The organism is Spiroplasma endosymbiont of Eupeodes luniger, assembly GCF_964019525.1.
Taxonomy (GTDB): Bacteria; Bacillota_I; Bacilli_A; order Mycoplasmatales; family Nriv7; genus Nriv7.
This window is the reverse complement of record NZ_OZ026453.1, coordinates 749,728-807,398: the sequence shown is the minus strand read 5'-3', so window position 1 is coordinate 807,398 and position 57,671 is coordinate 749,728. Positions and strand designations below refer to the sequence as shown.

At 25.0% G+C, this 57,671-nt stretch carries 71 protein-coding genes and 1 pseudogene (2 of these 72 only partly in view); 62 read left to right on the top strand and 10 right to left on the bottom strand.

Translation table 4 applies throughout. The features are described 5' to 3' along the window. Nucleotides 1-678: the 5' portion of a tRNA (adenosine(37)-N6)-threonylcarbamoyltransferase complex transferase subunit TsaD gene (gene tsaD / locus AACK86_RS04720; protein ID WP_338981669.1), read on the bottom strand. It extends 291 nt beyond the left edge of the window; 678 of the gene's 969 nt are visible here — the first part of the coding sequence; the start codon lies at nucleotides 676-678; the stop codon falls past the left edge of the window. An 11-nt stretch (nucleotides 679-689) separates the two neighbouring features. Next, complete coding sequence (locus tag AACK86_RS07860) at nucleotides 690-1,070, bottom strand: hypothetical protein (RefSeq protein ID WP_422398377.1); 381 nt, start codon at nucleotides 1,068-1,070, stop codon at nucleotides 690-692. A 107-nt stretch (nucleotides 1,071-1,177) separates the two neighbouring features. Between AACK86_RS07860 and AACK86_RS07855 the strand changes: the two genes are divergently transcribed. The 15 genes from AACK86_RS07855 to AACK86_RS04655 all read left to right on the top strand — a co-directional run bounded on the left by AACK86_RS07855 (nucleotide 1,178) and on the right by AACK86_RS04655 (nucleotide 12,091). Next, nucleotides 1,178-1,630: a transposase family protein gene (locus AACK86_RS07855; protein WP_338982632.1), complete on the top strand. Its 453-nt coding sequence runs from the start codon at nucleotides 1,178-1,180 to the stop codon at nucleotides 1,628-1,630. After that, nucleotides 1,615-2,007 carry a transposase gene (locus tag AACK86_RS07850; protein ID WP_422398376.1) on the top strand — a complete coding sequence of 131 codons (393 nt, stop codon included), beginning with the start codon at nucleotides 1,615-1,617 and terminating at the stop codon, nucleotides 2,005-2,007. The genes AACK86_RS07855 and AACK86_RS07850 overlap by 16 nt, the downstream gene beginning before the upstream one ends. A gap of 207 nt (nucleotides 2,008-2,214) precedes the next feature. Beyond that, nucleotides 2,215-2,496 (top strand): hypothetical protein, encoded by a 282-nt coding sequence (locus tag AACK86_RS04710; RefSeq protein WP_338981667.1) that lies wholly within the window; start codon nucleotides 2,215-2,217, stop codon nucleotides 2,494-2,496. Between the two features lie 283 nt (nucleotides 2,497-2,779). Further along, complete coding sequence (locus AACK86_RS04705; protein WP_338981666.1) at nucleotides 2,780-3,136, top strand: hypothetical protein; 357 nt, start codon at nucleotides 2,780-2,782, stop codon at nucleotides 3,134-3,136. Nucleotides 3,137-3,336: 200 nt separating this feature from the next. Continuing rightward, entirely contained in the window at nucleotides 3,337-3,759 is a 423-nt protein-coding gene (gene rpsP / locus AACK86_RS04700; protein ID WP_338981665.1) for a 30S ribosomal protein S16, read from the top strand. Nucleotides 3,760-3,772: 13 nt separating this feature from the next. After that, nucleotides 3,773-4,024, top strand: coding sequence for a KH domain-containing protein (locus AACK86_RS04695; protein WP_338981664.1), 252 nt, complete (start codon nucleotides 3,773-3,775; stop codon nucleotides 4,022-4,024). Beyond that, entirely contained in the window at nucleotides 4,024-4,530 is a 507-nt protein-coding gene (gene rimM / locus AACK86_RS04690; RefSeq protein WP_338981663.1) for a ribosome maturation factor RimM, read from the top strand. The genes AACK86_RS04695 and rimM overlap by 1 nt, the downstream gene beginning before the upstream one ends. A 23-nt stretch (nucleotides 4,531-4,553) precedes the next feature. Further along, nucleotides 4,554-5,288, top strand: coding sequence for a tRNA (guanosine(37)-N1)-methyltransferase TrmD (trmD, locus tag AACK86_RS04685; protein WP_338981662.1), 735 nt, complete (start codon nucleotides 4,554-4,556; stop codon nucleotides 5,286-5,288). Between the two features lie 24 nt (nucleotides 5,289-5,312). Beyond that, nucleotides 5,313-5,684, top strand: a complete 372-nt coding sequence (gene rplS, locus AACK86_RS04680) for a 50S ribosomal protein L19 (protein ID WP_338981661.1) — start codon at nucleotides 5,313-5,315, stop codon at nucleotides 5,682-5,684. 52 nt (nucleotides 5,685-5,736) lie between these two features. Beyond that, a complete protein-coding gene (ylqF, locus tag AACK86_RS04675; protein ID WP_338981660.1) occupies nucleotides 5,737-6,609 on the top strand; it encodes a ribosome biogenesis GTPase YlqF in 873 nt (290 codons plus the stop codon). A 99-nt stretch (nucleotides 6,610-6,708) separates the two neighbouring features. After that, nucleotides 6,709-7,161, top strand: coding sequence for a transposase family protein (locus AACK86_RS07845; protein ID WP_338982632.1), 453 nt, complete (start codon nucleotides 6,709-6,711; stop codon nucleotides 7,159-7,161). Then, nucleotides 7,146-7,538: a transposase family protein gene (locus AACK86_RS07840; protein WP_422398306.1), complete on the top strand. Its 393-nt coding sequence runs from the start codon at nucleotides 7,146-7,148 to the stop codon at nucleotides 7,536-7,538. The genes AACK86_RS07845 and AACK86_RS07840 overlap by 16 nt, the downstream gene beginning before the upstream one ends. 256 nt (nucleotides 7,539-7,794) lie before the next feature. After that, nucleotides 7,795-8,553 carry a DNA-processing protein DprA gene (locus tag AACK86_RS04665; protein ID WP_338981659.1) on the top strand — a complete coding sequence of 253 codons (759 nt, stop codon included), beginning with the start codon at nucleotides 7,795-7,797 and terminating at the stop codon, nucleotides 8,551-8,553. A gap of 89 nt (nucleotides 8,554-8,642) precedes the next feature. Beyond that, nucleotides 8,643-10,607, top strand: coding sequence for a type I DNA topoisomerase (gene topA, locus AACK86_RS04660; protein ID WP_338981658.1), 1,965 nt, complete (start codon nucleotides 8,643-8,645; stop codon nucleotides 10,605-10,607). Nucleotides 10,608-10,663: 56 nt separating this feature from the next. Then, on the top strand, nucleotides 10,664-12,091 hold the full coding sequence (locus AACK86_RS04655) for an NADP-dependent glyceraldehyde-3-phosphate dehydrogenase (RefSeq protein ID WP_338981657.1): 1,428 nt from the start codon (nucleotides 10,664-10,666) through the stop codon (nucleotides 12,089-12,091). 193 nt (nucleotides 12,092-12,284) lie between these two features. On the opposite strand, the gene AACK86_RS07835 is transcribed toward AACK86_RS04655, so the two are convergent. Continuing rightward, nucleotides 12,285-12,668, bottom strand: coding sequence for a transposase family protein (locus tag AACK86_RS07835; protein ID WP_422398375.1), 384 nt, complete (start codon nucleotides 12,666-12,668; stop codon nucleotides 12,285-12,287). Then, the gene (locus tag AACK86_RS07830; RefSeq protein WP_422398230.1) at nucleotides 12,653-13,111 is read right to left on the bottom strand and encodes a transposase family protein; all 459 of its coding nucleotides are present in this window, start codon (nucleotides 13,109-13,111) and stop codon (nucleotides 12,653-12,655) included. The genes AACK86_RS07835 and AACK86_RS07830 overlap by 16 nt, the downstream gene beginning before the upstream one ends. Before the next feature lie 97 nt (nucleotides 13,112-13,208). Here AACK86_RS07830 and AACK86_RS04645 point away from each other — a divergent pair, with 97 nt between their 5' ends. From AACK86_RS04645 to frr, 15 genes are all read left to right on the top strand, one after another. Then, a complete protein-coding gene (locus AACK86_RS04645) occupies nucleotides 13,209-13,973 on the top strand; it encodes a hypothetical protein (protein ID WP_338981655.1) in 765 nt (254 codons plus the stop codon). Between the two features lie 9 nt (nucleotides 13,974-13,982). Next, on the top strand, nucleotides 13,983-15,755 hold the full coding sequence (locus AACK86_RS04640) for an ABC transporter permease (RefSeq protein ID WP_338981654.1): 1,773 nt from the start codon (nucleotides 13,983-13,985) through the stop codon (nucleotides 15,753-15,755). A 27-nt stretch (nucleotides 15,756-15,782) separates the two neighbouring features. Next, nucleotides 15,783-16,061: an ATP-binding cassette domain-containing protein gene (locus tag AACK86_RS04635; RefSeq protein ID WP_338981653.1), complete on the top strand. Its 279-nt coding sequence runs from the start codon at nucleotides 15,783-15,785 to the stop codon at nucleotides 16,059-16,061. Between the two features lie 76 nt (nucleotides 16,062-16,137). Continuing rightward, nucleotides 16,138-16,590, top strand: a complete 453-nt coding sequence (locus tag AACK86_RS07825; protein WP_338982632.1) for a transposase family protein — start codon at nucleotides 16,138-16,140, stop codon at nucleotides 16,588-16,590. After that, the gene (locus AACK86_RS07820) at nucleotides 16,575-16,967 is read left to right on the top strand and encodes a transposase family protein (protein WP_422398306.1); all 393 of its coding nucleotides are present in this window, start codon (nucleotides 16,575-16,577) and stop codon (nucleotides 16,965-16,967) included. Before AACK86_RS07825 ends, AACK86_RS07820 begins: the two co-directional genes overlap by 16 nt. Nucleotides 16,968-17,140: 173 nt before the next feature. Then, on the top strand, nucleotides 17,141-17,275 hold the full coding sequence (locus AACK86_RS04625; RefSeq protein WP_338981652.1) for a hypothetical protein: 135 nt from the start codon (nucleotides 17,141-17,143) through the stop codon (nucleotides 17,273-17,275). Continuing rightward, the gene (locus AACK86_RS04620; protein ID WP_338981651.1) at nucleotides 17,275-17,757 is read left to right on the top strand and encodes a hypothetical protein; all 483 of its coding nucleotides are present in this window, start codon (nucleotides 17,275-17,277) and stop codon (nucleotides 17,755-17,757) included. The genes AACK86_RS04625 and AACK86_RS04620 overlap by 1 nt, the downstream gene beginning before the upstream one ends. Before the next feature lie 190 nt (nucleotides 17,758-17,947). Further along, complete coding sequence (locus AACK86_RS04615; RefSeq protein ID WP_338981650.1) at nucleotides 17,948-19,546, top strand: hypothetical protein; 1,599 nt, start codon at nucleotides 17,948-17,950, stop codon at nucleotides 19,544-19,546. Nucleotides 19,547-19,550: 4 nt separating this feature from the next. After that, a complete protein-coding gene (locus AACK86_RS04610; RefSeq protein WP_338981649.1) occupies nucleotides 19,551-21,323 on the top strand; it encodes an ABC transporter permease in 1,773 nt (590 codons plus the stop codon). Nucleotides 21,324-21,344: 21 nt separating this feature from the next. Beyond that, nucleotides 21,345-22,262, top strand: a complete 918-nt coding sequence (locus tag AACK86_RS04605; protein WP_338981648.1) for an ABC transporter ATP-binding protein — start codon at nucleotides 21,345-21,347, stop codon at nucleotides 22,260-22,262. Nucleotides 22,263-22,385: 123 nt separating this feature from the next. Next, complete coding sequence (gene rpsB / locus AACK86_RS04600; protein WP_422398374.1) at nucleotides 22,386-23,195, top strand: 30S ribosomal protein S2; 810 nt, start codon at nucleotides 22,386-22,388, stop codon at nucleotides 23,193-23,195. Further along, on the top strand, nucleotides 23,195-24,037 hold the full coding sequence (gene tsf / locus AACK86_RS04595; protein WP_338981646.1) for a translation elongation factor Ts: 843 nt from the start codon (nucleotides 23,195-23,197) through the stop codon (nucleotides 24,035-24,037). The genes rpsB and tsf overlap by 1 nt, the downstream gene beginning before the upstream one ends. A 62-nt stretch (nucleotides 24,038-24,099) precedes the next feature. Then, on the top strand, nucleotides 24,100-24,681 hold the full coding sequence (locus AACK86_RS04590) for a hypothetical protein (RefSeq protein ID WP_338981645.1): 582 nt from the start codon (nucleotides 24,100-24,102) through the stop codon (nucleotides 24,679-24,681). Nucleotides 24,682-24,813: 132 nt separating this feature from the next. After that, nucleotides 24,814-25,536 carry a UMP kinase gene (gene pyrH, locus AACK86_RS04585; protein ID WP_338981644.1) on the top strand — a complete coding sequence of 241 codons (723 nt, stop codon included), beginning with the start codon at nucleotides 24,814-24,816 and terminating at the stop codon, nucleotides 25,534-25,536. Between the two features lie 57 nt (nucleotides 25,537-25,593). Continuing rightward, nucleotides 25,594-26,151 (top strand): ribosome recycling factor, encoded by a 558-nt coding sequence (frr, locus tag AACK86_RS04580; RefSeq protein WP_338981643.1) that lies wholly within the window; start codon nucleotides 25,594-25,596, stop codon nucleotides 26,149-26,151. Nucleotides 26,152-26,400: 249 nt separating this feature from the next. Here frr and AACK86_RS07815 read toward each other — a convergent pair whose 3' ends face one another. The 6 genes from AACK86_RS07815 to AACK86_RS04565 form a co-directional block, all read right to left on the bottom strand. Continuing rightward, nucleotides 26,401-26,793: a transposase family protein gene (locus AACK86_RS07815; protein ID WP_422398306.1), complete on the bottom strand. Its 393-nt coding sequence runs from the start codon at nucleotides 26,791-26,793 to the stop codon at nucleotides 26,401-26,403. Further along, nucleotides 26,778-27,230: a transposase family protein gene (locus AACK86_RS07810; protein WP_422398203.1), complete on the bottom strand. Its 453-nt coding sequence runs from the start codon at nucleotides 27,228-27,230 to the stop codon at nucleotides 26,778-26,780. The genes AACK86_RS07815 and AACK86_RS07810 overlap by 16 nt, the downstream gene beginning before the upstream one ends. A 997-nt stretch (nucleotides 27,231-28,227) precedes the next feature. Then, nucleotides 28,228-28,482 carry a transposase family protein gene (locus tag AACK86_RS07805; protein ID WP_422398286.1) on the bottom strand — a complete coding sequence of 85 codons (255 nt, stop codon included), beginning with the start codon at nucleotides 28,480-28,482 and terminating at the stop codon, nucleotides 28,228-28,230. Continuing rightward, nucleotides 28,448-28,621, bottom strand: coding sequence for a transposase (locus tag AACK86_RS07800; RefSeq protein ID WP_422398373.1), 174 nt, complete (start codon nucleotides 28,619-28,621; stop codon nucleotides 28,448-28,450). The genes AACK86_RS07805 and AACK86_RS07800 overlap by 35 nt, the downstream gene beginning before the upstream one ends. After that, nucleotides 28,606-29,058 (bottom strand): transposase family protein, encoded by a 453-nt coding sequence (locus AACK86_RS07795; RefSeq protein WP_338982632.1) that lies wholly within the window; start codon nucleotides 29,056-29,058, stop codon nucleotides 28,606-28,608. Before AACK86_RS07795 ends, AACK86_RS07800 begins: the two co-directional genes overlap by 16 nt. A gap of 103 nt (nucleotides 29,059-29,161) precedes the next feature. Further along, nucleotides 29,162-29,449: a hypothetical protein gene (locus AACK86_RS04565; RefSeq protein WP_338981642.1), complete on the bottom strand. Its 288-nt coding sequence runs from the start codon at nucleotides 29,447-29,449 to the stop codon at nucleotides 29,162-29,164. Between the two features lie 206 nt (nucleotides 29,450-29,655). Between AACK86_RS04565 and AACK86_RS04560 the strand changes: the two genes are divergently transcribed. The 32 genes and pseudogenes from AACK86_RS04560 to AACK86_RS04425 all read left to right on the top strand — a co-directional run. Then, entirely contained in the window at nucleotides 29,656-30,486 is an 831-nt protein-coding gene (locus tag AACK86_RS04560) for an IS5 family transposase (RefSeq protein WP_338981641.1), read from the top strand. Between the two features lie 498 nt (nucleotides 30,487-30,984). After that, entirely contained in the window at nucleotides 30,985-31,437 is a 453-nt protein-coding gene (locus AACK86_RS07790; RefSeq protein WP_422398203.1) for a transposase family protein, read from the top strand. Beyond that, nucleotides 31,422-31,814, top strand: coding sequence for a transposase family protein (locus AACK86_RS07785; RefSeq protein ID WP_422398306.1), 393 nt, complete (start codon nucleotides 31,422-31,424; stop codon nucleotides 31,812-31,814). Before AACK86_RS07790 ends, AACK86_RS07785 begins: the two co-directional genes overlap by 16 nt. Before the next feature lie 373 nt (nucleotides 31,815-32,187). Continuing rightward, on the top strand, nucleotides 32,188-33,453 hold the full coding sequence (nusA, locus tag AACK86_RS04550) for a transcription termination factor NusA (protein WP_338981640.1): 1,266 nt from the start codon (nucleotides 32,188-32,190) through the stop codon (nucleotides 33,451-33,453). Nucleotides 33,454-33,472: 19 nt separating this feature from the next. Further along, the gene (locus AACK86_RS04545) at nucleotides 33,473-33,751 is read left to right on the top strand and encodes a YlxR family protein (protein WP_338981639.1); all 279 of its coding nucleotides are present in this window, start codon (nucleotides 33,473-33,475) and stop codon (nucleotides 33,749-33,751) included. Between the two features lie 17 nt (nucleotides 33,752-33,768). Beyond that, nucleotides 33,769-35,601, top strand: coding sequence for a translation initiation factor IF-2 (infB, locus tag AACK86_RS04540; RefSeq protein WP_338981637.1), 1,833 nt, complete (start codon nucleotides 33,769-33,771; stop codon nucleotides 35,599-35,601). Next, nucleotides 35,601-35,963 carry a 30S ribosome-binding factor RbfA gene (gene rbfA, locus AACK86_RS04535; RefSeq protein WP_338981635.1) on the top strand — a complete coding sequence of 121 codons (363 nt, stop codon included), beginning with the start codon at nucleotides 35,601-35,603 and terminating at the stop codon, nucleotides 35,961-35,963. Before infB ends, rbfA begins: the two co-directional genes overlap by 1 nt. A 123-nt stretch (nucleotides 35,964-36,086) precedes the next feature. Next, nucleotides 36,087-37,010: a PstS family phosphate ABC transporter substrate-binding protein gene (locus tag AACK86_RS04530; protein WP_338981632.1), complete on the top strand. Its 924-nt coding sequence runs from the start codon at nucleotides 36,087-36,089 to the stop codon at nucleotides 37,008-37,010. Nucleotides 37,011-37,105: 95 nt separating this feature from the next. Next, nucleotides 37,106-38,932 carry a phosphate ABC transporter permease PstA gene (gene pstA, locus AACK86_RS04525; RefSeq protein ID WP_338981631.1) on the top strand — a complete coding sequence of 609 codons (1,827 nt, stop codon included), beginning with the start codon at nucleotides 37,106-37,108 and terminating at the stop codon, nucleotides 38,930-38,932. A 52-nt stretch (nucleotides 38,933-38,984) separates the two neighbouring features. Next, nucleotides 38,985-39,854, top strand: coding sequence for a phosphate ABC transporter ATP-binding protein PstB (pstB, locus tag AACK86_RS04520; protein ID WP_338981629.1), 870 nt, complete (start codon nucleotides 38,985-38,987; stop codon nucleotides 39,852-39,854). Between the two features lie 42 nt (nucleotides 39,855-39,896). Then, nucleotides 39,897-40,637 carry a 16S rRNA (uracil(1498)-N(3))-methyltransferase gene (locus AACK86_RS04515; RefSeq protein ID WP_338981627.1) on the top strand — a complete coding sequence of 247 codons (741 nt, stop codon included), beginning with the start codon at nucleotides 39,897-39,899 and terminating at the stop codon, nucleotides 40,635-40,637. Nucleotides 40,638-40,639: 2 nt separating this feature from the next. Beyond that, nucleotides 40,640-41,122: a hypothetical protein gene (locus AACK86_RS04510; RefSeq protein ID WP_338981625.1), complete on the top strand. Its 483-nt coding sequence runs from the start codon at nucleotides 40,640-40,642 to the stop codon at nucleotides 41,120-41,122. Nucleotides 41,123-41,146: 24 nt separating this feature from the next. Further along, a complete protein-coding gene (gene deoC / locus AACK86_RS04505) occupies nucleotides 41,147-41,785 on the top strand; it encodes a deoxyribose-phosphate aldolase (RefSeq protein ID WP_338981623.1) in 639 nt (212 codons plus the stop codon). Nucleotides 41,786-41,969: 184 nt separating this feature from the next. After that, a complete protein-coding gene (gene rpsU / locus AACK86_RS04500) occupies nucleotides 41,970-42,140 on the top strand; it encodes a 30S ribosomal protein S21 (RefSeq protein ID WP_338967572.1) in 171 nt (56 codons plus the stop codon). Between the two features lie 72 nt (nucleotides 42,141-42,212). Beyond that, a complete protein-coding gene (locus AACK86_RS04495; protein WP_338981621.1) occupies nucleotides 42,213-42,308 on the top strand; it encodes a cysteine peptidase family C39 domain-containing protein in 96 nt (31 codons plus the stop codon). Nucleotides 42,309-42,365: 57 nt separating this feature from the next. Then, nucleotides 42,366-42,533, top strand: coding sequence for a cysteine peptidase family C39 domain-containing protein (locus AACK86_RS04490; protein WP_338981619.1), 168 nt, complete (start codon nucleotides 42,366-42,368; stop codon nucleotides 42,531-42,533). 162 nt (nucleotides 42,534-42,695) lie between these two features. After that, nucleotides 42,696-43,667, top strand: a complete 972-nt coding sequence (locus tag AACK86_RS04485) for an ABC transporter transmembrane domain-containing protein (RefSeq protein ID WP_338981617.1) — start codon at nucleotides 42,696-42,698, stop codon at nucleotides 43,665-43,667. After that, nucleotides 43,586-44,185 carry an ATP-binding cassette domain-containing protein gene (locus AACK86_RS04480; protein WP_338982689.1) on the top strand — a complete coding sequence of 200 codons (600 nt, stop codon included), beginning with the start codon at nucleotides 43,586-43,588 and terminating at the stop codon, nucleotides 44,183-44,185. The genes AACK86_RS04485 and AACK86_RS04480 overlap by 82 nt, the downstream gene beginning before the upstream one ends. Further along, entirely contained in the window at nucleotides 44,166-44,567 is a 402-nt protein-coding gene (locus AACK86_RS04475; protein WP_338981615.1) for a hypothetical protein, read from the top strand. The genes AACK86_RS04480 and AACK86_RS04475 overlap by 20 nt, the downstream gene beginning before the upstream one ends. 122 nt (nucleotides 44,568-44,689) lie before the next feature. After that, nucleotides 44,690-45,142, top strand: a complete 453-nt coding sequence (locus AACK86_RS07780; protein WP_422398229.1) for a helix-turn-helix domain-containing protein — start codon at nucleotides 44,690-44,692, stop codon at nucleotides 45,140-45,142. A 79-nt stretch (nucleotides 45,143-45,221) separates the two neighbouring features. Further along, nucleotides 45,222-45,503: a transposase family protein gene (locus AACK86_RS07775; RefSeq protein WP_422398363.1), complete on the top strand. Its 282-nt coding sequence runs from the start codon at nucleotides 45,222-45,224 to the stop codon at nucleotides 45,501-45,503. 525 nt (nucleotides 45,504-46,028) lie between these two features. Next, nucleotides 46,029-47,300, top strand: coding sequence for a GTPase ObgE (obgE, locus tag AACK86_RS04465; RefSeq protein WP_338981613.1), 1,272 nt, complete (start codon nucleotides 46,029-46,031; stop codon nucleotides 47,298-47,300). An 18-nt stretch (nucleotides 47,301-47,318) separates the two neighbouring features. Next, a complete protein-coding gene (gene nadE, locus AACK86_RS04460; protein WP_338981611.1) occupies nucleotides 47,319-48,068 on the top strand; it encodes an NAD(+) synthase in 750 nt (249 codons plus the stop codon). 95 nt (nucleotides 48,069-48,163) lie between these two features. Continuing rightward, on the top strand, nucleotides 48,164-48,721 hold the full coding sequence (locus tag AACK86_RS04455; protein ID WP_338981609.1) for a hypothetical protein: 558 nt from the start codon (nucleotides 48,164-48,166) through the stop codon (nucleotides 48,719-48,721). A gap of 181 nt (nucleotides 48,722-48,902) precedes the next feature. Next, nucleotides 48,903-49,688, top strand: a complete 786-nt coding sequence (locus AACK86_RS04450; protein ID WP_338981607.1) for a hypothetical protein — start codon at nucleotides 48,903-48,905, stop codon at nucleotides 49,686-49,688. Between the two features lie 168 nt (nucleotides 49,689-49,856). Further along, entirely contained in the window at nucleotides 49,857-51,494 is a 1,638-nt protein-coding gene (locus AACK86_RS04445; protein ID WP_338981604.1) for an APC family permease, read from the top strand. Nucleotides 51,495-51,766: 272 nt separating this feature from the next. Beyond that, nucleotides 51,767-52,051 (top strand): transposase family protein, encoded by a 285-nt coding sequence (locus AACK86_RS07770; protein ID WP_338982246.1) that lies wholly within the window; start codon nucleotides 51,767-51,769, stop codon nucleotides 52,049-52,051. Further along, nucleotides 52,036-52,428 carry a transposase family protein gene (locus AACK86_RS07765; RefSeq protein WP_422398372.1) on the top strand — a complete coding sequence of 131 codons (393 nt, stop codon included), beginning with the start codon at nucleotides 52,036-52,038 and terminating at the stop codon, nucleotides 52,426-52,428. Before AACK86_RS07770 ends, AACK86_RS07765 begins: the two co-directional genes overlap by 16 nt. A gap of 717 nt (nucleotides 52,429-53,145) precedes the next feature. After that, complete coding sequence (locus AACK86_RS04435) at nucleotides 53,146-56,172, top strand: DEAD/DEAH box helicase family protein (protein ID WP_338981601.1); 3,027 nt, start codon at nucleotides 53,146-53,148, stop codon at nucleotides 56,170-56,172. Between the two features lie 200 nt (nucleotides 56,173-56,372). Beyond that, nucleotides 56,373-56,825, top strand: coding sequence for a transposase family protein (locus AACK86_RS07760; protein WP_338982632.1), 453 nt, complete (start codon nucleotides 56,373-56,375; stop codon nucleotides 56,823-56,825). Further along, nucleotides 56,810-57,211, top strand: a pseudogene (locus tag AACK86_RS07755) (transposase). Before AACK86_RS07760 ends, AACK86_RS07755 begins: the two are co-directional and overlap by 16 nt. A 265-nt stretch (nucleotides 57,212-57,476) precedes the next feature. Further along, nucleotides 57,477-57,671, top strand: partial view of an MBL fold metallo-hydrolase gene (locus tag AACK86_RS04425; RefSeq protein ID WP_338981599.1) — the 5' portion only. 162 nt of this gene lie beyond the right edge of the window; the window shows 195 of its 357 coding nt (coding positions 1-195); it begins with the start codon at nucleotides 57,477-57,479; its stop codon lies off the right edge, out of view.

The window sequence follows — 57,671 nt, the reverse complement described above, 5'->3', positions numbered from 1 at the left end:
TAATTGGCGAGCATTTAATTTTTTAATTAAATTTGCTACTGCAGATTTTAAACCACTAAATGAAAAGTCAAAACTGTTATCATTTTTCCCTAAGGGCAGTTCAAAAATATTTTGTCCTTTTTTTGCTATTTTATCAATTATTGGTCCACCTGGATATTCAAGTTCCAATAACCTTGCTACTTTATCATAAGCTTCACCGACAGCATCATCATAAGTTTCTCCTAAAATATGGAAATCAAGATGCTTTTTCATTAAAACTAATTGCGTATGGCCACCGGATACTACTAAGATTATTAAGGGAAACTTAAATTCATTATTAATGGCAGCGCTATAAATATGACCTTCAATATGATTACAAGCAATAAGTGGTTTTTTTAACATTAATGATATTGTTTGAGCGCAAACTTTACCGATATGAAGTGAACCACTTAATCCCGGATGGTCAGTATAACCGATGTAGTCAATATCATTATATTGGATTTGTGCTTGTTTAATGGCTTCTTTTAAAACATAACTAATTTTAGAAATATGAAGTCTTGAAGCAATTTCAGGAACAACCCCACCATATTGTTGATGATTAGCTATTTGTGAAAAAATAATATTGCTTTTAACTTTTTTATCTTTATATATCGCTATTGCTGTTTCATCACAACTTGTTTCAATAGCTAAGATGGTCATATTTTTTCTCCTTAATTAATAACAATAATTGAATTACCTATTTCGTTAATATTGGGTAATGATTTATTGTTTGTAATAAATATATCACATTCCTTTAAATTGGCGTATTTAATAAAACCAATTGTATTAATACTATCATTTTCAGCAATAATAATTTTACTATTAGAAGCACTTAATACTTTTTGTTTCAGTTGTGCTTCTTCTTCATTTTTAGCATATAAATCATAAGTATTAGAAATATTCTTAATATTAAGAATGCATTTACTGAATTTTACATTTTCTAAATTTGCTAAGCTATGACTTCCTACTAAAACTTTACTTTCAGCTAAATGGCGACCACCAATTAAAATAGTATCTAAAATATTTTTATTATTAATTGCTTGTTTAAAAATTTCAATACTGTTTGTAAATAAATAAACTGGTTTATTTATTAGACTTCTTGCGATACCTTTTTTATTAAAATATTCTTATAAAATATAATTTATGAGGATATCAAAATATGAACAATAATAAATTTAATACTCTTAATGATAAAGAATGGTTAAGATTAACAGGAATAAAAAAATCTACTTTTAATAAAATGTTAGATATTTTACAAGTAGCTGAAATAGAAAAATTTAAAAAAGGTGGTAAAACTAATAAATTATCACTAGAAAATAGATTATTGATGACTTTATCATATTGACGAGAATATCAGACTTATTTTCATCTTGGTAAAAATTTCGGAATTAGTGAAGCTAATTGTTATCGGAATATCAAGTGAATTGAAGATATTTTAATTAAAAACTCTGATTTTCAACAACTTGCTGGTAAAAAAGCACTAATAAATGATTATTTTAATGATAAAACTATTATTATTGATGCTACCGAAACTCCAATCCAACGCCCAAAAAAAGACAAAAACAATCTTATTCTGGTAAAAAGAAAAAACACACCATTAAAACACAAGTAATTATCGAACAAGAAACCAGAAAAATTATTGCAACAAGTTTTTCACTTGGGAAAAAACATGATTATGCTTTATTTAAAGAATCAAAAATCCCAATTTTAAAAAATACCAAATTAATAGTTGATAGTGGTTATCAAGGAATACAAAAAATTCACAATAATGTTCTAATACCTACAAAGAAAACAAAGAAAAACCATTTAAATAAAGCACAAAAACAACATAATAGACTAGCTTCAAAAATGAGAATTATTATTGAAAATATTTTTGCTATTCTTAAAAAATTTAAAATTATGACAGAAAAATATCGTAATCGTAGAAAAAGATTTGGTTTAAGATTTAATTTAATTGCCTCAATTTATAATTTGCAATTATTAATTTAACATAAAAGATTTATTTAAAATTAAAGAATTTAAATAATAAATTCATTTTTTGTTGTGGCAAAATATTAATTTTTTAGATAAAAGACATAATTAATTAAAATTATATTTTTCTATTACTGTCTTTTTACAAATATTTGTAATTTTTTTAATAGGTTATGCAAGAAGTCTATTGTGTATGAAAATAAATAATCGGGGGTCTAAAATGATATGAAAAGATTATTTAAAATATTAGGAGCGATTGCTTGCAATAGTAGTGTAATAATAAATTTTATCGCTTGTAGTTCTAGTGATAGCCTGACAACACCAGCAACAAAATCATTACATTTAAGCAAATTAGATATAAATATAAATATGGAAAATGTTGAATTAATTAATTGACGCTTATCTAACACCTTAATGATATTGAAAGAAGATTCTTCGCAACAAGCTTTTGTTTTTGATGTGAATGCTAATAATAAGTTAACTAGTTTAAATCAAAAAAATTGATAATTTTTGACGCTTATCGGATACTACGGGAATATTTAAAGAAAACTTGCAAGGAAAAGCGTCCTTTTTTGATAATAATAAGTTAAGTAGTTTCAATGAAACTGTTATTAATTTTTGAAGCTTATCAAATACGAGAGCAATAATTGGTGATAGTAAGTAACAATCGTTATTTTTTGATGGTGCTGCTAATAATAAAATAACTAATTTAAATAAATTACCTAGTAATTTTTAATCATTATCGGATGCTAGGGGCATATTTAAAGAATTTACTACTAATCAAGCGTTCTTGTTTGATGCGAATGCTAGTAATAAATTAATTAATTTAAATAAAAAATTTGATACTTTTAAGCGCTTATCGGATACTACGGGAATATTTAAAGAAAACTTGCAAGGAAAAGCGTCCTTTTTTGATAATAATAAGTTAAGTAGTTTCAATGAAACTGTTATTAATTTTTGACGCTTATCAAATACGAGAGCAATAATTGGTGATAGTAAGCAAAAATCGTTATTTTTTGATGGTGCTGCTAATAATAAAATAACTAATTTAAATAAATTACCTAGTAATTTTTGATCATTATCGGATACTATGGGTATATTTCAAGAATTTGGAACTAATCAAGCGTTCTTTTTTGAATATAAGTAAAGTTTAATTAAAAATAATTTTTCATCAATATTTACTATTGAATAGTAAATCTTTTTTATAAAAATAAGTTATTTTTTTAAGTAGTAATAATATTTACTGTTAAGTAAACTTGCTTGACATATATATCGATTAACGATATTATTAATTATGGTTTAAAAAGATAACTAAACCAATAATAGTGAGAGGAGTACTTATATTTTATGGTTAAATTAAGACTGAAAAGGATGGGAAAAACTAAACAACCTTTTTATCGTATTGTTGCTATTGATTCTCGTATTAAAAGAGATGGTGAATATATTGAATTAATTGGAACATATGATTCTTTAAATAATTCGTTAAAAATTAATAAAGAATTAGCTTTAAAGTGATTAACCGTTGGTGCTCAACCAACTGAAACAGTTCGTAGTTTATTTGCAAAAGAAAAAATTATGCAGGCATTTCATGAATTACGACAAAAAAATAAAGCAAAGAAATCAACAGCAGAGAAAAAGGTGATTAAAAAAGAAGTTTTAGCTAAGGAAGTTAAAAATAAAGTAAATGATGATAAAAGTAGTAATTCTGAATCAACAGTTAAAGTTTCAAAAAAAGTAAAGGTTATTGATGAAAAAAATTCGAGAGAATAAATGGAGTTAGCTAATGATGAATTACATTAATACTGTTAAAATATTAATTAGTCCAATTGTTAAAGATATTAATAATATTCAAATTAGAATGTTAAATGAAAATGACAATGAATTAGAAATTCTTATTATGACTAGTGATAGTGATTTCGCAAGATTAATCGGTAAAAAAGGATTAATTATTGATTCGATTCGTCGTTTAGTTAATGTTAAGGCATCAAGAGAGCAAAAAAGAATTAAAGTATCTTTAGAGGCTTTTAACGAATAATGAAGTTTGTTAAAATTGGTAAGGTTATTAATACTCATGCTTTGAAGGGCGAAGTAAAGATTAGATGTTTAATGCCTAAATATGAGCGATTTTTTGATGCTAATAATGATATATATTTTTATGATTCTAATAATTATACTTATGAAATATTAACAGTTGTTAGTTCTAGAAGTCATAAAGGTGATCTTTTAGTTAAATTTAAAAATTATGATTATATTAATGACATTTTATTTTTAAAGACTCAAGATTTATTTCAACTTAGTAATAATCCTCATTTAGTAAATGATGATGAAGTTGAAAACTATATTGGATTACAAGTTATCAATATTGATGATAATTCACTTATTGGTGAAGTGATTCATTACTTTATTACTAAAGCGCACGGTGTTTTTGTTATTCAAACAGTTATTGGTGAACAAAAAATGTTGGCCGATGTTTCACAGTTTATTATGAATATTCTTTGAGAACAAAATACTGTTTATGTTAAGTTAATTAATAATTGATAAATTATAAAGGAGGCAAGAAATTAATGACAACAATTCAAATTATCACTTTATTTCCTGAACTCTTTGTTAGTTTTATTAATACATCAATTATTAAGAATGCTGTTAAGAAAGAAAAAGTAAAGTTTAATATCATTAATCTTCGTGATTTTGCTATTGATAAGCATCAACAAGTTGATGATTATCAATATGGTGGTGGTAATGGTATGGTATTAATGGCACCAATTGTAGTTGCAGCGATAAATTATGCTCGTGAGCAAATCCCTAATAGTCAAGTGATTTTATTATCGCCACAAGGAAAAACATTTAAGCAGGATATTGCTACTGAAATGGCTAGTAGTAATAATTCATTAATTTTAGTTTGTGGTCATTACGAAGGTTTTGATGAAAGAATTAGAGATTTTGTTGATATGGAAATATCTATTGGTGATTATGTTCTTAGTGCTGGTGAAATTGCCAGTATGGTTATAAGTGATGCTGTTATTCGCTTATTACCAGGTGTTATTCAAGAAGCATCACATCAAAATGATTCATTTACTAGTAAGTATTTAGATTATCCTGTATTTACTAAACCATTAGTTTTTAATAATCAACAAGTTCCTGATGTCTTATTATCAGGTCATCATAAAAATATTGATATTTGAAGAAAACAACAAGCGTTTTATAATACATATAAAAAGCGACCAGATTTAATTGATTTAAATCAATTAACACCACAAGAGCAAATTTGAATTGCTGAATTAGAAAAAGATAAAAAATAAATAATAATGGAGGGAGCAATTGTTATGAATATGCAATTAGATCGACAAATCACTGAACAACAACTTCGTACTGATATTCCAAAATTTAAATCTGGCGATACAGTAAGTGTTGCTGTTGAAATTAATGAAGGTAACAAAAAACGAACACAAGTTTTTACTGGTTTAGTTTTAAAGCGTCAAGGGTCAGGTATTAGTTCTAGTTTTACCGTAAGAAAACTTACTGGTAGTACTAGTGTTGAAAGAACTTTCCCTTTACATTCACCGCTAATAAATAAGATTGAAGTTTTAAAAATTGGTCGTGTTAGAAGAGCGCGATTATACTATATGCGTGATCGTATTGGTAAAGCCGCAAGAATTAAAGAAGTAGTTAGTTCTAATAAGAAAAATAAGGCATAATAATTAATAAAGGTAGAATTTGCCTTTATTTTTCAATTAAGGAGACATATTAATGGAAAAGTTAAATATTAATTGATTTCCAGGTCATATGGCAAAAGCTATTCGCTTGATGAAAGAAAAATTAGCATTAGTTGATTTAGTAATTGAACTTCGTGATGCGAGAGCCATTAACTCTAGTATTAATCCAATTATTCAAGAATTGTTTAAAAATAAACCACGAATTATTATTTTCAATAAAAAAGATTTAAGTGATATGAAAGTAAATCAAGAATGAATGGCATTTTTAAAAAAAGACCCGTTAGTTAAAGTAGTATTAACTAATTTATTAGTTGATCAACCCAAAAATGAAATTATTTTGTTAATTAATCAATTATTGAAAGATAAAATTAATCATCAAAAATCTCGTGGCATTCCAAATTGACAAATTAAGGTGATGATTATTGGGATTCCTAATGTCGGCAAATCACGGTTAATTAATAATTTAGTTAAAAGAAAAGTAAGTAATGTTGCTAATCAACCAGGAGTTACGAGAGGGATTCAATGAGTCAAGTTAGCGCAAAATATTCATTTACTAGACACGCCGGGAATTTTGTGACCTAAACTTGATGATCCACTAGTGGCAATGCATTTGTCATTAATTGGAGCTATTAAAGAGCAATTATTACCATTTATTGATATTAGTTACTATGCGTTTAATTTTTTAGCAAAACATTATCCTCATATTTTAAAGGAACATTATGCACTTATTATTCAATGAAAACAAGATATGCAAACTAAAGAAATGGATTGTTATTTTTTACAAATGGCGAAAGCAAATAATGTATTAGGTTCTTCTGAACAACAAATTATTCAAATGATGACAAATTTTTATTATGCTTTTACAAAAGGAACAATTAAAAATATTTCCTGAGAAAGACCGAAATAATAATGGGGGCGTATTAAATAAATATTGACATTAGACTTCTTGCGATACCTTTTTTATTAAAATATTCTTATAAAATATAATTTATGAGGATATCAAAATATGAACAATAATAAATTTAATACTCTTAATGATAAAGAATGGTTAAGATTAACAGGAATAAAAAAATCCACTTTTAATAAAATGTTAGATATTTTACAAGTAGCTGAAATAGAAAAATTTAAAAAAGGTGGTAAAACTAATAAATTATCACTAGAAAATAGATTATTGATGACTTTATCATATTGACGAGAATATCAGACTTATTTTCATCTTGGTAAAAATTTCGGAATTAGTGAAGCTAATTGTTATCGGAATATCAAGTGAATTGAAGATATTTTAATTAAAAACTCTGATTTTCAACAACTTGCTGGTAAAAAAGCACTAATAAATGATTATTTTAATGATAAAACTATTATTATTGATGCTACCGAAACTCCAATCCAACGCCCAAAAAAAGACAAAAACAATCTTATTCTGGTAAAAAGAAAAAACACACCATTAAAACACAAGTAATTATCGAACAAGAAACCAGAAAAATTATTGCAACAAGTTTTTCACTTGGGAAAAAACATGATTATGCTTTATTTAAAGAATCAAAAATCCCAATTTTAAAAAATACCAAATTAATAGTTGATAGTGGTTATCAAGGAATACAAAAAATTCACAATAATGTTCTAATACCTACAAAGAAAACAAAGAAAAACCATTTAAATAAAGCACAAAAACAACATAATAGACTAGTTTCAAAAATGAGAATTATTATTGAAAATATTTTTGCTATTCTTAAAAAATTTAAAATTATGACAGAAAAATATCGTAATCGTAGAAAAAGATTTGGTTTAAGATTTAATTTAATTGCCTCAATTTATAATTTGCAATTATTAATTTAACATAAAAGATTTATTTAAAATTAAAGAATTTAAATAATAAATTCATTTTTTGTTGTGGCAAAATATTAATTTTTTAGATAAAAGACATAATTAATTAAAATTATATTTTTCTATTACTGTCTTTTTACAAACATTTGTAATTTTTTTAATAGGTTATGCAAGAAGTCTATTATATATGTTAATAAAAATAAATATTTTGTTAAAGGAAATTACTTATTTAATAACAAAATATAATAACAGGAGGTTCATAATAATTATGGAAAAAGTATTATTATATTTTGTTATCAAATACAATGGTAATTGAGATAAAGTATATGAAGCATTGGATAAAAAGGAAAAAATTGCGTTGGAAGAATTGCAAAATATTGAAGATAAAATTACTTGTCAATATTTAACAATTTTAAGTTCACAATATCCGGCTGGTTTAAAAACAATTTACAAACCACCGTTTGTAATTTATTATGAAGGAAATATTGATTTATTAAAATATTCTCAAAAAATTATTGCTGTTACGGGTTCAAATGACCCTAATGTTTATATTAAAAAAGTTGCTAAGGATATGGTTCAACAATTAGTTAACTATCAAAAAATTTTAATGACTTCATTTAATGCTGGGGTTGAAATATTAGTTCATCAATTAATTAAAGAAAATAGTATTTCTGGAAATAGTGTGGTTATTATTAATGATAGTAATAATTATGATGAAAACCAACAAGAATTGCTTTTGTATCTTAAAAGATATCATTTAGTAATTAGTGAATATCCGTTTAATATGACAAGAGAAAATATTAGTCCAATTGATAGTAATGTTCAAAGAATTTTATTAGGATTATCAAAAGCATTATTGGTATTACCATTTGCTGATGAAAAAATTGTTCATTCATTAGTAGATACTGCTTTTAATGAAAATAAAGATGTTTTTGCAGTTCCTAATCAAATTTATGAGAACTTTGCTACTAATAATCTTATTAAAAATAGTGCTAAATTAGTGCAAACTATTGATGATATTTTATAAACTTGATAAAGTCTTTAAAATGTACTAAAATATTGCCGTATTTATAAAAATATTGAGAATCAAAAGATTCTTTTAAGGAGTAAAGTGTTATGAGTAAAAATGTTGTTATTATGGAGTCGCCAACGAAAACTAAAGCGGTACAAAAGTATCTTGGAGATGATTATACTGTTGTTTCTTCCGAGGGACATATTACCAATTTAGCGAATAAAGGTGAATATTATTTAGGGATTGACTTAGAAACATTTACTCCATATTATCGAATTGAAACTAAGAAAAAACCACTTGTTAAGAAGTTACAAGGTTTAGTAAAAGATGCCGATAAAATTTTTCTGGCAACTGATCCTGATCGTGAAGGAGAAGCAATTTCATATCATTTAAATGAAGTTTTAAAAATTCAAAGTAAATCCGTTCGGGTGAGTTTTAATGAAATTACTAAAGATATTGTTATTGAAGCATTTAAAGTACCAAGACAGTTAGATATGAATTTAGTTCATTCACAAGAAGCAAGAAGAATGATTGATCGGATGATTGGTTTTCGGTTAAGTAAGTTATTGCAAAAGAAAATTCGTTCAAAATCAGCAGGAAGAGTTCAGTCAGTAGCTTTAAAACTTCTTGTGTTGCGAGAAAAAGAACATCAAGTTTTTATTCCCGAACAATATTGAACAATTGAAGCTTATTGAAAGCAACATATTTTAAAATTAACAAAATATTTAAATAAGAATATTGAGATTAAAACTGAAGCAGATTCGCAAAATATTATTAAAAATTTAAGTAGTAAATATAAAGTTATTGATATTCAAGAAAAACCTCGAATTAGACAAGCAAATAATCCTTATACTACTTCAACAATGTTACAGGATGGATCATCGCGATTAAATTTTGCTGCTAATAAAACATCCTTATTAGCACAACAATTATATGAAGGAATTGATATTGATGGATTGTTAACAGGATTTATTACTTATCCAAGAACTGATTCAATTCGTTTAAGTGATAAATTTGTTAGTGATACTTTTGCTTTTATTACGGAATCATTAGGTAAAGATTATTTAGGACAAGTAAAAATTACTAAAAAGAAAAATAATGTTCAAGATGCACATGAAGCAATTCGGCCAACAGATATTTTAATGACTCCTGAGAAGGCAAAAAATTATTTAGGTAAAGATCAATTGCGACTTTATAAACTAATTTATAATCGGGCAATGGCATCATTAATGGCTCCAGCAAAAATTACGGGGAAAACTATTATTTTGAATAATAATGATTATGAATTTCGGTTGACAGGACAAACAATTTTATTTTTAGGATTTTTAAAATATTATCAAAGTGATGAGGAAGATAATATTAGTATTAAATTACCAGCTTGAAAAATTGGTGATATGGTAAATATTAAAGATATTAAGGCATTGCAACATTGAACCAAACCAAAAACACGATATAGTGAGGCACGATTAATTAAAACATTGGAAGAATTAGGAGTGGGTCGACCTAGTACTTATGCTCCAATTATGAGAACTTTGCGCGAACGAGGATATGTTTTATTTGAGAATAAGGCTTTAAAAGCTAGTGAAAAGGGAATTTTAACTAGTGATAAACTACAAGAGTTTTTTCAAGATATTATTAGTGAATCATATACTTCACAAGTAGAATCACAATTAGATTTAATTAGTCACGGTGAAAAAGATTATCAAGAGTTAGTTGGTTCTTTTTGAGAAAAATTTGAACCTCGTGTTGAAGAAGCTTTTGAAAAAATGGTAGAAGTTGCGATTGAAAAGACGGGTACTAAATGTCCACGGTGTGATAATGATTTAGTTTATCGTTTTGGAAAGTATGGTAAATTTATTGGTTGCTCAACATTTCCGAAATGTCGTTATATTTCATCATTAAATCCAGTTAATTTAGGATTTTGTCCACAATGTATTGAAGGTGAAAAAGTTATTAAAGTTAATCGTCGTAATCAAAAATTTATTGCTTGTAGCAATTATCCTGAATGTGATTTTGTTGAATCATATGAGCAATCCAAAGATGAAACAGAAAAAGCAACATTAGAATAATTAATTTTTCTGTTTTTAAAATTAAAAACGATATAATTATATTTAGAGGTGATAAAATGGAAAAAGGTCAAGCATTAATTAATGGTAGGTTGCTTTCTTCTACAAATGTTATTGAAATTACAAGTCCAAACACATTAGAAGTAATTGGTAGTGTTCCTGCTCTTTCGTTAGAAAATATTAATGATGCGTTTTTGGCAGCTAAGAATGTCCAAAAGCAATGAGAGGGATTATTAATTAATGAAAGAATTAAGTTTATTGAACAATGAAAGCAGTTAATTATTGAAAATACTGATGTGCTTGCTAATTTGATGGTCTTAGAAATTGCTAAAGGTAAAAAAGCAGCTATTTCTGAAATTAATCGCACAATTGAATATATTGATTTTACTGTTAATGAAGCATATCGTATTTATCCTGAATCATATACAGGTGATGCTTTTAATGTGAAAAATAAGTTGGCAATTTTTTCGCGAGTTGCTAAAGGAGTTGTTTTAGCAATTTCACCTTTTAATTATCCTGTTAATTTATCGTTAGCAAAAATAATTCCGGCATTAATTATGGGAAATACAGTGGTTTTTAAACCAGCTTCACAAAGTTCTTTAACAGGATTATTTTTAGTTAAGTTAGCATTTGATGCTAATTTTCCTGCTGGTGTCATTAATGCGGTTACAGGTAAGGGCAGTGTTATTGGTGATAGTTTAGTAACTAATCCAGCAATTAATGTTATTTCTTTTACTGGTTCTGATGTTACAGGAAAACATATTACGAAGATTACTAACAAAGTGGATATTATTTTGGAATTAGGTGGTAAAGATCCAGCCATTGTTCTTAAAGACTGTGATCTTGTAATGACGGCTAAAAAAATTGTTAAAGGAGCATTTAGATATTCAGGTCAAAGATGTACTGCTATTAAAAGAGTTTTAGTTGATAATACGATTGCTGATGAATTGGTATCATTAATTAAAGTTGAAACAGAAAAATTAACAGTTGGAAGCCCGAATGATAATGCTGATATTACGCCAATTATTGATATGAAAACAAGCGATATTCTTCAAAAATTAGTTGATGACGCGTTAGAAAAAAAGGCATCGTTAGTTTTAGGAAATACTAGAAAAAATAATTTGTGATATCCAACAATTATTGATAATGTTACTAAAGATATGGATATTGCTTGGATTGAACCATTTGGACCGGTGTTGCCAATTATCAGAGTAACATCAATTGATGAAGCGATTACGCTTGCAAATGGTTCTAAATATGGTTTACAAGCATCAATTTTTACTAATGATATTGATATGGCGGTTAAAATTGCTAATCAATTAGATGTTGGTTCAATTAACATTAATGATGCTTCCCAACGCGGACCAGATTATTTACCTTTTTTAGGAATTAAAGATTCAGGGATGGGCGTACAAGGGATTCGCGAAGCATTATTATCAATGACCCGACATAAAGGCATTGTTTTTAATTGAAAGGCAGACAAATAATAACAAGAAATTTAATAATGATATTAGACTTCTTGCATAACCTATTAAAAAAATTACAAATATTTGTAAAAAGACAGTAATAGAAAAATATAATTTTAATTAATTATGTTTTTTGTCTAAAAAATTAATATTTTGCCACAACAAAAAATGAATTTATTATTTAAATTCTTTAATTTTAAATAAATCTTTTATGTTAAATTAATAATTGCAAATTATAAATTGAGGCAATTAAATTAAATCTTAAACCAAATCTTTTTCTACGATTACGATATTTTTCTGTCATAATTTTAAATTTTTTAAGAATAGCAAAAATATTTTCAATAATAATTCTCATTTTTGAAACTAGTCTATTATGTTGTTTTTGTGCTTTATTTAAATGGTTTTTCTTTGTAGGTATTAGAACATTATTGTGAATTTTTTGTATTCCTTGATAACCACTATCAACTATTAATTTGGTATTTTTTAAAATTGGGATTTTTGATTCTTTAAATAAAGCATAATCATGTTTTTTCCCAAGTGAAAAACTTGTTGCAATAATTTTTCTGGTTTCTTGTTCGATAATTACTTGTGTTTTAATGGTGTGTTTTTTCTTTTTACCAGAATAAGATTGTTTTTGTCTTTTTTTGGGCGTTGGATTGGAGTTTCGGTAGCATCAATAATAATAATAATAGTTTTATCATTAAAATAATCATTTATTAGTGCTTTTTTACCAGCAAGTTGTTGAAAATCAGAGTTTTTAATTAAAATATCTTCAATTCACTTGATATTGCGATAACAATTAGCTTCACTAATTCCGAAATTTTTACCAAGATGAAAATAAGTCTGATATTCTCGTCAATATGATAAAGTCATCAATAATCTATTTTCTAGTGATAATTTATTAGTTTTACCACCTTTTTTAAATTTTTCTATTTCAGCTACTTGTAAAATATCTAACATTTTATTAAAAGTGGATTTTTTTATTCCTGTTAATCTTAACCATTCTTTATCATTAAGAGTATTAAATTTATTATTGTTCATATTTTGATATCCTCATAAATTATATTTTATAAGAATATTTTAATAAAAAAGGTATCGCAAGAAGTCTAATAAATCAGCATTATTTAAAGATTTTTATATGGATAATAAAATTGAATATGAGAGTATTGATAGTTTTTGAAAAGAAAATCAGTGAATGCGTTACCCATTAAGCACTCATAGTGCTCAAAACAAATATAATCAACTTTATAATGAAACTGGTACTACATCAAAGATATTATTTGATGATTTGTTAGAAAATGATACAACTATTAAATATCAAGATACTAGTAATCCTTTACATACTTTTAGTATTGATCAAGTAGCGTTAGTTCCAATGATTATTGCTGGTTTGCCTTTAAAAGGTTTAGTAAAAAAACCTGAAAATAATGTTATTTTAACAATTACAATGACACTACCAAAATTAATTTTTAAACAGCATTTAGAACAAATGACAAAAATTATTGCGGGATTCTTTTTTGAATATCAAATTAAATGAGAAAAAGATGATATTACACTTTATGTTAATGATGAGACTTTTCAAAAATTATTAAAAAATATGGGGAAAAATATCCAAGGAATTTATGATATTTTAATAAATGATTTCAAAAATACAGATTTTGTCACAGATGATAGTAATTTAAAAAATAAAAAGTTTACTCTTCAAGCTGCTGAATGTGAAAAATGTGCTTCTAATGTAAATAATGATGATATTATTTATGATTCTGAGAATAATGTGATTTTTTTAGCAATTGATAAAGATAACAGATGAGATTTTAATTTTATGTATCCTGACAAATCTTATTTTTATGTTAAAGGTATTTTTAAAAATAAATCTTTAAAAATTATTAAAAAGGAAAAATAAGTTTATTTAATGACTACAATAAATAATAAAAATAGTTCATACTTATCAGTTTGTTTATTTGCGATTTTTAAAGTTAGAAAAATGTTAGCAGTATGATTTTTATTAATCGTTTCATTAATAATATTTACAGTATTATTAGCGTTTATCTTTTTTAGTGCTAATAATGTTAATGCTGTTATTATTAATTTTCAATATGGCGTTTTAATTTTTACAAACATTATTTTATTACTATTTATTTTGCTAATAATAATAAAGATTTTTGGTCGCGAATTTAGTGATGGGACATATTTATTATTAATTTCGCGCCCTTATTCACGATTACAAATATTTATTTTGAAAGTATTAACAATTTGATTTTTAATTTTAGTTTTTATTATTAATCTGGGATTTGTTTGAATTTTAATTCAGATTATGGCATTAATTGGTAATAAAAATGATTTTAAGTTATCTTTTCAAAAATTAATATTAGAACTTTTTCTTTTTTCAATCTTTGTATCTTTTTTGGCATCTAGTGGTATTATTTTTATTGCCACATTTTTGAGTTTGCAAACGGTATTATTAATTGGTTTTATTTTCTGTAGTTTATTTTTATTAGGGGGAATGCCATGTTCTTTAATTTCTACTATTGCTAATAGCATTGAAATTAAATTTAAAGATAGTCAACAACGGTATTCAATTGCTAAAATTAAGGAAACATTATTATTTAAAGAAAAATTAGCACAGCAACAAATTGATTATTATCATATAACTAAAGCAATATATGACTTTTATAGTAAAGAAAACATTCGCGATTTAAATGCAATTATTTCTGGCTATGATAATAAGGAACTTAAAAGACAACGCTTAGAATTTTATCAAAATATTTTACATTTAACTAAAATGAAAGAAGTTAATTTTAGTAGTAATGAAGTTAATAAATGGTATGGATTTTACAATGGCAGAGAAATTAATGAAATAATAAAAGGGAAATCTAAATCTAAAATTAGTATTAAATTAAAAATGCCATACTTTTTTAAAACTTTAAATGAGTTTGAACATAATACCCAAGAACATCAAGAATTGACATTAATGACAAATTATTATTTAAAAAATGTTAAATTAGATTTATTAATGAGTTTTAAATTAGGCAGTATTTCTTCTTTAATATTATATGATAAGACAGAAACTTATTTTCAACTTGATAATGATTCTTATAAGGAAACTTTAGGAGATAATTTTGATCCAACGGAAATATTTCAAGAGTTATTTAAACTTAATAAATCAGGTATTGAAATTACTAACCCAATGTATGAAGTAAATGATAGTAATTTTTATAAAAATTATGAAGAAGTTTTTAATAATCCAGTTTTATATGTTTTAAAAGAATTAGAAAATAATATTATTAAGAAAATTGTTGACTTAAAAATAATAACTACTAACAAAATTGATAGTAGTGAGGCAACTAATGGTTATGGATATAACGCTTATTTATCATTAATAAAAGTGTATTGTGTACTTTCAAAAATTAATATTATTGAACATATAAATCAAATATGGACAAGTAGTATTAGATATAATAGTTATTGATTTGAAATATTACAACGAAGTTTTATTGATTTTAGTAATCAAAAAAATTACTTAATGATTTATTCTGATTTTGCTTTACTTAAAGATGAGAATGAACTTCTTGTTCGGAGTGCACATTTTATTAATGTTAATAGTTTATTAATTTTCTATCTTACTTTAAGTTTATTTTTTTTATTACTTGCTTATTTATTATTATCAAGAAAAGTTATTACTTAAATGAGAAATAATAATTAAGGAGTAAAAATGGCATATAAAATTGAAGCAAAAAATTTTACTAAAAAATTTAAAAAAAACCTCATTGGCCCTTTTAATTTAAAAGTAAATCTCGGAAAAATTCATGCAATTATTGGTTTATCTGGTAGTGGCAAAACAGTTTTTATTAAATCATTAATTCGTGGAATTAATTCATTTAAAGGAATAGTTAATATTAACGGTGAAAGCAATAAGAATATTAAAGTAAAACATAGTATTGGTTATGTTCCTGAGTTTATTACTTTTCCTGAAAATATGACATCATATTAATTTTTACATTAGACTTCTTGCGTACCTTTTTTATTAAAATATTCTTATAAAATATAATTTATGAGGATATCAAAATATGAACAATAATAAATTTAATACTCTTAATGATAAAGAATGGTTAAGATTAACAGGAATAAAAAAATCCACTTTTAATAAAATGTTAGATATTTTACAAGTAGCTGAAATAGAAAAATTTAAAAAAGGTGGTAAAACTAATAAATTATCACTAGAAAATAGATTATTGATGACTTTATCATATTGACGAGAATATCAGACTTATTTTCATCTTGGTAAAAATTTCGGAATTAGTGAAGCTAATTGTTATCGCAATATCAAGTGAATTGAAGATATTTTAATTAAAAACTCTGATTTTCAACAACTTGCTGGTAAAAAAGCACTAATAAATGATTATTTTAATGATAAAACTATTATTATTGATGCTACCGAAACTCCAATCCAACGCCCAAAAAAAGACAAAAACAATCTTATTCTGGTAAAAAGAAAAAACACACCATTAAAACACAAGTAATTATCGAACAAGAAACCAGAAAAATTATTGCAACAAGTTTTTCACTTGGGAAAAAACATGATTATGCTTTATTTAAAGAATCAAAAATCCCAATTTTAAAAAATACCAAATTAATAGTTGATAGTGGTTATCAAGGAATACAAAAAATTCACAATAATGTTCTAATACCTACAAAGAAAACAAAGAAAAACCATTTAAATAAAGCACAAAAACAACATAATAGACTAGTTTCAAAAATGAGAATTATTATTGAAAATATTTTTGCTATTCTTAAAAAATTTAAAATTATGACAGAAAAATATCGTAATCGTAGAAAAAGATTTGGTTTAAGATTTAATTTAATTGCCTCAATTTATAATTTGCAATTATTAATTTAACATAAAAGATTTATTTAAAATTAAAGAATTTAAATAATAAATTCATTTTTTGTTGTGGCAAAATATTAATTTTTTAGATAAAAGACATAATTAATTAAAATTATATTTTTTTATTAATGTCTTTTTACAAATATTTGTAATTTTTTTAATAGGTTATGCAAGAAGTCTATTATATGGGAAAACTAAGTGGTGTTAAAGGTAAGAGATTAAAAAATCGGATTGAAGACTTAATGACTAAATTAGGAATTTGAGAACATCGTAATAAGAATGTTAATGCATTTTCTTCGGGAATGAAAAAAAACGGGTAATGATTATTCAAGGTTTATTACATGAGCCAGATATTGTTATTTTAGATGAACCTGAGGTGGGGCTAGATGTTACTAATCGTCGGATAATTATGGAATATTTAAAATTTTTAACAAAGCAAAATAAAACGATTTTTTTATCATCACATTTATTGAATGAGATTAAATACTATCTTGATGAATTTACATTAGTACTTAATGGAAAACAGTTTTATTCTGGTTCAATTAAACCATTTGTTGTGGAGCATTCATATTTTTTAATGTCAAATAATGATTGAGGAATAGTTGATTTTTTTAATAAATATAAAATTCCTTATTGGTATGATGATATTAGTAAGGAATTAAATTTTATTTTACAAGAACCGTTTATATTTTTAGATATTTTTCAATTTGCTGATCAAATGAAAATCAAAATTGAAAGTATTGGTGAATCTAATTTTTCTATTGATTTTTTACTGCAAAAGTTAAATAGGAAAATTGAGTAATAAAAGATGCACAAAAATAACTTTATCTTAAAAATAAGGTTATTTTTTCTTTGATGATATTATGATGGCCTTTATGATAATAATTGAGAAAAAATTAATTAAATTGTATATAAAATAAAATATTTGTCTAAAATAATAAAATCATATATAATAAGTTATATTAAGAATACTAATTATTAAGGAGAATAAAATGAAATATTTTACAAAAATTATTACCATCAGTTGCTTTTCTTTGTTATCAGTTTTATCAGTAGTTGGATGTAACTATTTTGATAAGAATGATAAAATTGATAATAAGATTAAAAATAAAATCTTGGAAGAAGATATGGCAACGATGCGAGATATTCGCTTAAATTTTAGCAGTAATTTGAGAAAATTTGCTAGAAGTGATTATGATACTAGAAACGAAAAAGCCCTTAGTGATGTTTTAGAATTTGGAATGAACCAACCACTGCCAAGGGAAGTTCTTAAACATACTGACGCAAAAAAATCTCTTGATTTTATTAAAAATTCGTTTGAAAATAATTTCAATAAAGCCAATATTGAGTTACAAAAAAAATACAGTAATTATTATAAGTTATTGCCACCTTTTAAACTTTCTATTAATGATACGAAGTTTACAGTATTTAAAATTGCTTTAGATAAAGTCGCTCATTTAGCGGGACTAGATGTAACTAAAGATAGTGCGATTAGACTAGATATAGTTTATGAATATAGTTTTAGTTTTAAAGAATATAGCCCTACAAATCAAACCTTTATTGCAAGTCATATTATTACTAATAATCTTGAATTAACAAAGAAAATTATTACTAACTTGGAAGTTAAAATTGGTGAAGTTACATATGATCAGCTGAAAACAGAATATGAACGCATTGAAATTAACGAAGATAATAATCAATATCCAAAAATTACTAATGATTTTTCAACATATAATATTTGGTCTCATTATAATAATCAAATTTTTGGTCGTTTTAAAGAACTTATTGCTTCTTCTGATCGCTTTAAAAAAGCTAGTGATGATAATGATATTAAGTATAATTCTTATTCTGATTTCTTAGACTCAATAAGTACGAAAATCGAACCATTAACTAATCATTTTGATAATGATGAATATAATAAATTTTATGATGAGCAAGGGAGTTTATCAACTCACAGGGAACTTTTTAACCATCTTGTAAATAAATATCCAAATTATTATGATTTTTCTAACAATGAATGATTTACTTTTAGTACTAATAATTTAAGATTGGTACCAATGACGATTTATGGTTTACCAATGACTGGTGAGGTACAAAAAAATCAGCAAAAATTAACAGTGACAATGGTTTTGCCAATAAAAATTTTAAACACTCATTTAGAACAAATAACTAAAATGGTATTTGGTTTCTTTAAAGAATATGAAATTAAATGAGCAAAGGATCAGATTACACTTTTTGTAAATAATGATATTTTTGCAAAACTACTAGATAATGAAACAAGTAACGATGGTAAACCTAATAATCTTGATGGAATTTACAAGATTTTACAAAACCATTTTAAGAAATCAGATTTTATGATTAAAGATGATATTTTAAAACATAAAGATTTTACTGTTGGTTCTGGTAATATTTCTAATATATATAATGAAGATATCGTTTATGATAAAAATAATAATATTAGTATTTCCTTAGCAAGTAATAAAGAAATTAATTGAGATTTAGTTTTTGGTCATAAGCGGCAATATTTTAAAGTTAATAATGTATATAAAACAAAATCTTTAAAGATTATTAATAAGGATCAGCAAAAATAAAAGTATGAAATTAGGAAGTAAAAACAATTCATATTTATCAGTTTGTTTATTTGGAATTTTTAAAATTAGAAAAATGATGGCAGTTTGATTTTTATTAATTATTTCTTTAGTTATATTTGCCACCTTAACGCTTTTTATTTTTTTTAAATCTGATGACCTTAACAGTGTTATTAGCAATTTTCAATATGGTGTTTTAATTTTTACAAATATTACTTTATTATTATTTATTTTATTAATAATAATTAAAATTTTTGGTCGTGAATTTACTGATGGTACATACTTATTGTTAATTTCTCGTCCATATTCACGATTACAAATATTTATTTTAAAATTAATAACAATTTGATTTTTAATTTTAATTTTTATTGTTATTAATCTAGGGTTTACTTTAATATTAGTTCATATTATGGGTATAATTAGTAATAAAAATGATTTTGTATCAGCTTTTCAGGAATTAATATTAAAACTCTTTGTATTTTCAGTTTTTGTTTCTTATTTAGCATCCGGTGGTATTATTTTTATTTCAACATTTTTTAGTGTGCAAACGGTATTATTAATTGGTTTTATTTTTTGTAGTTTATTTTTATTAGGGGGAATGCCATATTCTTTAATAACAACAATTGCTAATAATCTTGAAATTAAATTTAAAAATGAAACCCAAAAATATACAATTTCTCAAATTAAGGAAACCTTCTTATTTAAAGAAAAATTAGACAAAAAAGAAGTTAAATATTATAATTTAACAAAAAAAATCTATGATTTTTATAATCAAGAAAGTCTTCAAGGGTTACAAAATATTATCTTTGATCGTTATGAAGATAATGTTAAAGAAAAATGATTGAAATTTTATGAACAAGAATTAGGTTTAACCAAGTCCATAGATTTTGAAATTACTGGTAATAATGTTGAACAGTGAAGAGGACAATATAAAACAAATGAAGTTAATGAATTAATTACAAAAAATAAAGAAAAAGTTCAAAATACAAAAATTTTTCTGAAATTACAAATGCCATATTTTTTTAAAACTAGTGCAGAACTTAAAAATAGTCGGATTGAACATCAAGAATTAGCAAATATGGTAAAAGAATATCTTGATAGTGCTTCAATAAAAGATTTGATGTTTTTTAATTTAAGTCGAATTTCTTCTTTAATATTATTTGATAAAGCAAATACTTATTTTAAAATTGATAATGATTCTTATATGGAAAAAACCTTTGATCCGTTTCTAATATTTAAACAATTATATGATGATAAGATGAATAGCGATATGGGATATCCTAATGCTAATAGTAATTATAAAGTTAAAGATAGTAATTTTTATGAAAGTTATGAAAAAGTTTTTAATAATCCACTGTTATATGTTTTCAAAGATTTTGAATATAATATTATTAAAAAAGTTATTGATTTTAAAATAATTACTACTAATCAAGTTGATGATAATCACTTTTTCTTTAAATTTTATTTATCAGCAAGTCAACTATATGGGATTCTTTCTAAAATTAATATTATTGAACATATAAATCAAATATGAACAAGTAGTGTGCGATATAATCTTTATTCGTTTGAAAAGTTCCAACAAGGTTTTATTGATTTTAATAATCAGAGAAATTATTTAATGAGTTATGATGATTTTCCATTAGTTAAAGATGAAAACGGTATTTTTGTTCGGCAAGAAAATTTTATTAATACTAATAATTTATTTATTTTTTATCTTACTTTAAGTTCTTGCTTTTTATTAGTAGCTTACTTAATATTAAATCGCAAGACAATTATCTAGTAAGATTTAAGGAGAAAAGTTATGAAATATAAAATTGAAGCTAAAAACTTTATTAAAAGTTTTAAAAAAAATATTGTTGGTCCTTTTAATTTGCAAGTAAATCCAGGAAAAATTCATGCAATTATTGGACTTTCTGGTAGTGGTAAAACAGTATTTATTAAATCATTAATTCGCGGAATTAATTCTTTTAAGGGAACGATATCCATTAATGGTAAAAATAATAAAAATATTAAAGTAAAACATAGTATTGGTTATGTTCCTGAGTTTATTACTTTTCCTGAGGATATAACAGCATATCAATTTTTACGATATATGGGAAAATTAAGTGGTGTTAAAGGTAAGAAATTAAAAAATCGGATTGAAGACTTAATGACTAAATTAGGAATTTGAGAACATCGTAATAAGAATGTTAATGCATTTTCTTCGGGAATGAAAAAACGGGTAATGATTATTCAAGGGTTATTGCATGATCCAGATATTGTTATTTTAGATGAACCAGAAGCAGGATTGGATATTACTAATCGTCGCATAATTATGGAATATTTAAAATTTTTAGCATCGCAAAAGAAAACAATTTTTTTGTCTTCCCATTTATTAAATGAAGTTAAATATTATCTTGATGAGTTTACATTAGTACTTAATGGTAAACAGTTTTATTCTGGTTCAATTGCACCATTTGGTGTTGATTCTTCTTATTTTTTAATGTCAGATAATGATTGAAAAATCATTGATTTTTTTATTAAATATAATATTCCTTACTGATATGAAGAGGCTAGTCAAGAATTAAATTTTGTTTTAAATAATCCGTTATCATTTTTAGATGTTATGCAATATGCTGAACAAATGGAAGTTACAATTTATAAGATTAGTGAATCTAATTTTTCCATTGATTTTTTATTGCAAAAGTTAAATAAAACTGGTGTAATTGATTTAATGTAAATGTGTTATAATTTATTTGTTAATATTTTAAAAGCAACACATATGTGGATTCATTAGTCTAGTGCTTATTAATTAAGTGATTAATGTTAGAAGGATATGGAAGAAAAACGAAAGGAAATAAATATGGCAAGTGTTACTAAGGAACAGTTATTAGAAGCGGGGACTCATTTTGGTCATCAAACTAAAATATGAAATCCCAAGATGAAAAAGTATATTTTCACTGAAAAAAGTGGAGTTTATATTATTGATTTACATAAAACAATGATTATGTTGGAAGAAGCTTTAGAGTATATTAAATCAATAACTAAAACTGGTGGAAAAATTATTTTTGTTGGTACTAAGAAACAAGCTCAAAATATTGTTAAAGAACAAGCAGTAAGAAGTAATTCTTTTTATGTTAATAAGCGATGACTTGGAGGAACTTTAACTAATTTAAGAACAATTCAAAAAAGTGTTAAAAAATTATGAAATATTGAACGACGAGAAAAAACTGGTGAATTATCTGTTTTACCAAAAAAAGAGCAAATTTTAATTCAAAAAGATAAAGAGAAATTAGATAAGTTTTTAAGTGGAATTCGCCATATGCGTTCATTACCACAAGCAATATTTATTATTGATACTAATGTTGAACACAATGCAATTAAAGAAGCATTGAAGTTAAATATTCCTATTATTGCTATTTGTGATACTAATAGTGATCCTGATGGTATTAGTTATCCCATTCCTGGAAATGATGATGCTGCTAAAACAATTGCTTTAATTTCAACATTAGTTGCTGATGCTATTATTGAAGCTACTGATTTAACTATTATTAAAGAAGAAAAACTACAAACTAATGCTAGTGTTGATTCAGCACCAGCAGTTATTGCTCCAAGTAAAAAGGAAGCAGAAATTATTGGAAAAAATGACGGTGAGAAAGGAACTAAAGAATAATGCCAATAACAATGGAAATGATTAAAAATTTGCGTGATCGTACTAGTGTTGGTCTTATGGATTGCAAAAAAGCATTAGAAGCGAGTAATGGTAGTATTGAAGCAGCGATTCAATGGTTAAGAACCAATGGTATTGCAAAGGCACAAGCTAAACAAGCGCGAATTAATACTGAGGGATTATCAAAAGTTTTAGTTGTTGATGATATAGCAATTATTTTAGAATTAAATTGTGAAACTGATTTTGTTGCTAAAAATAAATTATTTCTTGAATTATTAGACAATATTTTAACTTTATTTTTGAAACATCAACCACTTACTTTAGAAGTAGGATTATTGTTGAAAAATGAAGAAAATATTGCTGTTAATGATTTATTAAATGAAGCAACATATAAATTAGGTGAAAAGATTAGTATTCGTCGTTTTACGATTATTACTAAAAGTGATCAAGACACATTAGTGGGATATAATTATGGTAATTATCGTATTGCTAGTTTAGTTAAGTTACAAGGTCAAGTTGATAATGATATTGCTAAAAAACTTGCAATGCATATTGTGGCTTCAAAACCTGCTTTTATTAGTCGTGAAGATATTCCTCAAGATTTTATTAATAAGGAAATGGATATTATTAATAGTCAAATGGCAACAGAAAATAAACCACCAGAAATTTTGGAAAAAATTAAGCAAGGTCGTTTAGATAAGCAGTTAGCGGAATATTCTTTTTTAGATCAACCTTTTATGTTTGATGAAAAGAAAAAAGTTCAAGAAATTCTTACAATGCATAATACAAAAGTTTTAGTAATGTATCGCTATGAAGTTGGTGAAGGAATTACTAAAACTGATTAATTTTTATTAATTAGCGCTACATTAGCATTGAAATAAAGATAAAATAAAGGAGGCATAATTAAGTGTATTTATCAGTAATAGTTTATTTCTTATTTGCATTTTATTTTGGTTTGATAGCAATAATTATTGGTAGTTTTACAATGTTTAACAAAGTTGCATCAAAAGTAGGATTTTGAAATAAGAAACAATCATTGATTTTATTAACAATTATTGTAATGAATTTACCGTTGCAGTTAACAACATTAATATTAGCAATTACTAGTAAAACATATAATTTTTCCATTAGTGATACTTTATCCTCTGATGATAAATTTGCTATTAGTTTATTAACAATAAATTTTGCTTTACTTATTTTTACTGTTGTTTATTGTATTTTAGTTTCTGATTATTTAGCTGTTAAGTTTACGAAACAATTTGTTTTTCTTTTTGGGAGAAAGATCCGCATTGAAAAAATTTATGAGATAAATGAAAATGAAAATGATTATTTGACAGTTCGGTTTATTGAAGGTTCTAGAGCAAAAAGAAAAATTAGTTGAAATAAAAAAAGTTTAACAACAAAATTTATTTTAGAAAATTATCAAGATTATGTTCATAAGGTAATGAATTTAGAAGAAAATAATTTGACTAACAAAAAAGCCACTTAAAACGGTGCGTTCAAAAAAAGAAAAGTAGTAATATTTTAAAAGAAAAACTTTAAAATTTTAATTAAAGTTTTTCTTTTTATTTAAAAAAATCTCGTATAAAATATATATGGGAAAAAGAAGTAGGTGTGAATAATGGAATTTAAATATAAGCGATGTTTACTAAAAATTAGTGGTGAAGCTTTAGGTGGTGTTAGCATTTATGATCCACAACGAATGAAAAATATTGTTAAACAAATTATTACTTTATCGCAAGAAGGAATTGAAATTGCTGTTGTTGTTGGTGGTGGTAACATTTGAAGAGGAGTTAATGCTAAAATCGCTGGTTTGGATAAGGTTAATGCTGATTATATGGGGATGTTAGCTACGGTAATGAATGCTTTAGCTTTAGAAGCTGAATTTAAAAATCAAAACTTTGATAAAGTAATTATTCAATCATCAATTGAAATGAATAAAATTTGTGAACCTTATTATTTTAAAAAATGTCTATCACGATTATCTAAGGGTTATGTTGTTATTTTAGCAGCAGGAACAGGATATCCTTATTTTACAACTGATACTGCGGCGGCATTACGAGCGGCGGAAATTAAAGCTGATGTTTTATTAATGGCTAAAAATGGTGTTGATGGTGTTTATAGTGCTGATCCAAAAATAGATAATACTGCTACTCATTATAAGTTTTTAACTTATGAGGATATAACGAAAAAGCAATTACGCGTAATGGATTTAACAGCAATTACAATGAGTATGGAAGCTAATTTAAAGATTATTGTGTTTGATATTAATGAACCAGACAATATTGTTAAAGCTTTACAGGAAAATACTAAAATTACAATTATTAGTAGTAGCAATAAATAGTTAAAGTTTTTAAGAAATAAGATTAAATTACAGTAATAAAAGTAAGGAGAACAATTAATGTTAATTGAGGCATTACAATTAGAAATTGAACAAATAAAAGAAGAAATGGAAAAGGTTTTAGAAAGTTTACGATATGAATTAAGTAAGATTCGTACAGGAAGAGCTAATCCTTTAATTCTTGCTTCTGTTTTGGTAGATTATTATGGTAGTTTAATGCCAGTTAATCAAGTTGCTGCAATTACGGTTGTTGAAGGGCGAAAACTTGTTATTAAACCTTATGATCGAAGTATTATTAAGCAAGTTATTGCTGCGATTACTAAAGCTAATTTGCAAGTTTCATTGCAAGACCAAGGTGATTATATTAGAATGAATGTCCCGCAGTTAACTGAAGAAAAACGCAAAGAATTTGTTCGGCAAGTAAAAAAGATTACTGAAGAAATGCGAGTTCGGATTCGTAATTTAAGACGAGATATTAATGAAATTATTAAAAAATTTAAATTGCCTTTAGATGATGTTAAATCTTATCAAGAAGATATTCAAAAATTAACTGATGAATATATTGCTAAGGCTGATGCTATTGCGTTAGAAAAAGAAAAAGAATTAATGACGGTTTAATGGAAATAAAAACTCTCCTTTATTTAGGAGAGCTTTTATTTTTTAAAGTTATTTACTATTTACGAGCATATTTTTTACAGTAGACTTCTTGCATAACCTATTAAAAAAATTACAAATATTTGTAAAAAGACAGTAATAGAAAAATATAATTTTAATTAATTATGTCTTTTATCTAAAAAATTAATATTTTGCCACAACAAAAAATGAATTTATTATTTAAATTCTTTAATTTTAAATAAATCTTTTATGTTAAATTAATAATTGCAAATTATAAATTGAGGCAATTAAATTAAATCTTAAACCAAATCTTTTTCTACGATTACGATATTTTTCTGTCATAATTTTAAATTTTTTAAGAATAGCAAAAATATTTTCAATAATAATTCTCATTTTTGAAACTAGTCTATTATGTTGTTTTTGTGCTTTATTTAAATGGTTTTTCTTTGTTTTCTTTGTAGGTATTAGAACATTATTGTGAATTTTTTGTATTCCTTGATAACCACTATCAACTATTAATTTGGTATTTTTTAAAATTGGGATTTTTGATTCTTTAAATAAAGCATAATCATGTTTTTTCCCAAGTGAAAAACTTGTTGCAATAATTTTTCTGGTTTCTTGTTCGATAATTACTTGTGTTTTAATGGTGTGTTTTTTCTTTTTACCAGAATAAGATTGTTTTTGTCTTTTTTTGGGCGTTGGATTGGAGTTTCGGTAGCATCAATAATAATAGTTTTATCATTAAAATAATCATTTATTAGTGCTTTTTTACCAGCAAGTTGTTGAAAATCAGAGTTTTTAATTAAAATATCTTCAATTCACTTGATATTGCGATAACAATTAGCTTCACTAATTCCGAAATTTTTACCAAGATGAAAATAAGTCTGATATTCTCGTCAATATGATAAAGTCATCAATAATCTATTTTCTAGTGATAATTTATTAGTTTTACCACCTTTTTTAAATTTTTCTGTTTCAGCTACTTGTAAAATATCTAACATTTTATTAAAAGTGGATTTTTTTATTCCTGTTAATCTTAACCATTCTTTATCATTAAGAGTATTAAATTTATTATTGTTCATATTTTGATATCCTCATAAATTATATTTTATAAGAATATTTTAATAAAAAAGGTATCGCAAGAAGTCTAGTAATATAAATTTCAATATAATGCGGGACAAAATAGGAAAATCAGAATTAGAGCGGAGACAGCAATCTCGCGATAACTGCATCATATTGTTCCGCCAAAATCTTCAATTCTAATAAGCGACATTGTTGCTACTAAAGTTAAGAGAATTAAGGCAAGCAATGAAATGCTAAAAAGCACAATTGCTATTTTTGCTTTTATTTGACTGAAATAAGAAAAAATTTGTAAACTGATAAAAATAATACTAAAAGTAACAAAGGTTATAAAATAATGAAATGGAAAAAAAGTAACATTATTTGGAATAAGACATTTTTCAAGAATAATTTTAATTTCATCATAGGCATTGGCACGATTACTTCCAGTTAAACTATTAGGATAAAGAAACATCATTGTTATTCAAAAAATAATGTTGAGGATTAGCCACACTGTTGTGACTGTAAAAACTATGTTGCGATTTGTCATATGTTTTTCTCAATCAGTTCTGTTCAGCGGTCTTTTCAGTGAATGGCACAATCTGGATAAGGCCCTCCTCAGCAATCTCTGTTCAAGTGTGTTATCTAATTCTATCAATATCACTAACATAGTGAAATTTAATTTCATCACCATTATCTAGTTTATCTTGTGAAAATAGTCCAATTCAATCATAACTAAATCGTTTTCATCAATTTAATCGGTTGTTGATAATGCATAAGGCACTAAAATATCTAGTTAGTACTTTTGTATTCATTATTTTTTACCTCTTTCTTAAAAGATCTTATTTTATTAGACTTCTTGCATAACCTATTAAAAAAATTACAAATATTTGTAAAAAGACAGTAATAGAAAAATATAATTTTAATTAATTATGTCTTTTATCTAAAAAATTAATATTTTGCCAAAACAAAAAACGAATTTATTATTTAAATTCTTTAATTTTAAATAAATCTTTTATGTTAAATTAATAATTGCAAATTATAAATTGAGGCAATTAAATTAAATCTTAAACCAAATCTTTTTCTACGATTACGATATTTTTCTGTCATAATTTTAAATTTTTTAAGAATAGCAAAAATATTTTCAATAATAATTCTCATTTTTGAAACTAGTCTATTATGTTGTTTTTGTGCTTTATTTAAATGGTTTTTCTTTGTTTTCTTTGTAGGTATTAGAACATTATTGTGAATTTTTTTGTATTCCTTGATAACCACTATCAACTATTAATTTGGTATTTTTTAAAATTGGGATTTTTGATTCTTTAAATAAAGCATAATCATGTTTTTTCCCAAGTGAAAAACTTGTTGCAATAATTTTTCTGGTTTCTTGTTCGATAATTACTTGTGTTTTAATGGTGTGTTTTTTCTTTTTACCAGAATAAGATTGTTTTTGTCTTTTTTTGGGCGTTGGATTGGAGTTTCGGTAGCATCAATAATAATAGTTTTATCATTAAAATAATCATTTATTAGTGCTTTTTTACCAGCAAGTTGTTGAAAATCAGAGTTTTTAATTAAAATATCTTCAATTCACTTGATATTGCGATAACAATTAGCTTCACTAATTCCGAAATTTTTACCAAGATGAAAATAAGTCTGATATTCTCGTCAATATGATAAAGTCATCAATAATCTATTTTCTAGTGATAATTTATTAGTTTTACCACCTTTTTTAAATTTTTCTATTTCAGCTACTTGTAAAATATCTAACATTTTATTAAAAGTGGATTTTTTTATTCCTGTTAATCTTAACCATTCTTTATCATTAAGAGTATTAAATTTATTATTGTTCATATTTTGATATCCTCATAAATTATATTTTATAAGAATATTTTAATAAAAAAGGTATCTCAAGAAGTCTAATAAATAAAATTATTAATTTAAACATTTTCTAAACCTACCTTTTTATTCGCCGTCCATGTTGGTCAACTCACGGTCTATTTTTAGGACTATTACCACTAAATTTTTTAATTGGACCACTAGATGATTGTTTCTTAGTTCCTCAATTAGCAACTGATTTTCGATATTTTTTACGAAAACCAACTTTTGGTCGTTCAATATGAATACCTAAAATACCACCAATTACAAGATTTATCACAAGCATAATTAGTGGAAAAATAATAATACGAATATCTGTTCCAGGAATGGTTAAAGTTCAAATTAAATCAAAAACTTTATAAAACATATCGCTGATCAAACTAGCCATTTTTTCTAAGTTTTCTATTTTTTAAACTCCTTTACTTGTTTTTCTTCTTCAGATTATTTTTTAACTTAGTAAGTATCTTACTGAATTTTTCCATTTTTAAATATTCTAATGCTTCAATAGACTTCTTGCGATACCTTTTTTATTAAAATATTCTTATAAAATATAATTTATGAGGATATCAAAATATGAACAATAATAAATTTAATACTCTTAATGATAAAGAATGGTTAAGATTAACAGGAATAAAAAAATCCACTTTTAATAAAATGTTAGATATTTTACAAGTAGCTGAAATAGAAAAATTTAAAAAAGGTGGTAAAACTAATAAATTATCACTAGAAAATAGATTATTGATGATTTTATCATATTGACGAGAATATCAGACTTATTTTCATCTTGGTAAAAATTTCGGAATTAGTGAAGCTAATTGTTATCGCAATATCAAGTGAATTGAAGATATTTTAATTAAAAACTCTGATTTTCAACAACTTGCTGGTAAAAAAGCACTAATAAATGATTATTTTAATGATAAAACTATTATTATTGATGCTACCGAAACTCCAATCCAACGCCCAAAAAAAGACAAAAACAATCTTATTCTGGTAAAAAGAAAAAAACACACCATTAAAACACAAGTAATTATCGAACAAGAAACCAGAAAAATTATTGCAACAAGTTTTTCACTTGGGAAAAAACATGATTATGCTTTATTTAAAGAATCAAAAATCCCAATTTTAAAAAATACCAAATTAATAGTTGATAGTGGTTATCAAGGAATACAAAAAATTCACAATAATGTTCTAATACCTACAAAGAAAAAAAAGAAAAACCATTTAAATAAAGCACAAAAACAACATAATAGACTAGTTTCAAAAATGAGAATTATTATTGAAAATATTTTTGCTATTCTTAAAAAGTTTAAAATTATGACAGAAAAATATCGTAATCGTAGAAAAAGATTTGGTTTAAGATTTAATTTAATTGCCTCAATTTATAATTTGCAATTATTAATTTAACATAAAAGATTTATTTAAAATTAAAGAATTTAAATAATAAATTCATTTTTTGTTGTGGCAAAATATTAATTTTTTAGATAAAAGACATAATTAATTAAAATTATATTTTTCTATTACTGTCTTTTTACAAATATTTGTAATTTTTTTAATAGGTTATGCAAGAAGTCTATTATTTATGATTTAAGTCAAAGTAAATGGTAATAAATTTTTAAAAATATTGTTAAATATTTTAGATTCATCGTCAAATATTAAAAACCATTAATAAAATCTCATTGTCAAATTTGAATATATTTTTATCAGTTTTGCCAAAAAGTTGAATTCTTAGAATAAATGAGTTATTTAAAAAATCACAATGGATTATTAGTTCTAATGCCGATTAGAAGTAATGCTAATGAGCATTTCTGAATTAGCAATTTGGAATTTAGTTTAATAGACTTCTTGCGATACCTTTTTTATTAAAATATTCTTATAAAATATAATTTATGAGGATATCAAAATATGAACAATAATAAATTTAATACTCTTAATGATAAAGAATGGTTAAGATTAACAGGAATAAAAAAATCCACTTTTAATAAAATGTTAGATATTTTACAAGTAGCTGAAACAGAAAAATTTAAAAAAGGTGGTAAAACTAATAAATTATCACTAGAAAATAGATTATTGATGACTTTATCATATTGACGAGAATATCAGACTTATTTTCATCTTGGTAAAAATTTCGGAATTAGTGAAGCTAATTGTTATCGCAATATCAAGTGAATTGAAGATATTTTAATTAAAAACTCTGATTTTCAACAACTTGCTGGTAAAAAAGCACTAATAAATGATTATTTTAATGATAAAACTATTATTATTGATGCTACCGAAACTCCAATCCAACGCCCAAAAAAAGACAAAAACAATCTTATTCTGGTAAAAAGAAAAAACACACCATTAAAACACAAGTAATTATCGAACAAGAAACCAGAAAAATTATTGCAACAAGTTTTTCACTTGGGAAAAAACATGATTATGCTTTATTTAAAGAATCAAAAATCCCAATTTTAAAAAATACCAAATTAATAGTTGATAGTGGTTATCAAGGAATACAAAAAATTCACAATAATGTTCTAATACCTACAAAGAAAACAAAGAAAAACCATTTAAATAAAGCACAAAAACAACATAATAGACTAGTTTCAAAAATGAGAATTATTATTGAAAATATTTTTGCTATTCTTAAAAAATTTAAAATTATGACAGAAAAATATCGTAATCGTAGAAAAAGATTTGGTTTAAGATTTAATTTAATTGCCTCAATTTATAATTTGCAATTATTAATTTAACATAAAAGATTTATTTAAAATTAAAGAATTTAAATAATAAATTCATTTTTTGTTGTGGCAAAATATTAATTTTTTAGATAAAAGACATAATTAATTAAAATTATATTTTTCTATTACTGTCTTTTTACAAATATTTGTAATTTTTTTAATAGGTTATGCAAGAAGTCTAATAAATTAAAAACTGTAAACTTTTTAAGTTTACAGTTTTTCTATGTTAGGGAATGATTAATTTAGTTCTTGTAATAGTAGTCAAAACATTATATAATTAACAAGTAATTACGGCAGATGAAGGTGAGGGTTTTCTCACCTTCATCTAATTTAAAAGTCATAATTAAAATGTTGACAATAATAGTGTTAGAAGGAGTAAAATAAGATGATTGATGGAATAGAAATTTTAAAAGCAATTGATCTTTTGGTGGAAGAAAAGAAAATTGATCGCAGTTTAATTATTGAGGCTATTAAAGAAGGAATAATAAAAGCTTATGAAAAATATTTAGACCCACAAGCCTTAATAAAAGTAGACTTTGATGAACAAACTGGTCAAATTAAAGTTTATCGCTTATTAAAGATTGTTAGTAAGATTGAAGATGAGTTTGCTGAAATTTTATTAGATGATGTTAAAAATTTAGAGAAAAATTTAACAATTGATAATATATATTATGAACCTGTTGATACTGATGAATTTTCTCGTTTAGCGGCATTACAAGTATCACAAATTTTAAAACAACATTTAAGAGAAGCAGAAAAAGAAGTTGTCTATGAAAAATATATTTCTAAGAAAGATGATATTTTAATTGGCACAATTGATAATATTGAAGAAAACTATTATTTATTAAAAATTGTTGATCGGACTTTTGCAATTTTACCTAAAAAAAATATTATTCCCACAGAGAAATTTTATTTAGGTGATAAAGTAAAGTTTTATGTTGAGGATGTTAATAAAACAAAAAATTTTGGACAAATTTTAGCTTCAAGAACTCATCCAGGATTTTTAAAAAGATTATTAGAAATTGAAGTTCCTGAAATTTATGAAGGAATAATTGAAATTAAAGTCATTGCAAGAATTGCAGGACAAAGATCAAAAGTTGCAGTGTTTTGTAATGACCCAACTATTGATCCGATTGGTGCTTGTGTTGGTAGTAAGGGAAAAAGAATTCAAAGTATTATGGATGAATTGAATGATGAAAAAATTGATCTTATTAAGTGAGATCCGGAAATAAAAACATTTATTATTAATGCTTTATCGCCAGCTAAAGCGATTTCTATTAGTTTAGATGAACAAACTAATGAAGCTAATATTATCGTTGCTGATGAGCATTATTCATTAGCTATTGGTAAAAAAGGAATAACAGCAAAATTAACAGCAAAATTAACAAAATGAAAAATTAATATTATTTCTTTCAGTGATGCTTTAAATCAAAATATTATTTTTAAATGAAATGGTAATTTATCGGAACAGCAAATGCAAGAGTTGCAAAATAAACATCAATTTAAAAGCAAGAAAGATAATTTGCTTGTATGGTTAGAAACAAGTACTGAAGAAATACATAATATTGTTAATGAAGAAAAACAATTAACGCAAGATAATGCTGATAATACTAATACTGAATTAGATAGTGATGAATTAGATAAAGATTAAATAAAGGATAAAATTATTGGTGGCAAAACAAAAATTAGTATATCGGCAATGCATCGTTACAAAAGTTGTTGTTTTACGAAGTGAGTTAATAAGAATTGTTAAAACAAAACAAGGACAAGTTTTGGTTGATTTAAATTATTGCTTTGCTGGTAAAGGTGCTTATGTTAAGCGAGAAGTTGCTATTATTGAAAAAATGCAAAAAAAAAAATTATTAGAAAAGATTTTTAAAACACAAATTGTTGATAATATTTATTTATTATTAGTTAAAGTTGTAAAAGAACAGGAGCATAGTAATTAATTAGGGGTGGTGATTGTATGAAAAAAAGTAATCAAAGAAAAAAGCAAACAACAGTTATTAAAAATCAATTAAAAACAGGAAGTGATTCACATCTTGATAATGGGATTTTTATTTTTAGTGAGCCGTTATCAATTATTGAGTTTTCTAAAAAAACAAATATTCCTGTTGTGAAAATTATTAAATATTTTTTTAATAAAGGACAAATGTTAACGCAAAATCATTTTTTGAATGAAGAATTAATTGGTGAGTTATGTTTAGAATTTGGTTTAGATTTTAAAAGGGAAACTGTTATTACGCATCAAAATTTGTTAGAAAATTTAGATATTATTGATGATATTAATGATTTAAAAGAGCGACCGCCAGTTGTTACCATTATGGGTCATGTTGATCATGGTAAAACAACTTTGTTAGATAATATTAGAAAATCTAAAATTACTGAGAAAGAATTTGGTGGTATAACGCAACATATTGGTGCTTATCAAATTAAAACAAAGGATAGTAAAATTATTACTTTTTTGGATACACCAGGACATGAAGCATTTACGCAAATGCGTGCTCGGGGTGCTAAAGTTACTGATATTGTTGTATTAGTTGTTGCTAGTAATGATGGTGTTATGCCACAAACTAAAGAAGCAGTTGATCATGCTAAAGCTGCTAATGTGCCAATTATTGTGTTTGTTAATAAGATGGATTTGCCTTCTGCTAATGTGGAATTAATTATGAAAGATTTAGCAACTTTAGATTTAATTTCGGAAGAGTGAAGTGGTGATACAATTTTTGTTAAAGGTAGTGCTTTAACTGGTGCAGGAATTGATGAATTATTAGATGTAATTTTATTATTAGCGGAAATGCAAGGCTTACAAACTAATCCAAGTCGTTTTGCTAGTGGAACAGTTATTGAGGCGCATTTAGATCGTAATCTTGGTCCCGTTTGTACATTGTTAGTTCAAAATGGAACTTTAAAAATTAAAGATGCTTTGGTAGCAGGAGTTTCTTTTGGTCGGGTTCGTGATATGAAAAATGATCGTAATGTTGCTATTAAGGAAGCAACACCTTCAATGCCAATTGAAATGCATGGCTTAGATTTTGTTCCTAAGGCGGGTGATCCATTTATGGTGTTTGGTGATGATAAGTTAGCTCGTGAGGTAGCGTTATCAAGAAAAACACAAGATGAAATTAATGAGCGAAGAAAAACTAAAACTTTAAATTTAGAAAATTTATCTGATGAAATTGCAGCTGGTAATTTGAAACATATTGATATTATTTTAAAAACTGATACTCAAGGAAGTTTAGAAGCTTTAAAACAGTCATTAAGTAAAATTAAAATTGATGATATTAGTATTAGAATTATTCGTTCTTCAGTTGGAACAATTAGCGAATCAGATGTTACCTTAGCTGTTGCTTCAAAAGCTTTAGTTTATGGTTTTAATGTGCGACCTAATTCTGTTGTGCGAAAATTGGCATTAGATGAAGGCATTGAGATTCATCTTCATAATGTTATTTATAAAGTAATTGAAGAATTGCAACAAGCAGCAAGAGGTTTATTAGATCCGAAGTTTGAAGAGATTGTTTTAGGACAAGCTGCTGTGCGCCAATTATTTCATTATTCTAAGGTTGGGGTCATTGCGGGATGTATGGTTATTGAAGGTGTTATTAGTCGTCAAAGTAAAGTAAAGGTTTTACGAGATGGTATTGTTATTTATGATGGTGATTTATCATCTTTAAAACATCAAAAAGAAGATATTAAGGAATCACGACAAGGAACTGAATGTGGGTTAACTATTAAAAACTTTAATGATATAAAAGAAAATGATGTTATTGAATGTTATTTATTGAAGGAAATTAAGTAATGGTGAATGTTAAGTTTCAACGATTGCAAACTACAATTCAACGTTTGCTAACAAATATTTTGCAAAAAGAAGTTAAAGATGAGAATAAAGTTTTGCAAAAATTAATAATTACGGAAGTAAAATTAAATAATGATCGCACAATTGCTAAAGTATATTATGATTCTTTGGTTTTCCAAGAACAAAAGCAGATTATTGAATTAGCGATAAAACAAAATTTGTGATTAATCCGAAAAAAATTAGGTCAACAGTTAACGATTTATAAAGTTCCGCAATTAATTTTTGTTTATGATCAATCATTAAGTGAAAGTAGAAAAATTGAAGATATTTTAAATAAAATTAAAAAAGATTATTCTAACTTTTAAACGGTAATTTTTTAAGAATTATTGTAATTATGCTTTTTTTTGTTATTATTACCTTGTTATTTATTATGTTTATTATGATAATTAAGGTTGTGAATGGGGTATTTAATCATTGTGATGAAAAAAATGTTTTCTTGATTAGGAGCAAATTTGCTTTCATTGATTACTATTATTAATCTTGTTGCTTGTCAGAAAAGTGAAATTATTTTATTTGGTGGTTCTAGTTCAGTGATAACTTTAATGCATATCTTATTATATGGTGATCAGTTAAATGCTCCGAAATTTCAAGGTTTTAATCACAAATATAATCGTAAGGTGGCATATAATGGTACGGGTTCATCAGCTGGTGAAAATGGTGTTAAAAATCAAACACTAGTGATGGGGTTTACTTCAAGAGATGTTAAGTCAGAGTATATTGATAATAGTAATTATCGTGTTTTTAATTTTGCAATTGATGGGATGGTAATTATTGCTAAAGCTCCTACTAATTGCAATGTTACAAATATTTCTCAGGATAAAGTAAGTGTTTTACGAGATATATATACTGGTAAAAATAAAACTTGAACAGATTTATTAGGAAATGGGTGTGCTAATGAAGAAACGATTATTGGTGTTAATCGTGAATCAGGAAGTGGAACCAGAGATGTTTGGCGAGGATTTTTAGAAATGGGTAGTAGTGATTTTTCTAGTGGTTTAAGAATTGCTAATTCAACATCAGTAATGATTAATCAAGTAAGAGATACTAATAATGCCATTGGTTATGTTTCATTTTCAAATGTTGATTCGGTTCTTGCTAATAATTTAGTCCCTTTTACGATTAATGGTGTTAAAGCTAGTATTGAATCGTTAACTAATAAATCATATATTTTGTATCGTTTATTTGCCTGTTTATTTTGATATGAAAGTAAACAAAGAGAGTTGATTCGTCAGTTTATTTACTTTATGAATGATGATCATAGTGGTAAATTAGCATTTGAAAAAACAGGTTTAATATTTGATTTTGAATGAAAAAGTGAAGAACCTGAATGGTTGATTAAACAAACTAATTAAGTGATGGAGAAATTATGGTTCAGTTTCATAATAAGATTTTTAAACATAAATATTATCTTGATTTATTTAATAAAATTCTAATTTTTTGTGCGGCTTTGGCGGCTATTATTATATCATTTTTTATTATTGTATTTATTAGTTATCAATCAATACCAGTATTTAGGAAATATGGCTTTTGAAATTTTATTTTTAGTAAAGTTTGATTAGCCGATACTTTACAATTTGGAGCAATGAGTTTTGTTATTTCTACTTTGTTAGTAGTTTTTTTAGCAATGTTAATTGCGATTCCGGTAGCAATTTTTACTTCAGTTTTAATTAGTGAATTTTTAGGAAAGAAAATCAAGCGCATTGTGATTTTTCTATTTGAATTATTAGCTGGTGTACCACCGGTTATTTTTGGAATTTTCGGTTTAGAAGTTATTGGCAGTTTTTATAAACAAATTGGCGCATTATCACCAGCTAATATGTTAACAGCAGCGACAATTTTAGCATTAATGGCTTTACCTACCATTATTGCTTTAATTTGTAATGCTTTAAATAGTGTTCCTAGTTCTTATCGGTTTGCTTCGTTAGCGATGGGGGTATCACGGACCAGTTCTGCTTTTAAAGTTGTAAAAAAAGCGGTCCGAACCAAGATAATTGGCGCTATTATCTTTGGGATATGTCGCGTTATTGGTGAAGTTACAGCAATGATTATGGTTGCAGGATTAGTATATCAAATACCGACATTTCAAAATGGATTTTTAGGATTTATTTTTTCAGGAATAACATCTTTAGCTGCGGTAATTGGTATTGAGTTAGCTGAGAGTGCTTCAACAATTCATACATCAGCTTTATTTGCTTTAGGATTAGTTTTAATCATTTTTGTATCAATTTTAAATATTATTATTTTAGCTACATATAAAGTAGCCAACAATCAAATTCAAGGCGTTAGTTATACAAAAAAGTTTAAAATTTATTTTATTACAAAAGTTTTGCGAAGAAATATGGCGGTATTAGAAGATCATCAAATTTCTGACCACCGATTATTAAGTTACTATGATGAAAGTAAAATTTTGAAATTTCATCGTCAGTTTAACAAATTAAAAGATGTCATTTGGATATTATTAATGTTTTTATCAACAGTAATAACATTATCAATGGTTATTTGAATTATTGGTGATGTTTTTATTAAAGGGATTCAATCAACAGTTTTTTTAACACCGTATCGTGAAGTTTTACAAGGTTCATATGATTTAACGCCATTATTTGTTTCAACATTATTATTAATTGTTTGTTCGTTAGTAGTTTCTATTCCGTTAGGAATTTTAGGAGGAATATATTTAAATGAGTATGCTAATAAAACTAGTAAGATTGCTAATTTAATTCGTTTTTCAGTTGATGCTTTAGTTGCAACGCCTTCAGTAGTTTTTGGAATGTTTGGTTATATTGTATTTGTTAATATTTTAGGAATTGGTCATAACTTTATTAGTGCTGGATTAATGTTTGGTGTCTTAACATTACCAATTATTATTAAAACTACTGAAGATGCTTTAAATGGTGTTGCTCAAGAATATCGTGATTCTTCTTTAGCATTAGGAGTTACAAAAATTGGGACAATTTTTAAAATTATTTTACCGAATTGTAAAAAGGGAATTGTTACGGGGATTGTCTTTGCTATTAGTAAAGTTATTAGTGAAAGTATGCCAGCGTTATTAACTTTGTCATCATCACCTTTTATGCCACAAAGTTTATTAGATCCGGGTACTACTTTAACTGTTAAAATTTATCAATTAATAAATGAACCTGATATCGTGGCAGGTCCTGCTCATTTAATTAAAATTAGTGCTTATCAATTGGCAAAAAGCATTGCTTATGAGATTGCTGCAATTACAATTTTATTGATTGTTGTCTTAAATTTATTAGTTAAATATATTATATAAGGGAAAAGAAAAATTTTGGATATTCATATAATAATTTAAAAGGAGTAATGTTATGGCTAAAAAGAAAAAGAACATCAATTGAATACAAAAAATAAAGACATTCTTTCCTAATAAATCTAAAAAGCAAAAGCATTCTCGCGATAAAGTTAAAATTGTTGATAAGAAATATAGTATTGCTATTTCTGATTTTAATTTTTATTATAATTTTGGTAAGAAACAAGCACTATTTAATATTAATTTGAATATTAAAAGAAATAAGATTATGGCTCTTATTGGTCCTTCGGGTTGTGGTAAATCAACATTATTACGTTCAATTAATCGGATGAATGATTTAATTGAAGGAACTAAAATTACGGGAGAAATTATTTATCAACAACAAAATATTTATGATAATAAACAAGATATTATTGCTTTAAGAACTACAATTGGTATGGTTTTTCAAAAACCTAATCCTTTTCCAAAATCAATTTACGATAATGTTGCTTATGGACCAAGAAGTTTAGGAATTAGAAATCGAAAGAAATTGGATGAAATAATTGAAGATTCATTAAAAAAAGCAGCATTATGAGATGAAGTTAAAAATGATTTAAAAAGTCCAGCTTTAAGTTTAAGTGGTGGTCAACAACAACGGTTATGTATTGCTCGCGCAATTGCTATTAAACCAGAAGTGCTATTAATGGATGAACCAACTTCGGCATTAGATCCGATTGCTACTGGTAAAATTGAGGAGTTAATATTGCAATTAAAAAAAGATTTTACAATTATTATTGTTACCCATTCAATGCAACAAGCAGCAAGAATTTCTGACCAAACAGCATTTTTTTTAATGGGTAAAATTGTTGAAGTGGCAAGAACAAGAAAATTATTTTTATCGCCACAACAAAAGGAAACTGAAGATTATATTGCAGGACGGTTTGGGTAATGATTTAAAAATGATATAATTAATATTGGAGTAGGTGATATAATGCAATGTTATTTTGCTCATTTTCAAGATGAATTCGGCAATTTAATTTTTAATGATATTGATACTCATCATTTAGTTAATGTTTTAAGATTTCAAATTAATGACTTGTTAATTGCTGTATATAATGGTAAAAAATATCAAACGAAGATAATTGAAAAAAAACCACAATTAAAAGTTGAAATTCAAAAAAATTTATTGGAAAATACCGAATTAGAAATAGTTGTGACATTATTAATGCCATTGCTTAAACAAGATCGTAATGATTGAATTGTTCAAAAAGCAACTGAATTAGGTGTTACAAAAATTATTGGTATTGCTTTAGAACGAAGTGTTACTAAGATTAAACGAAATGATGATAAGAAAAAAAAGATGATGCGTTGACAAAAAATTGCTAAAGAAGCAGCACAACAATCGAATCGTAATCAAATTCCAAAAATTGTTGATATTATTACTGATTTTACTGCTATTATTCCTTATAAGAGCGAGTTAAATTTAATTGCTAATGAATTAGCATTAGCAAGCCATTCATTGTTGGCACTAATGTTACCATTATCCAAGTCAACAAGTATTACTTTTATTTGTGGACCTGAGGGTGGTTTTAGTGATAAAGAATTAGAATTTTTTAATTTTGAAGGTTTTCATGCAATTAATTTAGGAAAAAGAGTTTTAAGATCAGAAACAGCTGTTTTAGCATTTCTTGCTAATATCGGTTATGAACATGAAAAGTTAAAGGAGCAATAATAATGTCTTTAAGTTCAAAGCGAATGGGTGCAATTTTAAATTTATTATTTGCAATTAATTGATTGTTTTTAACAATGGTATTTATTAGCGTTCAAAAATCAAATTTACCTTTAAGTGGTGGCTTTGAAATTGCTAGTTATTTAATTCCATTAATAACTTTATGTTTAATAATGGTTTATGTTTGATTAACTTATGTATCAATTAAGAATTTTGATATTAAATATCAATTTAAAGCATATAAATACTTAATATTAATCGTATTGATGGCAGTGATGTCAATTTTAGCCAATTTATTAATTTTAATTGCTAAAAATCACCAAAATGCTATTTTAGCATTTGGTTTATCAATTGGAATTTCCGGAATATTTGGTTTAGTAACAATTATCTTTGATATTAAGTTTTTTATTCAAAGATTAAAATGAGAGGCATTATCAAAAAGTGAAATTTCTAGCCTAAATGATGAATTAATAATTAAAAATAAATAATTAGTAAGGAGATCTGCTTGTTTTATGAAACTGAATGAATTTATTGATTATACTTTATTAAGTTCACATGCTACGAGTCATGACATTCAAAAAATTTGTGTGGATGCTGAAAAGCACAAATTTGCTAGTGTATGTGTTAATCCTATTTATGTTAGTCATGCTAAAAATTTGTTAAAAAAGACAAAGGTTAATGTTTGTACTGTTGTTGGTTTTCCATTGGGTTCGGTACCTACAAATATTAAAGTGTTGGAAACAGAACAAGCTGTTCGTGATGGTGCCGATGAGATTGATATGGTTATTAATGTCGGAGCTTTAAAAGAAGGGGCATATACGGTAGTATTAAATGATATTAAGCATGTTCGCGCTGTATGTCCAAAACAAATTTTAAAAGTTATTATTGAAACGACATTATTAACGAAAGAAGAAAAAATTCAAGTTTGTAAATTAGCTTTGCAAGCACAAGCAGATTTTATTAAAACTTCAACAGGATTTGCTAAAAGTGGTGCTAAAGTTAAAGATATTAAATTAATTCGTAGTATTGTTAAGGATGAAATGCGTATTAAAGCGTCGGGGAAAATTAAAACTAAAGCACAGGCAATAAAACTTATTAAAGGTGGAGCAGACCGGCTGGGAATTAGTAAAGCGGCGTTATTGATGGTTTAGTTGCTAATTAATTTTAGTTATAAAAATGGTTTTAATTTTTTGTGAATTTTGTTTCATTATTTGCAATTTTATATCATATTTATCAAATTATTTGCATTTTATAGCAAAAAAAATTATAATTATACGGTATAGCTATAAAATATTCATATATAAAAAAATATAGAAAAATGGAGTTGAAAATTAAATGGCCACAGTTGTTGTAAAAAAGGATGGAGAAGATATTGATCAAGCTTTACGCAGATTTAAAAAAGCTGCTTCTCCAATTAAAAGAGAATTAGAAAAGCGTAAACACTTCCTTTCTCCCAGAGAAAAACGTTTATTTAAACAAGCACAAAATCGTAAATTTTCTCGTTAATTATTAACGAGATTTTTTTATGTTTTACAAGGAAAAAAATATTAGATAAGTAAAAGTAATAATGGGGATTAAATGTTGTATCCATTAATATGACAAGAGCAAAAAAATGATTGTGCTGTTGCTTGTTTAGCAATGTTAATTAAGTATTATCACAAGCAACGAATTTAATTAGAAACTTTAAAACAAGAAGCATCATTTCAATGAGAATATTGAAGCATTAAAACATTGAAAGCGGTAGCCTATTCACAGCGAGTATTATTAACACCATATCGTTGTAATTTTGAGCAGCTTCAAAAGTTATCGTTAAAAACGCCTTGAATTTTATATGTTAATAATGATAATGGTGAAGCCCATTTTATTGTTGTTTATAAAAAATACCGAAAAAAATTTTAGGTGCTGATCCTAGCAAGGAAAAATTGCAGTGAGTAACAAATGAATATTTACAAAATATTTATTTAGATACTTTAATTGTTAGTGCTAAAACAATAATCCTTGCTAGTAAACAAAAAAATATGTCATTCTTGTTCATTATTTTATTTATTACAACCATATTTAATGATAATTTTAGGGTTATTGATTATTAATTTATTATTAACGGTAATTAATTTTTTAGCAAATATGTTAGTAAAAGTATTTGTTGATAGTCATCATCTTTTTATTTTAAATAATATTTGATTAAAGATTTTATTAGGTTTTATAATTATTATTTTAATGAAAATGATTGTTAGTTTTTGTCAACAAAAAATAATTTTAATTTTAACTCATAATTTTATTACTAGTATGACACATCGATATTATTTTGCTATTAGTGAAAGTAATTTTATAATAATGGAACAACATCAAGATAGTGATTGATTGCAAAGAGTTGAGGATTTAACTATTGTTTGTAGTTTATTAACAACAAAGTTATTACAAGGTATTCATATTTTTGTTATGGCAATTATTAGTTCTATATTGTTATTTTTTATTCATTGATGATTTTTACTAGCGATTGGATTGCAGTCATTAATTTTGTTACGTATTAATTTGTTATTTCATAATTTTTGTTATCATCAACAAATTAAACAAAAACAAGAAACGATTTTTCATTATCAACAATATTTACAACTAATTCAATCAGCAACGCAAAGAATAGGTTGTGATATCAATGATGTTGTTTTATTTAAAATTCAACAAAGTTATGACCAATTACAAAAAACTAGTATTAGCTTATCTAATGCTGAAGTTAAAGTTAACCACTATGAACAGTTGATTATTAGTCTTTGTAATTTATTAATATTGTATTTAGCAAGTAAGTTACTTGCTAGCAATACGATATCTTTAGGACAAATAATATTTGCTAGTTCATTAACAGGTTATGTAACAAATTTTTTTCAAGAAATTGGTCAGCTAATTATTACAAGAAAGAAACTGAAACAAGCGATTAATCGTGTAAAACCGCTGTTATTTTTCAAAAAATTAATTATCAATTTAAAAAAACTAATTTTATTAGTGGCGTTTCTGGTAGTGGGAAATCTACTTTATTAAAACTTATTGGTGGAATGTATGATAACTATCAAGGAATTATTTTGTTAAATAATCAAGATATGCGATTTCTTGCTCATAATGAAATTATTTGTTATTTGCAACAACATCCCTATGTTTATGATGGAACAGTTTTAGATAATATTGTTAATTTTAATTATGAACTAGTGAATTTAGCAAAATTGGAAAAATTAAATGTTAGTGTTCTTTTACAAGCAATAAATTTGAATATTAACACTAAATGTGATAATAATGCTAGCAATTTAAGTTCTGGTCAACGACAAGTTGTTGCTTTTTTATCATTATTCTTTCATCATCCGTGGAAAATAATTTTAATTGATGAATCATTAAGTAATGTTAACCAGCAATTAAAAATTAAATTAATTAAACTGTTATTAACATATTTTGATGATGCTTTAATTATCTTTGTTAGTCATGATAGTAATTTGAAAACTTATTTTTCGCAAGAAGTAATAGTATCATCATCCGGATTAATTACTAGTGAAACCAACAATTCATAAGTCAATTCACAATAATGGTGTTTTAATTTATTTTTTAGTCGTTGGATTGTTGATTTTAACTAGTATTTTGGGATTATCAAAAATAACAAAACCACAAACAATTAGTGGTTATTTAACTGTAATTAAAAAACAAGATAGTTGTTATTATGTCTTTAATAGCATTCATTCTTTATCTAATAAATATCTTGACCGGATAATTATTAATTATCAAGAAGAAGTTATTTTTTCTGCTAATGATTATCAAATTGAAAATACTAGGGTTGTTTTTAACACTATTATTAGTTGTTTTTCATATTTTTACTATCAACCCGCGACAATTATTTATAGTGAACAAAGTTTATTAAGTTATTTTTATGAAATATTTTCAGTATCAGGAAGTTAATAATTTTATTTTTCAAGAAATTAATTACTTGAATTTAAGGATAAATGCATTAATTAGACTTCTTGCGATACCTTTTTTATTAAAATATTCTTATAAAATATAATTTATGAGGATATCAAAATATGAACAATAATAAATTTAATACTCTTAATGATAAAGAATGGTTAAGATTAACAGGAATAAAAAAATCCACTTTTAATAAAAGGTTAGATATTTTACAAGTAGCTGAAATAGAAAAATTTAAAAAAGGTGGTAAAACTAATAAATTATCACTAGAAAATAGATTATTGATGACTTTATCATATTGACGAGAATATCAGACTTATTTTCATCTTGGTAAAAATTTCGGAATTAGTGAAGCTAATTGTTATCGGAATATCAAGTGAATTGAAGATATTTTAATTAAAAACTCTGATTTTCAACAACTTGCTTGTAAAAAAGCACTAATAAATGATTATTTTAATGATAAAACTATTATTATTGATGCTACCGAAACTCCAATCCAACGCCCAAAAAAAGACAAAAACAATCTTATTCTGGTAAAAAGAAAAAACACACCATTAAAACACAAGTAATTATCTAACAAGAAACCAGAAAAATTATTGCAACAAGTTTTTCACTTGGGAAAAAACATGATTATGCTTTATTTAAAGAATCAAAAATCCCAAATTAATAGTTGATAGTGGTTATCAAGGAATACAAAAAATTCACAATAATGTTCTAATACCTACAAAGAAAACAAAGAAAAACCATTTAAATAAAGCACAAAAACAACATAATAGACTAGTTTCAAAAATGAGAATTATTATTGAAAATATTTTTGCTATTCTTAAAAAATTTAAAATTATGACAGAAAAATATCGTAATCGTAGAAAAAGATTTGGTTTAAGATTTAATTTAATTGCCTCAATTTATAATTTGCAATTATTAATTTAACATAAAAGATTTATTTAAAATTAAAGAATTTAAATAATAAATTCATTTTTTGTTGTGGCAAAATATTAATTTTTTAGATAAAAGACATAATTAATTAAAATTATATTTTTCTATTACTGTCTTTTTACAAATATTTGTAATTTTTTTAATAGGTTATTCAAGAAGTCTAATAAATAGTAGATTAGAAAAGAGGCAAGAACAAATAGCAGAATCACAAATTAGTAATTGTGTAAATTTACAACAAAATCTTGCTGAACAAACTGCTAAAATCGTAAAAAGTAAAAATCAAAAACTTCGTGAAGAAGAATTACTAAGACAAGAGCAAGAAAAACAAAGACAGCTAAATAACCAAGCACGATTAAAAAAACTACAGGAAGAAAATAAGCAAAAAGCAACAACAAAGCGAAAAACAAGACAATTGGAACCTGCTTAAAATATTTAGTAAATATTATCCTTTAAAAAGAAAACATTTTTTATGTTAAAATATTATTGATTTGATTTTTTTAAAAGACTAGGATGATATGAATGAAATTTATTGATAAGATTACAATTAAAGTTAAAGCTGGCAAAGGTGGTGATGGTGCTGTTGCTTTTCGTCGTGAATTATATGTTCCAAAAGGTGGACCGGCTGGTGGTGATGGCGGTAATGGTGGTAACATTGTTTTTATTGGCGATGAGGGAATAAATACATTATTAGAATTAAACTATCAAAAAGAAATTAAAGGCGATGATGGCGAAAATGGGCAACATAAAAATATGCACGGTAAAAATGCTAAAAATACTTATATTAGTGTTCCCATAGGTACTATTATTTATGATGCTTTAAATAAAGAAGAAATTGGTGATGTTGTTACTAACAAGCAAGAAGTTATTGTTGCGATTGGTGGTCGTGGTGGTAAAGGAAATAGTCGTTTTGCTAATTCTAGAAATCGCGCCCCAACAATATTTACTCGTGGTGATTTAGGTGATGAAAAGGAAATTACTTGTGAATTAAAATTATTAGCTGATGTTGGAATTATCGGTATGCCTAATGCTGGAAAGTCTACTTTATTAGGAACTATTTCTCATGCTAAACCACAAATTGGTGATTTTCCTTTTACAACTTTAACCCCACAATTAGGCGTAGTTAAACATCAAAACTTTTCTTTTGTAGTTGCTGATTTACCAGGATTAATTGCGGGTGCTAGTTTAGGAAAAGGTTTAGGATATGAATTTTTACGGCATATTGAACGATGCCGGTTATTAGTTCATCTTATTGATATTAGTTTACCCAATGCTTATGATAATTATTTAGTGATTCAAAAAGAAATTAAAGATTATAATTTACGATTAGAAAATAAGCAACAAATAGTTGTTGCTAGTAAAATTGATCAAGTTGATGCTTCTCGTAATTTAGAACTTTTTAGTAAGCAAATTAAACAAAAAGTTTACCCAATTTCTTCTTGGACTAGAGAAGGCATTGAATCATTAGTTCATATTATTCATAGGCAATTGCAAACTATTGAAAAAATACCAGAATTAAAATCAGAAATGGCACCAACAATATATCGTTTTACACCAACAAATGAAGAAATCATTGTTGAAAATTTAGGAAATGGTCATTGAAAAGTAATTGGTGCTAGTGTGCATCACATTTATCATAAATTTCCATTAACAACACATGATAATTTATTATTATTTAATCAGAAGTTGCGAGATTTAGGAGTTTTTAAAATTCTTGTTAAAAAAGGCATTCAAAAAGGGGATACAATTAAAATTTTTGATTATGAGTTGCAATGACTTGACGAAAATTTTTAAGTGAAAGGATATTAATTAATGGAATTACAGAAATATTTAGATTATTTAGTTCAATGATTACAAGAACAAGTAAAATTAGCTAATGCTAAAGGGTTAATTGTTGGTGTATCTGGTGGTATTGATTCAGCTGTTACTGTTGCTTTGATTAAAAAAGCAATGTCGGATAACCATTTAGCTGTTTTTATGCCTTGCTATTCATCAAGTAATGATGAAATTTTAGTAAAAAAATTACTAGCGACATTAGATTTAAAATTACAAATTATTAATTTAGAGTCAGCTTATAATGAATTACAAAATAACTTTAATTGACACGATGGTTTATCATCATTGCAACAAAAAGCATTAGTTAATTGTAAACCCCGCCTCCGAATGACTTCTTTATATGCCTTAGCACAAGCAAATGAATATTTAGTTGTCGGCACTAGTAACTTTGATGAATGATATACAGGTTATTTTACTAAACATGGTGATAGTGCTTGTGATATTTTACCGTTAATTCATTTATTAAAAAGTCAAATAAATACGGCTGCTAAGTTATTAAATATTCCGCAAGAAATTATTAATCAGCCACCATCAGCAGGTTTATGAGCAGGGCAAACTGATGAAAAAGAGATGGGGATAACTTATGCTGAGTTAGATAACTTTTTAAATGGTCAAGAGAAATTGTTAGATAATAATATTGTTACTAAAATTAAGATGATGCACAAAAATAGTGAACATAAGCGAAAATCAGCAATTATCCCTAAAAAATTTATTTTTAAAATTTAGTCAAATATTAGTAAATAAAAATAATATGTGCTATAATGAAAAAAATGTAAATTAAAAAATATTGACTAAATTTACATTTCGATGAGGTGAAATATATGAAATTAATGAATATTCAAAAGTTATTAAAGTTAGTGGCGACAATAACAATTATTAGTGGACCATTATTACCAGCAATAGCTTGTAGTAATAATGCTAATGATAAGATTATTACCACAAATGGGATTAATGTTAGTACTTTAGATGTTAATAAATCAAAATTAATTGCTAAGTCGTTAATTTTGGCACGAAGTAAACAATGAAATCCAAATGAGATTTTTAAAAGAGCGTTACAAAATAATTTTAAAGATTTAAATGATTACTTTGTTGATGATACAATTAAAAATTTAGTATTAACAAAAGAACATCATAATTTTTCAAAACCGCACTATCAAGTACCTAAAACTTTAGAAGTTGCTGGTATGAATATTTTCGAAAAAATAAAAGCAGTTTTACAAGAGTTTATTAAAAATAATGATTTTGAAATTAAGAATTTTATGGAAAAATTATTAAAACAGTTATTAGATTTATTAAATAGTGGGCAAAATGCTACTCATATTCCAGATATTAAAGCAATTCTAACAACACAATATCCAAGATATCGTTGTTGCTATTAAGAGTGGTATTGATACTAATAAAAAATTCATTACTGATAAAAAAACATTTGGTGAAATTTTTGCGGATATAAAACATAACAAAATTATAGAAGATAATATTCTTAGTAAATTTTTAAAAATTCAGAATAAATCAATAGAAATTAAAGATGTTGTGGTTTTAATAAAAACAATAATTACTTATATGCCAACGTTAATAACTTTTATGATTAATTTTGCTGAAAAATTAGAAAATGGTTTTAATGAAGAAATAATTAATGATTTAAAAGCAAAACCATATCAAGGTTTATTAGATAATAAAGACCAACCGTTTACTTTACAAAATATCAAGAATACTTTTAAAAATATTTTTGGAGATAATAAGAAAAAAGTCGATTTTTTAATAAAATTAATATCTGATTCAAGTTTACCATTTAATTCTATATTTATGGCTTTACAAGGTGTTGTTGGCGAAAAAGAGTTCAATAATTTTTATCAAAACTTGAATGGTGATGAGCTTGATAATGATTTTATCGCAATAATTGATCAATTGCTTTTAAAGTTACCTAAAGTGTATGATGATTTTATAACTTTATTAGAAGACAAAATTGCTATTAGTAAAGTGGATTTTCTTAAAAAACTTATTAAGATAATGGCCGTTAATGATGAAACTAGTATTGAAAAAGAAACTATTTTAGATTATTTAACTAAAATTCTTGGTAATAAGTGATTTCAAGATAATGTTTTGCAAAAAATTATTGATAATAAAAGTATTTGAGAAGAAGATGGTGATTATATTGCTGATTTTGTTAATAAATTAAGTTATATTCAGGATACAAAAGCAGAAATTGATTATGATCCAAGTGCAGGGTTAGTATTTTATAATATAACGATAGAAAAGCAAGAATTTAAATTTAGTTGAAAGTTTTCTTATAGTAACGAGAAAAAATTAATAGGAATGAAAATATTTAATTTTGAACAACTTAATTAAATACATATTTAAAAAATAAAACGGTAGTTACCGTTTTATTTTTTAAAACAATTTTATGATTGTAAAATTGTTTTAATATTTATATTTATTATTGTTATAATAAATATAAATAATACTATGAAAATAAAAAAATTAAATAAAATTAATAATTTAGAAGGGAAAAAATATATGAGTCAAAATGTCGCAAGAAAATATGGTTTATTTATGTGCCTCTGTATGGTTGTGGGGACAGTAATTGGAACTGGGATTTTCTTTAAAAATGAAGGTGTTTACGGCTTTGTTAATGGTAATGGAATTTTAGGAATCATTGCTTGAATTATTGGTGGTGTTGTAGCAATTTCTTTTGGTTTATCATTTATGGAAATTTCATCGGCAAAACAAGATAGTAATTCCGGAATTGCTTTATATGCAAAAATGTTTGCTGGTAGTAAATTTGGTCGTGTTGTTCGTAACGCAATGAATAATATTTATTTGCCATTAACTGCTTTTACAGTAGCTTATTATACTAGTAAGGCTTCTGTTTGAGCAATTGGTGGCGGTCAAGATGCGGAAATGCGTTTAGCAAATGTCTTAGGTGGTTCTAATGTGTATGAATTATTATTAAGTATTTTTGCAGTTTTATATACTTTATTTGTTATTGTTTGTTGCATTTATAATGAATCAATTACTAAATGAGTACAAATGATTACCGTTGTTTTAAAATTAATACCATTAATTTTTATTGGTGTTGCTGGATTAATTGTTGTTAATGCAGGAGCAGGTGCTTTTTTAGAAACTGGATTAGGTGATCCAAAAAAATATGAAATTGTTAAAAATAAAGGTCATTTTGAAATGCTATTAATGGCGTTACCAGGAATTCTTTTTGCCTTTGACGGTTTTTTATCAACAACTTATATTCAAAAAGATGTTCGGAATTCTAGTAAAAATATTCCTTTAGCCTTAGTTTTTGGTTTAACAGGAATTACTTTTATTTATGTCTTAACTTCAATTTCAACATTAAATTTAGACCCTAGTGGTAGCGTTGCTATTGCTGCGGGGAAAATATTTAATAATCCAACAGTTAATGCTGTTTGTACGCGCTTAATTTTTATTTTTATTCTTATTAGTGCTTTTGGCACTTTAAATGGTTATTGTTTTTCAATGACAAAGTTAACAAGGTCATCATTAGATGATGGTTTTGTTGTTGGTAACGATAAAATATGACAAAAAGTTATTAATCGTTTTGGTATTAAAACAGCAACATTAATGGTGATGGGAGTATTATTTGCAGTTTGAATTGTAATTATGGCACTACCAACGATAGTTACTGATGATAATTATAATTTCTTTGATTTTATTAGTAATGCTGGTGTTGTAATGGCATTTATGTTATATGGTGTAATTATCTTTTATGGTTTATTAAATCGTTATCGTAAAAAAATTAAAACGCTTAATGCTTGATATTTTATTCCGGCAGCGATTATTTCCATATTATGTATTACTTTAATATTAGGATATAATGTTTATTCTTACTTTGCTTTATTAGTAACCTCTGAAAATAAAGTAGGAGCAATTTTACAAATTTTCTTTTTACTATTAATTCTTGCTTTGCCTTGATTAGGATTATTTATGAAAGATAATGAATTAGAAAATGATAATGAAGTTGGTAATGGATCAGAACTTGAACAACCAACAAGTGATAATGGGGCAAATAATTTTTCTAATGTTGATAATGTCCCAGAAAATATTTATGTTTCTATAAAACAAATTGCTGTTAATGGGACTGGTAATGATTCTGAATTTGGCGAAGAAATTACTGAATTATAAAATAGTCTCGCATTAGACTATTTGAAAATAGTATAATAGACTTCTTGCGATACCTTTTTTATTAAAATATTCTTATAAAATATAATTTATGAGGATATCAAAATATGAACAATAATAAATTTAATACTCTTAATGATAAAGAATGGTTAAGATTAACAGGAATAAAAAAATCCACTTTTAATAAAATGTTAGATATTTTATAAGTAGCTGAAATAGAAAAATTTAAAAAAGGTGGTAAAACTAATAAATTATCACTAGAAAATAGATTATTGATGACTTTATCATATTGACGAGAATATCAGACTTATTTTCATCTTGGCAAAAATTTCGGAATTAGTGAAGCTAATTGTTATCGGAATATCAAGTGAATTGAAGATATTTTAATTAAAAACTCTGATTTTCAACAACTTGCTGGTAAAAAAGCACTAATAAATGATTATTTTAATGATAAAACTATTATTATTGATGCTACCGAAACTCCAATCCAACGCCCAAAAAAAGACAAAAACAATCTTATTCTGGTAAAAAGAAAAAACACACCATTAAAACACAAGTAATTATCGAACAAGAAACCAGAAAAATTATTGCAACAAGTTTTTCACTTGGGAAAAAACATGATTATGCTTTATTTAAAGAATCAAAAATCCCAATTTTAAAAAATACTAAATTAATAGTTGATAGTGGTTATCAAGGAATACAAAAAATTAACAATAATGTTCTAATACCTACAAAGAAAACAAAGAAAAACCATTTAAATAAAGCACAAAAACAACATAATAGACTAGTTTCAAAAATGAGAATTATTATTAAAAATATTTTTGCTATTCTTAAAAAATTTAAAATTATGACAGAAAAATATCGTAATCGTAGAAAAAGATTTGGTTTAAGATTTAATTTAATTGCCTCAATTTATAATTTGCAATTATTAATTTAACATAAAAGATTTATTTAAAATTAAAGAATTTAAATAATAAATTCGTTTTTTGTTGTGGCAAAATATTAATTTTTTAGATAAAAGACATAATTAATTAAAATTATATTTTTCTATTACTGTCTTTTTACAAATATTTGTAATTTTTTTAATAGGTTATGCAAGAAGTCTAATAAATGAAATCGCAACTAAATATAAAATTCCTTATAGTATTGCGGGGTATGTTAATAAGTATGGGATTATTGGACCGTTAATAGTTCCCGAAGTAACTAAATGTTGAAACTGTATTGTTCCACAAGATAAAAAACCAACTCTTAAATTTTGAAATTCAAATTTTAAATCACCAAGTTATGGCCCTTTAAATAGTTTAGTTAGTTCTATTCAAGTAAATGAGATTTTAAGATATTTTGCTAATGTTAAAGGAATAGAAACATTAGGAAAACGAATGTTTATTAATTCGGAAAGTTATCAGATTTCTTTTAAAAATACAAAGAAATTTAACTCGTGTAAACTTTGTTTTGTTAAGAAAGGGCTGTAAGTTATTACTCAAAATTAATTATTAAAATAAAATTTTTATATGATATGTTTAATGAAATTTATTAAACATATCGTATTTTGTTTTGTTAATGTTATTTATTTTATTTGTAAATAAAATAACAAATTTTTAATTAAGGCGGTATATAATCTTATTACAACAAGGAAATAAAGAGTGATTTATAAATGAAAGAAAAAGGTTATTATGATTTATTATTAAAATTAGGTGAAACAATTAATGAAGATTATATTGTTAAAAATCTTAATGAAGAAAAAAATGCTATTAAAGACATTGATAAATATTTATTGAAGCAATTTAATAATATTTTAAGTATTAAATTGCAAGAATATAAAACAGTTGATGATAAGTTAAAATTTTTAAATCAAATTATTGGTATTTATAGTAAACAATCACAATTATCTAATAATGTTTTATTACAAATAGGTAATGATTTACAAGAAAAAGTTAGTTATCATCAAGAAATTCGATTAATTGATAATCACTTATTTACTAATGAAAATGAACAAGAATTAATTAATGAAATTAATAAAGAAATTAAAACTGCTGATAGTGTTTATTTTATTTATCCTTTTATTTCTAAGGGAATGATTAATAAAATTAGAAATTCTTTTTTGTATGCTCAACAACATAATATTAAGATTAATTTTATCACCACAACTTTTGATGATATTGCTTTATTTGTTAATTTATATGAATTAGAAAACTTAGTTAATAGTTATAATAATATTTTAATTAGGGTAGAAGATAATACTGAAAAACGTAGCGAAAGAATTCATATTAAAGCAGCAATTTTTAAAAGAAAATCAGGTTTTTCAACAGCAATTGTTGGCTCTTCTAATTTAACTTATAAGGGAATGATGCGTGGAAGAGAATGAAATATTAAAATTACTGAGTTTAGTAATCCTAATTTATATTATCATCTCTTTCGTGAATATGAAAAAATTTGAAATGATAATCTTGTTAATTTTAATAATGCTAATGAGCGTGAGATATTACTAACAAGAATTGATAATAATCGTTTATATATTAAAGCACAAAGTGAGGGAACGATAACAAGAAAATATTCAATGTATGATTTTCAGCAAAAAATTGTTAATCGTTTACAATATCGTCGCAAGATTAATAAAACTAAGCACTTGATTATTATGGCTACGGGAACTGGGAAAACTATTATTAGTGCTTTTGATTATTTAAATCAAATTAAAGAAAATAATAATTTTCGCCCCCGATTATTATTTTTAGCTCATCAACGAGAAATTATTGATCAAGCAATATTAACTTTTCGTAATGTTTTACAAGATAATAAGTTTGGTTGTGTTTTTTATGAAAATCAAACATTAGATAATACTAATTATTTATTTGCTACTGTGCAATCAGTTTATCGTAATTTAAAAAAGTTTTTACCGGATCAGTTTGATGTTATTATTTTTGATGAAGCCCATCATATTGCTGCTAAATCATTTGTAACGATTTTTAATTACTTTCAACCAAAACAAGTTATTGGTTTAACAGCAACTCCCGAAAGGGAAGATAATAAGTTAATTACGCCGTATTTTGATAATGAATTTGCTTATGAATTACGATTATGAGATGCTATTAATCAACGCTTATTATCGCCATTTGACTATTATTGTATTGATGATATTAGTAGTAATCTTGAAGGTATTGATTTAAATAATGATGTTGAATTGTTTAAGAAGTTGAATACTAGTGAGCGTAATAAATTATTATTTAGTGTGATAAATAATTATATTGGTATTTATGCTCAACCATTTTGTTTAGTATTTTGTATCACAACAACGCATGCTAAAATTGTTGCTAATTTTCTTCAAAAGGAAGGGTTACAAGCTGCTTATTTAACTAATGAAGTATCCCAAGAGCGAACAACAATTATTAATAATTTTAAAAAGGGTAAAATTAATTATTTATGTGTTGTTAATATGTTTAATGAAGGCATTGATGTTCCGCAAATTGATACGATTATAATGTTGCGACCAACAAGTTCAAAAACTATTTATTTACAACAGTTAGGTCGTGGTTTAAGAAAAACTGATAGTAAAAATAAGTTAGAAGTTTATGATTTAATTGCTAATGTTGATAAAAAATATGATATTACTGTGGGAATTAAAAATCTTTATAATTCTCATTTAGAAAGGAATAAAACATTTTTAGGTGGTAATAGTGGTTTACCCTATGGATGTACGATTACTTTAGAGAAACGCAGTCAAAAAGTTATTTTAGCAAATTTACAAAAATGATATGAAAATAAAAAGCGCATCCATTTAGTTATTAAACATTATTATCGGATTTATGGTGTTGATGGTTTAGTTAAAGTTTTACAAGATTATGAATTAACCTTATGGGAATTTTATAATTTTTTAAATGATTTTTATTTAAAAATTGGTCAAGATATTAAAGTTTATGCAAATGGTATTAATGATTCTAATCGTAATAAAAATCTTTTAAAGCAATTTTTATTTCTTAATGATTATCATTTAATAAATTATTTTTATCAGCGATTGTTAAAAAATATTAATAATGAAGCAATTAATTATGAATATGATAATTTATTAATTTGTTCGCTTTTATATGAAGTAACTAGTATGAAAGCCTTTTTAAAAGTTTTTCCTAATTATTTAGCAATCGATGATTTAGTAGCAGAATTTACTAATCATAATAAATTAGTTGTTAATGAACTAGTAATGATATTAAAATATAAATTAGAAAATGAAACCTTATTAGTTAATCAACATAATTTTTTGTTGTATCCATTGTTAGCTTATGAATCAATATTTACTGTTCGTCAAGCCTTATGTGCAATTCGTCGCGTAAATTTTATTAAACAATTAGGTGAATTAAGAATTATTGCTTTTCAAGCGGGACATTTAACTTTTGATCAAACAAAAGCAGTTATTTTTGCTGATGTTGCTGGTAGTAAATATGGTAAGAAAACGAAATATGATGCTACAAGTAAAGAATATTGATGGTCAATTCCTGAGGATAAAACAATGCAAAGTAAACTAGTGAATGATTTACAAAATTTAAAAATTGCTAAATTTTTATTTTTAGATAATAAAATTAATCACAATTTACCAAATTTATATTTAAAACTTTATAATTTTATTGGTTTGGGAAAATACATTGATTATGTACAAGAATATTACATTACTGTAAAGTTTTTGATAGAATAAATGTATATATAATAACTTTAATTGGAGGTATTTTATTTAAAAAATTTTTATAATTAAAATTACAAGAATTTGATGAATTAGAAAAAATGTTGCCAAGATAAGGAATGATAGTTATGACTAGAAGTAATTTATTAGACTTCTTGCGATACCTTTTTTATTAAAATATTCTTATAAAATATAATTTATGAGGATATCAAAATATGAACAATAATAAATTTAATACTCTTAATGATAAAGAATGGTTAAGATTAACAGGAATAAAAAAATCCACTTTTAATAAAATGTTAGATATTTTACAAGTAGCTGAAATAGAAAAATTTAAAAAAGGTGGTAAAACTAATAAATTATCACTAGAAAATAGATTATTGATGACTTTATCATATTGACGAGAATATCAGACTTATTTTCATCTTGGTAAAAATTTCGGAATTAGTGAAGCTAATTGTTATCGGAATATCAAGTGAATTGAAGATATTTTAATTAAAAACTCTGATTTTCAACAACTTGCTGGTAAAAAAGCACTAATAAATGATTATTTTAATGATAAAACTATTATTATTGATGCTACCGAAACTCCAATCCAACGCCCAAAAAAAGACAAAAACAATCTTATTCTGGTAAAAAGAAAAAACACACCATTAAAACACAAGTAATTATCGAACAAGAAACCAGAAAAATTATTGCAACAAGTTTTTCACTTGGGAAAAAACATGATTATGCTTTATTTAAATAATCAAAAATCCCAATTTTAAAAAATCCCAAATTAATAGTTGATAGTGGTTATCAAGGAATACAAAAAATTCACAATAATGTTCTAATACCTACAAAGAAAACAAAGAAAACAAAGAAAAACCATTTAAATAAAGCACAAAAACAACATAATAGACTAGTTTCAAAAATGAGAATTATTATTGAAAATATTTTTGCTATTCTTAAAAAATTTAAAATTATGACAGAAAAATATCGTAATCGTAGAAAAAGATTTGGTTTAAGATTTAATTTAATTGCCTCAATTTATAATTTGCAATTATTAATTTAACATAAAAGATTTATTTAAAATTAAAGAATTTAAACAATAAATTCATTTTTTGTTGTGGCAAAATATTAATTTTTTAGATAAAAGACATAATTAATTAAAATTATATTTTTCTATTACTGTCTTTTTACAAATATTTGTAATTTTTTTAATAGGTTATGCAAGAAGTCTATTTAAAGTTAGTTTAGTAGTTAGTAATATTTTTTTAGTAGCATCTTGTAGTAAAATTAGTGATTTTTTACTTAATAATCCAAAATTACAATATCATATGTTAGCAGTTGGTAATGGTTTATCAACGATTATTACGAATTCGCAATATAAAAATCGGGCAATAATGTTTGATACGGGTATTGGTGGTAATCCGCAGGATTGATGAAAAGATAAATATGCAAAAAGTAATTTTGTTGCTAATTATTTAAAAAACCTAGAAATTAATCAATTAGATGCAATTTTTATTTCTCAC